Below are 57,671 nucleotides of genomic sequence, written 5' to 3'. Positions count from 1 at the left end.
ACCTGTCGAAAAGTTATACTGAAATGTCGTTGGCTCAGATTGGTTCTCTTATAGGTAAGAAGAACCATGCTACAGTGCTTCATGCTTGTAAGACTGTCAAAGAGCAAATGGAAGTAGATAAAGTATTCCGGGACGAAATAGCAGAAATAGAGAAGAAAATAAAAAGCTGAGGACGTTGAGTTCCCAGCTTTTTAGCTTCGTCTTGATGCCCTGTTAAGATGTTCTGTGTTTATTATAATTATTGATCAAGATTTCCTTAATACTAACTTCCTTTTAGTTGCAGTTGCTATTTCAGCAAAAAATGCCTTAATTTCTTTATACTGCGATTTGTCATATCTTCCTGTAAAGATATCGATATTTTGGATATATATTATCTTATTTCCATCTTGTTTTACTTGTGTCTCAAATTCGCCGAAAGGAGTTTTTAGGATTATATCCTTGGGTAAAGATTCGGCCGTATATGACTCGGGGATATTGATGAGGATGGAGTCTGATTCTGAGAACCCATTATTAATTACAATATCCTGAATCCGCGTATTGGATGAAAGCATATTGTAGCTCCCTTTTTCCAGAGGGCAGGCCGGAATAAATAAACGGGTACCTGTTTTATTAACAAAGTCTGTAGCGACGAAGTCAGCGGATAAAGAGCAAGACGGTAATGATGACTTATCCTCTTCTGTCCTTATATTATCTATTTGTACTTTAGGAAATTTGACGTTTCGGTTGATGTATCCGACTACTTTATCTCTGTCCTTTGATGTCATTGCAGATACATTGTACAAGTATCCATGCAGATGTTCAACAAAGGCTAAGGTTCCCTTTGCAGTTCCATCTTCTGAGACATTAATAGTGATCATTGATTCCTGTTTATTGTCTTTGTCCTGATATTGGGAAACTCTACAAACTTTACCTCCGTTTTCAGTTACAACGAGGGCGTCATGACTGGCTATATTATCGTGGATATAGCCAAAAGGTATTGTTTGGGAAGTACATTCGAGCCATAAACTGTCATTCTGAAGAGGTACAAGTAAAATAGCATGATTCGTTTCACTTATATTCGAAAAGCCTTTAGTAAAGGACTTCCTGTTTCCGGAATATATCTCACAATAGTTTGAAGGTATGCCAATGGCATTTAACATGGCTTTCATTTCATTTGATAAACCTTTGCAGTCTCCGAAGCCGGTTTTCATTGTATTTGATGCTTCTATTGGCTGGAATCCTCCGATACCTAATTGAATGCTAACATAACGGGAATTCTCTTGCAGATATCTGAATAGTATTTCTACCTTTTCTCTATCCGTTTTGGCATTCTTTACAAGGGATATAAGCTTGTCAACAATATTATTTGGCAAAGTGTCACGTCCTTTAAGTAAACCTGACACCCACATACCATAGTTCTTCCAATCCGACATATTCCCGCAAGAGGAATCATAGCAAAAATCAGCCGGAGCGATCAATACTCTCGGATATATATCCCTCAGGGCAGGAGCCAAAGGTTCATTATTGATTGCTTTCAGGTTGTTTGCGGTAAATGAATATATGTGTTTATTGCCTACGATTTCATCTTTAGCATTGCAATCGAAATTTGCGTCATATCTCAGGTTCATATCCGCAGGTAGTTCTATCCTGTAGCTCGCATTGACCAGCGACTGCATATAGCTTTGAATGGGCGTGAAAGCGGGGTATGAGATTATACCGTTTTTCCATTTTTCTTCATATGTATATTCTATCGTATATGGATATGTGGGAACTTTATATTCGTAGACAATAGAATAGGCATCTGTCGCCATCTGGTCGGACATGGAAGATATAGTCAAATCTTTCTTTCCGATTTTCCGGATAACGCTACCTGATGCATTTTTTATGACAGCGGAAAAGTCTTTCATTTCCTTGAATTTATCATTGTAAGCATAAAAATGCGCAAAGCCTTCTCCCTGTTTGCTGAGTATTGTCATTGTTTTCGTTATCTTACATGTGGCATTATTCATATCCGTCTGGATTATTACCATATCGGAGTTCTGGACAATCGCAACCGCATTTTCACGGAGGCTGTCGGAAGCCTGACTGGTCGAATTATCATCTGCATATATCATTGCAGATGATATTATATATAAAGTTAGAATGAAGTGTCTGTACATAATTGTTCCGGTTTTAGTTATTCCGCAGCAGCAGCTTTTTTGAGTACGATCTGTTCTGAATTTTTAGCAATCAGCTTCGAAAAGAAATCACGCAGATTTTCATATTCGGCAGGTAAAAATTGTAATTTCTTCAACTGATACTGATAATGAAGCCGGATCTGGCTACCTGATTGAATAATCCGGTAAATAAGGCTCATATCATTGTCATTGAGTACCATTCTCTCACCTTTAGGAAGCTCTTCCACTGTATATCCTTCAGGAACAATGAAATCTATTATTTGCACAAAATTGAGTAGGTAATCAAATTCGATGGGATACTCACGTGTTTCTTTCTTAAATGGATTTTCTGAATATGGTTTATCAGTCAGAGGGGTAATATATAAGAATTCATCTGCCATATCAATATCCAATGATTGTGCATAGTTTATTTTTAATGCTTCGCTTGTATTATCCAGATTTGATATGGTGAAGCTGTCTATCTCACATGAAAGCCTTTTACTAACCGATTCTATATAATCATTCTGGTCTTTATGGTTATAGTAGCTGACCTTGGTATTGTATGCGGCATTACCTTTACGAGTGTCAGCCGATTTTCCAATCAGTTTAGAATCGTTAATAGTCAGATTCATTGTTTTTAATATTGAACCGGACGAAATTCCGGTAAGGTCCACCCAGTCGGAATAGCTTGTCCTCAGAATACGTGCTTGTGGTACCATGCATTTTTCGGGAAGCAAGTTCCAGTCCCCGTATTTGGCTGCGGCATCGGTAAAGTACATGGTAGTGTCAATTTTGATACCTGTGATTACATAATTGAACGCGGAAATACTCGGATGCGATATAGGCATACGGCCATTGCTTCTGGTACTCAATATTACGGGGAACGCATCGAATCCTCCGGCCTGAAGTGCGTTTATTAACAGGAAGTTTACATCAGCGCTTGTGCCGATTCCGTTCTTTAAGGCATCTTTCAGATTTTTTGGATAGAAAGCATTTTGGTCATTCCATTTTACTTTGTATTTGACCATATCCTGTATTTCTTTTGCTTTGTCAAAGTTTACATTCCCTTTGGTTATTTCGTCCTTGAATAAGTCTGCTTTCTTCAGATTACCTCCAAACTGACTGGATTCCATAATTTCTTTATCAATATTGTTCCACGATGAAGAATAGTTTTTCACTGTGGTGTATGGCATTTGTATGCTTTTAAGTTCAAAAGAAACTTTCGATATATAATCGTTTATTGTCCATAGATACGATTCATTTTTAATGGCGGGAACATTGGTTGCCTCAAATGTATAACGATCGGCAGAACACCGTACCTGAGTTGCTTGCGATCGTCCGTTGTCATCTTTATACTGGATATGGAACGTTTCATTTACAGGCTCTTTTTTGGGTGCTAATGCAATATATCCCTGGGTATTCAAATTGTACCGGAAATATTCAGGCAGTGTGACCTCGAATGAAGTATAGATAATAGGTATTGACGACTGGAAATTGAAATCGCGGAGATCGTAAAAGAAATCGGATACAATCGTATATTTATATTCTATAACAGATCCTACTTTTGCAGTAGGCATTGTAAATTTCCTTACTTTCCATTTATTGTCGGTATCTTCTTCAAAAATGAAATCTTTGGATAGTTTTGTCTTCACTACCTTACCTCCTTCCAGATTGTAAGTTGTTCCTGATAATCCCCTGATATCTTCTTTTGATGAATTGCTGGCCTGGTAATACGGGATTTCCTGGTCACACCACTCAAGGCCTTCGGTTTTAAGTATTTTTATCTTCACCTGAAGTGTGTATTCAAACTGAAAGCCATATAGGTTGTTGTAGACGAAGCGTGTATCACCTTTTTTCAATAACATAACGGCGGCGGCAGTCGTATCCTGACGATATGAGGTCATCGATAATTCTTCGACAGTTGCATTTCCGTATTTTGATTGCGAATAGCAATTGTAACCGTTCAGAAATACAAGAATAAATAGAACGAGAAGGGTGATTTTTTTCATAATATTAGGTTAATTAAATTAGAGTAAATGTATAAAAATGTTTACAGATATTAATTATTAAAAGTATGCCGTAAAGCATATTTTTGACATATTGTGCGTTCTTAAAACAAGGATTGTGAATTTTATTTTTATTATTTTTATTATATGAAACTATATGCTGCTTTATTATGGGAATTTTTCAAAAGTGACACATCTGCCTGGTGTTTATTATTACTTTTTTTAATTTTTCTATTATAGGCAATAACTGAAAATAATTAGTTGTAGGTTGATCGCTTCTTTGTATGTATAGATAAATATGAAGGAAGATTTCCATATATTTTACTAAAAATTTCAGATAAAAATCAGGCTGTCGAAACAGGAAGAGCAAATTCAGGATGATTTGCTGTTGTCTACAGATCTTCGATGAAGCTGGTAGAAGGATACCCGGATAGGAATTATATTTATTTCACGTCAGATGCAGGTTTATTTGTGTCAGAGAAACGAATTTATTATTTCAGGTGTTAAAAAAGAACTTCTTTGTTGATAATTATCCGGAACCTTTATTTGAGAACACGGATATGGTCATGTTGGAGAAAGACCTATTAGAAAACAAAAGAGCCATGCTATTCTGCATGGCTCTTTATGTATTTTGTCAGTGACTATTAATATTCACGTCTTCTGTATCCACCATTGTTGCCACCACCTCTGTTATTGTCATAACTTCTGCGAGGACGGTCACCTTCTGTGCGAGGACGAGCTTCAGATACGGAGATAGTTCTTCCGTCATATTCAGCACCATTCAGTTCTTCAATAGCTTTTTGGCCAGCTGCATTATCAGCTAATTCAACAAAACCGTAACCTTTAGAGCGGCCGGTAGCTTTGTCCATAATAACTTTTGCTGAAGTGATTTCTCCATATTCAGTGAATAGATCCTTCAAATCATTGTCGTTGATGCTGTAGCTCAACCCTGCGATAAAAATGTTCATTGTAAAAAAATAAAAATTAAATAATAAATACTCTATGCAGAAGATGTAAATAAATAGGAAAGCTAAAAGAAACTAGACAAGAAAGGTTACCAAAGAAGGGAAATGACTTGAAAAGAAAAATTTAAACTACACTTAAGAACTCTTATGCAATAGCAAATGTAAAAATAAAAATCAGTTATTTAGCATTTTAACCAATTATTTTTTTGTTACACTTCGCTTTTTTATAATTTATTGTATCATATGGACTGAAATTATCAGGAATTGAGCCTTTTGTAATTTTCGATAACGCCCATCACCGTGTCTTTATCATTCCCGATCTGTTTCTTTAACGTATCAATGTCGATAAATTTTTCGTCAGGACGTACAAAATCAATAAATTCGGCAGTCAGCTCCTTATTATATAGATCTCCGTCGAAGTTGAACAGATTTACTTCTATACTTATATTATCTCCATTGTGCAGAGTAGGGCGTTTCCCTATATAAAGCATGCCGTCGTATTTTTGCCCGTCCACATGCACATATACGGCATATACGCCAAAAGCAGGAATTACCTTATATGTCTCCCATACCTGAATATTTGCAGTAGGAAAGCCGATTGTCCGTCCTACTTTAAAGCCTTCCACTATTTTTCCCGAGATAGTATAATTATACGAGAGCAGTTTGGCTGCCTTACGGATATATCCTTCAGCAAGTAATTTGCGAATACGGGATGAACTGACATGGTCTTCTCCGGGAAGCTCCCGGGCTTCAACAACATCGATGCCGATTTCACCGCCGTAGCGCTTATAGTCGGTAAACCCGTCTTCCCTGTTATGTCCGAAGCGGTGATCGTACCCGATAACCAGGGTGTTTACCGACAGTTTGCCTTTCAGTATATCTTCCATAAACTCTCGGGCTGAGAGTTGGGAAATCTCCTTTGTAAAATCAAGACATACACAATAATCGATTCCGGTGGAAGCCAGACGTTCTGTTTTTTCATCAAATCCGCATAGCAATGCGGGCTGATAATCTTTTTGCAAAACCTTTCGCGGGTGTATGGGAAAGGTTATGACTGCAGAAGGCCGCTTCCTCCTGGCCGCTTCCTCTTTCACCTGGTCTATCAGAAAGCGGTGGCCGGTATGTACGCCGTCGAAAAAGCCTATTGTGGCTACTAACGGCGCGTGCTGAAGTTTATGTTCTCTGTCTATAAGCAACATATATAGTTACTGTTTAGAGTAATCTTCTGTCTGTAAAAACCTTTCGCAGATCTTCATCCTGATCTGTCAGATAAGTCCGGAATCCCAGTTTTTCGCCGATTTCTACATTTGCTTTTCCGTCATCGAAGAATAGGGTTTCGGCAGGATTCATTCTGGAATCGGCTATAATGAAATCGAAAATTTCCCGGTCTGGTTTGGCGCATCCTATTTCATATGATAAATAACATTTATCGAAATAAGCATCAATGGGTAATCCTTCGGGGGAAAATTCATGAGTCATGGCCCATCCCATTACAGAGGGATTGGTATTGCTAAGTAAATAAACTTTATATTTTTTACGGAGGTCTTTCAATAACTGATATTTATAATCAGGGATGCCAGCCAGAAAACCTAACCACGCATGGTCTATTTGTTCTGCTGTGACATCCGGGTTATTCGACAATTTGCGAAATTCGGTAACAAAATCTTCCCGGTTTATTTTCCCCTCTTCATATTCCAGAAAAATGCCTTTCTGGCGGAATTCACCCAAATATTCGTTGATATTGGGAAATCCCAATGCGGTGAAACGATCTAATGCGGTTTGTTTGTGCAGGCTTACTATTACACCACCAAAGTCGAATAAGATGTTCTTGATATCTTTGCTCATAAAATTATAAAATTACATTTTGCGCTATTATAGCACGAAGTTAGTTATTTATTCTTTAAGAGCCGTTGTTTTCAATTTTGTATTTGTATTTTTGTTAATATCAAGTAGGAGAAAGTATCTGATGATTACATTATTTAAACCTCACTGCTTATTGTATTAAATTTTAATAGGCTAATAAATAAATTTGTGACTTTAAAATCGTTTCAAAGTGCTCTATAAAACAAGGGGATTAGTACTCAATACCATCAACTATAACGACAAGTATATCCTTGCTCAGGTTTTTACCGAATCGTTCGGGCGGGTGACTTATATGGTTTCGAAGGCTAAGGGAAAAGGTTCGAAAGTACCCAGATCTCTCTTTTCACCGCTTGCTGTCCTCGATATGGAAGCAGAGCATCAGGCCTCACGCGATATTCAACGGATACGTGAAGCCCGTGCAGATATGTATTTGTACGATATATCCGGGGATTTGAGCAAGACTTCCATGATTTTTTTTCTCTCCGAATTTCTCACACGTGTATTGAAGGATACAAATGATAGCCGGTTACTATTTAGTTTTCTGGAGCAATCGGTGCAGATTCTGGAAATGACAGATAAGAGCATATCTAATTTCCATTTGGTATTTATGCTTAAACTCAGCCATTTTTTAGGATTTTACCCCAATCTGGAGGAATACAGGGAGAATAGTTTATTTGATATGATAAATGGCGAATTTGTCCTTCATCAACCTTTACACAAGCATTTCCTGAACCGGACGGAAAGTAAGTCTTTATCCCTGCTGGCCCGTATTTCATACGAGAATATGCACCATTTTGTCTTTTCGCGTCAAGACAGGATAAATATTATAAACAGAATACTGGAGTATTACCGCTTGCATCTTTATGATTTTCCTGCATTAAAATCCCTGGATGTATTGCATGAATTATTTTAATCTGATCCCAAAAATTGATAATTTAGCAGTTTTCGTGATTGAAACTAATATATTCGTAATATCTAATTAACATCTATGACATTGGAAGAAATAAGGAATTCGTATAAAAATCGTATCGATAAAGAGAAAATAACACTATCCAAACTGAAGAAAGTCATATTTCAGGTAGGGACAATGCGGTTGGCTATTGTATTGGCTTGTATTACCATGTGTTATATCTTCTGGGATGGGATTCCTGTTGTATTGGCTGCAATAGGTATATCCGTAGCGCTCTATCTTTTTTTTATGAAATATCATGACAGGCTGTTTATTCAAAAGAAATATTGTGAATTGCTTATTCAAAATGCGGAGAACGAACTGAAAGGGATCGATTATGACTTTTCTGCATTCGATGGCGCACCCGAAAAAGCAGATGCAAACCATAGTTACAGCGTAGATCTGGACTTGTTTGGCAATCATTCATTCTTCCAATCGGTAAACCGGACTGTGACATCTTTCGGGAAAGACAGGCTGGCGGATACATTGCTTTACCCCTTCGAGAAGAAAGACGAAATCGTGGCTCAGCAAGAAGCGTTGAAAGAGTTGAGAGGGAAGACCGAATTACTTGACCATTTCAGGGCAGTAGGGCAAATGACAGGTGCAGAAGATTTGAATATCCATTTCTTTTCGCAGCAGTTTATGCAGACAAAGCTTTTATCCAAGAGCTTCTGGCGGTATTTTATGTATATCTCTCCTGTTGTATCCGTTACGGTTCTTATTCTATGTATTGCCGGTCTGCTTCCATATGCTGTATTAGGTCTGGTCTGGACAATGTTCTTCTTGTTGAGTCTTGCTCCCCTAAAGGATATTAATGCGAAGAAGAACCTGTTTGAAAAAAAAATAGAGACGCTCGGCACATATTCCAAACTATTTAAAATAATAGAGAATGAAAAATTTGAGTCTACATTACTGATTAACATACAGAACAAGATAAACAGCGGAGAATCTGCTTCTTTGGCTATACATCAGTTGAAATCGCATAGTAATAATCTAGATCAGTCGTCGAATGTTCTGGGACTCCTTTTCCTCAATCCCTTCTTTTTCTGGAATATTATCTATTCCATAAAAATAGAGAAATGGATTATCCATCATAAGGATAATATCATTACCTGGCTGAAAGTTCTGGCTAAGTTCGACAGTCTTGTTTCTCTCGGAATCTTTGCCTATAATAACCCTGGTTACACATATCCGGAAGTTGCAGATACTTTTATGCTGGAAGGAAAAGATTTAGGGCACCCGATGCTTAACAGATGCGTTTGTGTTCGGAACGATGTGACGATAAGCCGGCATCCTTATTTCCTTGTTGTAACAGGGGCAAATATGGCTGGAAAAAGTACTTATCTCCGTACAGTCGGTATAAACTTAATTCTGGCATGCGCGGGTGCGCCGGTATGTGCCACTTCACTGACATTTTATCCTTATAAATTGGTTACAAATTTGCGGACCTCCGATTCGCTTACAGATAACGAGTCTTACTTCTTTGCCGAACTCAAACGATTGAAGATGATTATCGATCGTCTGCAATCGGGTGAGCAGCTGTTTATTATCTTGGATGAGATATTGAAAGGAACCAACTCGGAAGATAAGCAGAAAGGTTCGATAGCTCTGATGAAGCAATTGGTTTCGCTCGAAGGTAACGGCATAATTGCCACGCATGACCTCGTGCTGGGTAATCTGGAAAAAGAATTTCCTGAAGCAATAAAAAATTATAGATTTGAAGCCGATATAAAGGATGAGCAGCTATCTTTTACATACAAGATAAGGGAAGGGATAGCACAGAATATGAACGCGAGCTTCCTGATGAAAAAAATGGGAATAACAGGGCTTTGAGTCCCTGCTATCCTCTCCTCAAGGAGAGGGGTTGATTTGAGTATTGATTTATGGCTTTGCTAAAGTCCCCTAAGGGGGATTTAGGGGGCTTAACTAATATATTATGGAAGATATTCTACATTACATTTGGAAATTCAGGCTTTTTCAGAAAGATCTGAAAACGACTACAGGCCAGCCTATAGAAGTGATTGACGTTGGTTTGCCTAACACAAATGAAGGCCCTGATTTCTTCAATTCGAAGATCAAGGTAGGAGATAAGATCTGGGCGGGTAATGTGGAAATCCATAGATCATCGGATGAATGGGTGAAACATAAACATGATGTAAGCAAGAGTTATAACTCGGTAATCCTGCATGTTGTGGAAAAAGCTAATTGTGAAGTATATAATGAACTGGGGCAACCTGTTATACAATGTGAAATAGCTTGCCCTGAGCATATAAAAGAGAATTATGATTTTCTGATTCATTCCAATACAGATATTCCTTGTTGTAATTATTTAGGGTCGATGTCCTCTTTCCATCTTAATTCGTGGATGAATACCTTGCTGATAGAGCGATTGGAACGGAAATCGAAACATATACAGGGATTACTTGAGCGATACAATAATTCGTGGGAGGATGTGTTCTATGTAATCCTGTCACGAAATTTCGGATTTGGATTGAATTCCGATTCTTTTGAACGATTGGCTTTGAGCCTGCCACTTAAGTATATACGGAAGCAGGGAGATAACCTGATTCAGATAGAAGCCTTGTTGTTTGGGCAGTCAGGCATGCTGGACAATCTTAAAGTAAATGACGATTATTATTCATTACTACAAAAAGAATATGCTTTCCTGAAAAATAAATACGAACTGAACCCGTTAGAATCATATGTATTCAAAAGTTTAAGAACGCGGCCGACTGCTTTCCCTCAGATTCGGATAGCACAGTTAGCTGCTTTATTACAGAGTTCTCATGGATTATTTTCTAAAATTACAGCCTGCGATGATGTGGGACGCATCAGGTTGATGTTTCATGTAAATACTTCTGAATATTGGCAGACGCATTATGCATTCGGAGTTTCATCCGAACGAAAGACTAAATATCTGGGAGATGCTTCTCTCGACATTATACTTATAAATACGGTAGCTCCGATTCTTTTTATTTATGGGAGGACTGTCGATAGTGAAATACATCGTGAGCGGGCACTTCATTTTCTTGAGATATTAAAGCCGGAGAGAAATTTAATAACGAAACGTTTCGAGAAACTCAAAATGCCATTAAATAATGCTGCCGATTCGCAGGCAATGATTCAATTGAAGCGTGAGTATTGCGAACTCAGGAAATGTTTATTTTGTAGAGTAGGGCATCAACTATTAACCAGTTAACAGTAATCCGTCAACAGTTGGCAAATCAATTAACCTATAACTAAAATGAAATATATAGATCTTTTTAATCATCTCAAAAAAATAGAGAATTATACTGATAGCGAGATTGAAATTGATAGTCATCTTGTTATGCGTAATTTTACTTTCGAGTCTAATTATCGTTTTATCCTTCCCGGAGGACTTGGTAATAATGACGACTATGAGTATATTCCAAGTATACCTGAAGATTATGAACCTGACGTCATTCAGCAAATGCTGAATAAGAAGGATGCGGAGATTATGGAAAATATAAAATTCCGCTACCATATGATAATGCCAAAGAAGGAGCAGAAGGCCAAGGGGATTATTTTTATGTTTCATGGCTTTAATGAAAAATACTGGAATAAATACCTGCCTTGGGCAAAATATATAGCGGAGAAAACAGGCAAATCGATAGTGATGTTTCCTATAGCTTTCCATATGAACCGTGCGCCTGCGACTTGGAGCAACTCGCGGGAGATGTATCATGTGAGTGAACAGCGAAAGCAGCGGCATCCTGATGTTATCTGTTCCAGTTTGTCTAATGTTGCTATCAGTACCCGTCTTCATAACAAGCCGCAACGGTTTCTTTGGTCAGGCCTACAGACTTATTATGATGTAATTGATTTTGTCGAAGCTTTTAAAGAGGGGCTGCACCCCGCAATAGAAAAGGATGCTTCAATTGATTTCTTCTCTTACTCTATTGGTACATTCCTAGGCGAGATATTGATGATGAGCAATAAGGACGGGCATTTTACACATTCAAAATATGCGACATTCTGCGGAGGGGCGGTGTTTAACAGGCTATCACCCGTGTCAAAGTTTATCCTCGACAGTGAAGCCAATGTGAGTCTATACTCTTATGTGGTGGAGCATCTGGAAAGCCATATGAAGCGGGACGAAGTACTTCGCCATTATATGCATACCCATCCCGAAGGGAATAATTTCAGGAGTATGCTCAACTACCGCTCTATGACGAAAGAACGGGAGGCCAGGTTCAGGGATATGAGCGATCAGTTCTATGCCGTCACACTGGCTAAAGATGAGGTTGTACCTGCTTATGAAGTTATCAATACATTACAGGGTTCGGACAGGGATATTCCTATCAGAATAGAGATGTTGGATTACCCGTATAAATATATCCATGAAGACCCGTTTCCCGCGCTTCCGAAAATTGCGGATGAGGTGGATAAACAATTCTGCTTAACTTTCGATAAAATAAGTGATTTCTTAAAATAAATACCTATGAACAAGATTTTTAATGTAGTAGCGCTAACCCTTTTGTTTCTAACGTCGTTCTCCGGACAGGCGAAAGCTCAGGAAGTGGAAAAGCTGTTTAACGGAACAGATTTATCTAACTGGAATTTTGTACTGGATAAAAATAACGTGCCGGCAGAAAAAGTGTTTTATGTAAAGGATGGCTTGATCCATATAGCAGGTGAGCCGCTTGGATATATGTATACCAAACAGAAGTACGGCCATTATCATTTGCATGCAGAATGGCGTTGGCCGCAGGGGATAGAATCAAATAGCGGGATTTTCTTATTGATAGAAAGACCGGAGACACCTTTTCCAAACGGTATAGAGTGTCAGTTAAAGGCCGGAAGCGCAGGCGATTTTGTATTGCTCAATGGTTCTGATCTGGCTGAATATAAGAATCCTGAAAGCGGACGTCCTAAATTTCCTGTGATCGCGAAGGCTAAGGTATCAACGGAAAAAGTTGCAGGGGAATGGAATTGTGCTGATGTATATTGTCACGACGGAGTAATCTCGGTATATATCAACGGCGTTTTCCAGAATAAGGGTACAAATAAAATCAAAGAAGGTTATATCGGTTTACAGAGCGAAGGTAAAGATGTCGAGTTCAGGAACGTGACATTAACGCCGTTACCTTGAATATAAATAGATAGGGAGTAGAAAAGAAGGGGAATTTATTTCCCCTTTTTCAATTTCTCTATAATAATCTTCGCTGCGTGTCCGGATGCTCCCGGTTTACCCAGTATGTTTATTATTTCATCATATTCCGATAACATCTTATTGCGGTAGGAGTTGTCATTTAATAATCTGTCTGTTTCATTCCTTATGGCCCCGATGGAAAAGAATTTGGCGAATAACTCCTGCACTACTGCCTTATCCGCAATCAGATTGACCAGCGAAATATATTTTGTATGGAGCAGGTTCTTAAATACCCAATATACTACATGAGGTATCGGAGTTTCGTAACAGACAACCTGCGGAACGCGGAACAGCGCCGTTTCCAATGTTGCTGTACCTGAGGTAACCAAAGCTGCTTCTGCATATTCAAGTAAACGATATGTTTGTCCGAAAATTATCTTACAAGGCTTATCCCCTATGTATTTTTTATAATAACCGGCTTCTATAGCAGGTGCTCCGGCTATGACAGGCTGGTAACCGGTAAATTTTTCTATAGATTCGAGCATCGCCGGCAGGTTATCTTTTATCTCCTGCTGACGGCTTCCGGCTAACAGCGCAATAAGAGGTTTATTCTCCAGCTTATTCTCTGATATGAATTTATCGCGGGTATCATCCTTATTCTCTTCTCTGAAATTTGCCACCGCGTCCACTACAGGGTTACCTACATAGTGGATTCGGTAGTTATGCTTTTTATAGAAGTTTACTTCGAATGGAAGGATCGACAACATTTCATCCACATACTTTTTGAACGATTTTACCCTGTATTCTTTCCATGCCCATACTTTCGGCGAGATGTAATAATAGACAGGTATCTCTGTATGTGTCTTTATATATTTGGCTACTTTAAGGTTAAAGCCCGGATAATCTATAAGTATAAGTACATCGGGCTGAAACCTGATAATTTCCTCATTGCACATTTTCATGTTGCGCAGAATAGTTCTCAGGTTGAGCAATACAGGAATAAAACCCATAAAGGCCATTTCTCTGTAATGCTTTACCAGCCGGCCTCCCTGTGCCTGCATAAGGTCACCCCCCAGAAAACAGAACTCTGCATTTGTGTCCTGTTCTTTCAATGCCGCCATCAGATTCGACCCGTGCAGGTCGCCGGAGGCTTCTCCCGCTACAAGAAAATATTTCATAAATATCAGTTAACAGTCAGCAGTCAACAGTTAGCAGTAATGCATGATATTTATGCCTGCAACTCATAACCCATAACTTATAATTAAATCAAGTTTTCCCAAGCCCTTATCGGTTCCAGGTAATCATGGTTTGTCATATCCACTTTTACGGGAACAACCGAAACATAATTGTGAGCTAATGCCCATTCGTCCGTATTTTCATCGTGTGGCTCATCATTGGTAAATTCTCCGGTGAGCCAATATACCTGTTTGTTGGCACCATCTTTCGACAGTACAAATTCATTTGTCCATTTTCCGGACGTCTGACGGCATATTTTCAGACCTTTTATATCATGGCCTTTTGGTATATTTACATTAAGACAGGTTCCCGAAGGTAATCCATCTTTTAATACCTGGCTTGCAAGCATGCGTGTATATTTATGGCAGGCAGAGAAGTCTGCCTGGTAATCGTGATCGAGTAGTGAAAAACCGACAGAAGGTATCTTGAATACGGCTCCCTCCATAGCTGCACCCATTGTACCGGAGTATAGGACTGCAACAGCTGCATTCGACCCATGATTAATCCCTGAAAGGACAATATCGGGCTTACGTTTGGCCAGTTCGGTTATCCCCAACTTTACACAATCGACCGGGGTTCCTGTACAACTGTATATTTTCAGATCCGTCTCATCCTTTATTAAATGTGCCCGCAATGGTTGCAACGAAGTTATTGCGCTCGACATTCCCGAACGGGGGCCGTCCGGAGCCACTACGACTATTTCACCTAATCCTTTTACGCTTTCTATCAATTCATTTATGCCTTTTGCCTGATGCCCGTCGTCGTTTGTTATCAGTATCAGGGGCTTCTTATTATCCATTATTTTGAGTTTATATTTTTCAGTGTTTTGTTAAGAAACAAAGATACGTCAATATTTTTTAAATCTCTTGCAGTACATTTGCTTTATCTGGTCTGAGCGTAGAATGCAGATATATATTTTAAGTATTCTGTACATAATACGGAACCTGCCCTTTTTGGAGTTGCGGCTGTTAACTGTTAATCGTATTTCGCCCCATATCCTTGGCTATAAACCGCACGATACAATACAGGATAAAAATAAATACCAAATACATAATGGCTCCTAAATGATGTAAGTATATTACAGCAAATGTAGCAATCAGAATAGCAGCCGTGACGGATAATGCCTGCCACAGACGGGTATATACATCCAGCTTCTCACCCCATACCTTTGGGCGGAATACCCAGTTGACAGGATGTACAAATGCATTGAGCAGAAGAATTGAGTATGACATGTATTCGTATTTTACGTCATTGAGAATACAGATAATGGCTACAACGCCTATCATTGCGCCATAATAGAGTTTCCCACATTTAGTAGAGGCACTGGAGGGCATATCGGTAGCCATAAAGATAGCCCCCAATAACAAACCTCCTAACGAAAACTGTATGCTATATGGAGTGAATGCTGAGAATATCAATAGTAGAACGGTGAATGCTACCAGTAAGGCTGTAGGTATATGCCACGAAATCCGGCGACGCACCAAAAGAAATATTCCTCCTGCGATTAACAACAGGACAGAATACTCTCCTATCGCCCCGGATGCTTTATATACCAGCTGGTCGAAGAATTTATCTCCGAAAAGACTGAGTTCAGGTATATTTACAGATGTTTTGTCATACCATATAGTACGGGAAGTCATTACCACGGGAAAGAATATTGCCATAAATTCGCGTCCGACCAAAGCCGGATTGAATATATTGCGCCCCATCCCGCCCCAAAGAAGTTTTCCGAACAGTACAGCCATGGCTCCGCCGAACGCGACGATATACAGAGGCGTAAAAGGCGCGATGGTAAACGATAACAGAATGCCCGTTATAATGGCTGAACCATCGGCTACAGAATCTGTCTGTTTGAAAAAGATCGCGGAAAAGATAAATTCGGTTACCAAAGCACTACCCACAGCAACAAGTATCACCATCAAAGGGACAAAGCCAAAAGCCAGATATGATACGGCTATACAGGGAAGTAAGGATATTATGACATCGGTCATTATTTTGCCGGTACTTACATCTTTCCTTACAAAAGGAGCATATATCATTTTATCGTATTGCATCTGCCAGTTGTTTTAATTTGATTTTCCCCTCCTTTATACTCTCTATCAGAGGAACATTACTCGGACAAATATATTCGCAGGCAGCGCATTCTATACAGCTGCTGATACTGTATTTTTCGAGATTGAAGTATTTCCCCCTACGGAAATTTTCTTCGAATTTCATCGGCATCAGATACATCGGGCATACATCTACACAATAGCCGCAGGATATGCAATTACTGCGCTTGATTTTCTCTTTACGGAAGAACAGTACTCCGGACGAACCTTTCGATACTGGTACATTCCAATCGGTAATACCCCGTCCCATCATAGGGCCTCCCAATACAACTGTCTTATTTGTAACAGACAAGCCAAACAGTCTTATAAAATGACCGACAGGCGTACCTATCTTAACTTCAAAATTACCCTCGTTGCGTGATTCCTCTCCCGATATGGTTATTGTCCGGCTAATTACCGGATGGCGGTTTACCACTGCGTCATATATGGCACAAATAGTTCCTACATTACTAACGATAACCCCTATATCGCGGGGACGTTGCGAACGCGGCATCTCGATACCCGTTACCGACCTGATAAGCTGGAGTTCGCCACCTTGGGGATATTCGTCCGGGAGAACAACGACACGGTAGTTCTTATATCCGGCTCTTTGAAGAAATGGTCTGAATACCTTCTGAAGTTCCCTATTCTGTTCTTCGATGGTGATAACAACATCATCTGCCTGAAGTATTCTGTTCGCTATGCCGATCCCTTTGAATAGTTCTTCTGTACGCTCCGCCATCAGTGCATAATCGGCAGTCAGATATGGTTCGCATTCCGTACCGTTAATGATAAATGTATCTATCTTGTGGCCATCCAGTCTGTATTTCACAGATGCAGGAAACTGAGCTCCACCCTCTCCGGCTATTCCGGCTGCTTCTATCAGTTCTATCAATTGTTTGGAAGTATAAGAACCTGTATCGCCTTTCGGCAGCTCGACCTCTGTTTCCTGAAAATCGTTACTTATCACAACTGTAGTCGCCATAAAACCATCAGCTTGCAAAGCTTCCCTTATATCGGTCACTATTCCCGAAACCGGGGAATGCATATTAGCCGGCATATGGTTTATACTCCGCGCTATCAATTGGTATTTCCTTACCTTATCCCCTACATTTACAACAGGCTCGGACATACAGCCATAAGATCTGAGTAAAGGTATGTAAAGAACAGGAGCATCTTCGAGAGACTGAATCTTCTGCTTCTTGGTCTTGCTCTTCATCGAAAAAATATGCATCATAGGCAGAATTTTGATTATAAGTTATGAATTATAAATGATGAGTTAAGGCATCGAAACCTTTTGTACAGGTCATTTTGTCATCCTCATCTATCAAGAAGCCTTCGAATTTAAAATCAGTAGACAGCATATCTGCTTTTTGCAGAAAACCTTCTGCCGTTTCATTAAACAATGCAGTAGAGAGGATATCTCCGGTCATACAATTATCGCTTATTATGCCAACCTGCTTTGTCGCAGATGGAAACCCTGTTTTAGGATTCAATATATGTCCGTACTTTTTTCCTCCTATCTCTACAAAAGTCTTCTCTTGGGTCGATGTTGAGTAACACTCGTTACTTATGTCCAGATTGAAAAGCTGTTGCCCGCTATCCGGGTTTCTCACTACTGCCTGCCACGCCGGATGCGATTCGTTGTTGATTGCCCGGATAGTGCTTCCTCCTGCATTGATAATAGCATCCGTGATACCGATATCAGCCATCTTCTCCACAAGTTTATCTACCGCGTAAGCCTTGATAAAAGAACCTGTGATTATTTCCTGTTCTTTTGCTATCCTGACCCGGTTTTTTTTTATTTCAATTTTGCGGTAATCAATTAGCTTCTTTGCATTCATGAGTTCCCCAGAAAAGGGTACGCCTTGCTGTTTATCCTTATAGAAACCCCATAGACGAATCAGTGGCATGATAGTAATATCGTATGTACCATCGAAGTAACCGGATAAGCTGATAACCCGTTCTAATATCTTAACCGTTTCATCGTCAACCTCAACAAAGTGTCCTGCATGTTTATTTATCCGGTCTATATATGAATCCGGCTGATAGGAGTTATAGTTTTTGTCAACATCCTCCAGAACAGCATATAACTCATCGAAAATATCGTCGTCGTAAAAAGCAGATACTTTAATCTTTATATGAGCATGAAACAGGAAACGCGTCTGTGCCTTGTATAATAACTCCATTATTAATTACTCGGTTCCCGAAGCTTCTTCCGGAGTCGCTTTTTCTATTACTGTTTGTTTTGGTTCTTCTACTTTCTTCGGCTCTACTTCTACTTTCTTCTCCGCTTCTTTTTTTACAGCGGGTACAGTAGATACAGCTTTCGGTTTTGCCGGAGTATTCACAGGAGTTTCCTTCTTCACCTCTTTAGGTTGCGCTTCTGCCGGCTGTTCCGTTTGGGGCTTCTCGTCTTCTTTTTCAGTTGCAGTGACAGGGAGAACCTCTACCTCCTTAGCAGCCTTGTCATTCTCTTCTTCAGCTTTGGCGGTATTATTCGCCGCATTTACCTTATAGCCCCATATAATGAGAATGACACCGAAAAGGAATAGCGTTATTTTTTTTATATTTTGTATTATATTACGCATACTCTTAATAAGTTATGATTATTTAATTTCCTTGTCGCAAATGTAAAATAATAGTTTGACTTGAAAAAAAACATTAACTATTTATAGCATTTTGATTTTAGTATAGATAAAACTAATAAAGTTTTATATTTTTGCACCGGAACTAATTATATACTTATATTACTTATGACTAGAATAAAACTACTGTCCATCCTTATTACATTTTGTTCATTACAAACATTCGCTACTCCACCCCGTACAAAAATAGAGAAAGACAAGGTTACCCTAACCTATATAGAAGTAAAAGACGAAGCTATTGAATTTGCTGCGTCCGATATACATAGTATGATTCTCAGGAAGAACAAAGGATTCTTATGGCCCGCTACAAAAATAGCATTTTCCAGGAAAAACGGGCAACTCTACTTCGACGTAACAGCAATAGATAATTCATGGTGCAATATGTTCCGTACTGACGAAAACCCGTATGGCTATTTTGTTATCGGTGGGAGAATGTTCATCGTAACATCCAAAGGTAATGAGCCTATCGATCTCGGTGAATATTTTACCTGTGATAACGATATAGAAAGAACATTCTACAAACCGGATGCTACAGTGAAACCTGTAAGTAAAAATCCAGTCTGGTATTATCTCCACAAAGGTAAAATGGCAACCGTCTTAGATTCTATAAATATAGCAAGCTTAGGAAGATAAAAAACAAAAGGACTGGGTTTTCAGTCCTTTTGCTATATTACTATAATTTACAATTTACCGGCCAGACTCTTCGGCAGATAAAATGTATCATTCTTATCTATATAGACTACAACTGAAGACAGTGTCACAGGCTGATCATTTAAGTACACTACCGATTTGAAGGCGGGAACAGATAAAGTCACATTCCCTTTCCTTACTTTCAACACAGGAAAACCGGCCGACTTATCGATTGTATAATCCATACCCTTAAACACATCTGTATGCTTTGCAAATATTTCCCTGGTCATTTCAGTCAAAGGTGTCTTAAATCCAAACGCATCACACAGGTATTGATTGATCTCCACATTTGTATTCATTCCTACCGGTATATCTCCATTGGGGTGATAAGCCGCGAGAAAGACTTCTTCTCCGGTGTGTCCTCCGGTGGTGAAACCGAAATAAGTATGTGAATCCATAATATTAATGATGCTGGAACCCATATTTACACTGTTACTTACCTTCATATAATCTGCTTCTTTATAATTCTTTGAACTCAACAGCAGGTTTAGTTCTTCTTCGCTGAGGTCGATATCCGTGTATTCTTTAAATATCGCTTTAAACTCTTCCGGCTTGGATTTCAGTAAGATTCTTTCCAGTCCCTCACCTGTCTTTTTGAACTTGGATACATTTTTAAACAAGTCATCAAGGGTTGCTTTATCATAACTTTTCAGATCCCTGCGCCCGATAGTGAATCCGCTGTTTCCATGGTCAGGAAGTACGATCACTGTTGTTTCCCCGTTTTTCTTCGCAAAATCCATTACTGTAGCTACTGCCTTATCAAAGGCCAGATACTCTGTAATACATCCCACCGCATCATTTCCATGTGCCGACCAGTCCACCTTGCTACCCTCTACCATCAGGAAGAAGCCGTTTTCATTTTGTGACAGCCTGTCTAACGCTTTTTGAGTCATCTCCTGTAAAGACGGGATCTGTTCAGGGTCCCGGTCCAGATCGTACGGCAATTCCCTTTCGTTGAATAATGCCCAAACTTTCTCTTTTCCATTAAATGATCTGAAAGTTTTAACATCATCCTGAATCAGTGTGGTACCTGTATTTTTGAAATGCTGTTTGATATCGTCTGTCAGTATAGAGTTTCCTCCACCAAACATTACATCCAGATTCTGGTATGCCATTTGGGACGCTATATATTCATATTTGCCACGTGCATAATAATGTGCCGAGCAATCAGCAGGGGTAGCATGCGGAAATTCCACCGTAACGACTAATCCCGTCGCTTTATTTTGCTGATATTTAGCGGCCTCCAATACTGTAGCCAAAGGCTGATAAGCCATCGCGGGATCTACGGGAACCAGATCGTTATCAGGATCAGCAACCGGATAAATAGCTACATTACCGGTCTGCTGTGGCATTCCCGTCATATAACAAGAGGTAGTAGGGGCAGAATCACCAATAGGTGCATTGGATGAAAATGTTTTCACCGTACCGCACAGATAAGGGTCAACAGCCAGATTATCTCCGCCCAGTTTATTATAAATCTGATACCAGCGTGCAGCCGAAACAACTCCGATAGAGGTTCCATCCGGTATCATTACTATGACATTCTTTGTCGGTTTTACAGGTCTCCGATACTGCTGCTGGGAAAAAACAGTAATCGAAAATACAAAGAAGAGCAATAAGCCCACACTTACTTTTTTCATTTGTTTTTTTAGATTTTGCGTTTAATTAAGATTCTCAAAGTTACAAATTATTATTTAGATTGATTACAGGCCATAGGTCTCAATATGCTTATAATATATATCATATCAAAGATATTAATTCTATCTCCTGACCCTCTTCATTGATTAAAATAAAAAGTAACAAAAGTAACAGGTATATCAATTAACTACCAACACTTATTTGTTAAGAATAATTGAATATTTTCAACCTATTCCTTAAATCTGGCAGGAAGCAATAAAATAATGAAGCAAGCAATTTACCGTTTGCCTGTCGAACGGTGTTCCTATCGAGACACTCAGCCGGATGCTGGGACATAAGAATATCAGTACGACACATATTTATGCTAAAATAATAAACAAAAAGGTGGATGAGGATATGCAGGCGCTGGAAAAGCGATTGGACGGAAAATATCAGTTTCCATAGCCAAATCATTTATAAATAAATTTACAACAGACAGCAACGATATGAAAACATCAGATAACCCAAATGAAGGGATACTAAGGATAGAGCAAGGGGGAAATAATTCATACCGGATTGTATTTGAGCCTGTAAACGCTGCTGTCTTTGATTTATTTATGTTTATTATTTGCATAATGATTTGGTTTTAAAGGATAAATATGATTATTGCCATGCAGATAAGGATAAGGCAAAGCAGGGAGATAAGGGGGAGTATAATCCGAACCGGCAAGGAGATGACTTTAAGCGCTTTGCGGACAAGTATATAAATACCTGCCACAACCAACAGCGACACCCCCGTTTTAGCCATATACCACATGCAAACACCTGCCAGAGAGACTCTCAATTAAGTGGAAAGGACGAAAAATCGTTGGTGTGGAAAGTCTGGTGAAGATGATTTTGCAAAACCATCCGTTACAGGCAGGTGTACAGCTAAAACGATGTACCCTTGCATGGCTTTCCGAAACTGTCTTTTCCGTGAATCGTTATGCAGTGTGGCGAAAATATATAGTAATGGTATATATATTTCCGCCGCATATAAGTATAACTGCGGAAAAGAGGGTTACAGGATTTAGATAGTATAAAATAAAACTTGTACCTATCCTCGCAGCATATTTTAAAATACAGCTTTCAGTCAAGATTTCTTAATGCATCTCTAATATTTACCTATACTTTCTCAAGATTAGAAAGTCATTAATATTGTTAAAATCAAAAATATTCATTTCCTTTGATTGTGAATATTTAACCTTTTATTTAACTAATATGATAGACTTTTCCGGGAACAGTAGATATTGGGCACTCGCAGGATACGACCTGCGCCTGCCATATAAAGATAATGAAGCGAATTTTATAGTTCCAAGTGTAGAATTGGCTATCCCTCCAAATGTAGATGAAATTACATATGTTGAAGCATATGAAAAAGTGTTTTTTCTAAAAAAAAATATCTCAAATGTAATATATTCCCAATATTTTCCGCACGCAAAGGCTTATAAAGGTTATAATAATTCGTTAATAAAGTTAGCTAAAGATAAACTGAGATTAGACAAACTAGAACAGTATGAGTCAGATTATTCTATTCTGAAATTAAAAAGTACAAAGAAAAATCTGTACGCTCTTCAAAAAGCAGATAATAAATTTTATATATCTAAAATATCTATTTTTGAAAATGGATTTAATGACAGAGAAGATGTAAAAGAAGTTGTTATCCCTTTTCCTGGTAGCATTGAATCTATTGATCAGGATGATATAAGCATAGAAATATTTGATATAAATGATTTTGAAGCAGACATATATATTCTTAGTAAAAAGATGAAAACTATTTATATCTCTAAGTTCCGTTCTTCAAAGGAAAAATGCGTTTTCTCCCAGAATCTTGACGTTTTAACGAATGAACATTTTTTGCCGACATCATTTTGTAAATATGATAAGGGAATCATAATTATGGATGAAGATAGAAAAGCTTTCTGTTTTTTAGAAGCAAAAAAAAACAGATTTGTTAAAAGGGAAACAGTACTTTTTGAAGAAACGGTTAAAGGAATTAAATTTTTCAGTGTTGATTTTGAAAATATTGTTTGCGATTTAACAGGAGAGTATAATAAAATTGACACAGATGTAACCCAAATAGATGTGGTTCTAATATTTAATGAAAATAAAATCTGGTATTTTAACTGTTTTACAAAAAAAATGGAACTTCTTTTTGGTGATGGTACAACACATATACGTAATGCTCCAAATGAGAAAAAAAATTTAAAAGAGTACCGCCTTATTGAAATAAAAGATATAACCCCGATTAGTAATAATTGTATTTTTTTCAAAGAGGAGGCTGAAAACTCCTATAAGTATTCCTTATTAACGCCAAGAATCAGAAGTTTATATATGCTGGGAAACATACCTATAAAAAATACAGAATCAACAACCTATGATATATCCTGATATACATGGAGAACAATTTACCAAATTGGTTTTTTTGATAAACAAAGAACTGGTTAATTATCAAAAAAAGAATACTAATTTATGTTTAGATAAGACTTCTTTTCTGGTCTCTATCGGAAAAAGTATTGATTATTCTGTAATTGACAAGAATTTTGTACATTTTGATGATGTACTGAATCCCTCATCTTACGGTTGGAGATCTGATGTTGAGTTACCATCTATTGAATGGCTGTCTGCTATAATCGCAAGCCATTTAATTAATTATAAATTAGCTATCAAATATTTGACTATGTCATTAAGTGCGATTACGTATTTGGGCTTTTACGGATTATTTGAAATATTTGAAAACGTCGAAGTTAAAGAAGCTTCTAAAGAGCTTCAATTTGAATATTATAGGAAACTATCAAAGTATCATAAAGAACAAGGGAACTATGAACAAGCACAAGACTTCCTCCACAAAGCCATCTTTGTCTCAAAAAAAAGCGTTTTTTTTCCCTATGCTCTTGTTTTATTGTCAAAATTTTATTCGGATTATTTACAACGAAATGGGATAAGTATCGCATATAGTAAAATTGTTTATAACAGAATAACCAATGATAATGACACGACTCGCAGAAATATCATCTGCCTGGATACATATGCTAAAAATATAAAAGATACTGATTATGAAGCAAGCCTCAGGATATATCGAGAATTGATATCAATTACCGGTATTCACTCATTAAGTCTTCAAAGAATCAAATTCAGATATCTTGAACTGGAGATAGATAACTCTATAAAAGAGAGAAATGTCAAGGCGCTGACTCCTTTATTAAAAGAATACGATGATTTAATTCAAAATATACTTAAAAATCCGAAAGCAAAATATATCAGAAATATTCATTTTATAGGCTTTTTCCGAAAAATAATTGAAACGATTGACAGCAAGGACTATAAGAGAAGCCGGTGGCTATATAGTAGAGTATCTAACTTGAAAAATCAAGAGGCTGAATTTACATTAAACGAATGTATAAACGAAGCGAATAAATATAGAGATAGAAAAAATATATCAATTGCCTACTTCGAAAAATCATTCTGGTCTACCGCTGAAAATGAGATTATAAGACGGAAGAAGGTTATCGACAACCTGACAAAAGGCTTGTCTTATATGAACTATTCCAACCACAAATCTATCTTTAATAAAATATATACTAAACTCCTTTTTAGATTAGCGGAAACACATATAACATTGAATAATTGGGATGAAGCGATTAAATACTATAATAAATTATATGATTATATCTCTGTTTTAATAACAGAATTGGATATTGATAAGCAAAAAGTGGATTCTATTGTCAATAGAGAAAAGCATATTGATTTTGAATCCTTAGAATATGTCGGTTTAGTTGATTTGTCTTTCCCTGAGTTAACGGAAATACAATCCTCATTATCTATGGACTACAGAACACTAACAGCAGAAATGATAGATATTAATCAAAAAATAAGTCATATACAAACTTTACAGATGTCAAATTATGGAGATATTATCGAGTCTCTGAAAAAGATCATAAAACATGATTTTGGAAATGCAATCTCCACAATCGGTAATAATATTAAACAGGCCGAAGAAAGTGCTTCAAAATATAAGTGGGATATAGACCTGAGGGATGCTAAAAAAGGGCTTTACAAAATTAACTCCCTGATTGATGAAAGTATCAGATCCAGGTTTGAAAAGCTGATTAATCCGGATGAGATTCCGGATTTAAATACCACTATAAATAATTATATTGTTATATATAACTTCTATCGGGAATATCTGACTATTCACTTTACGGTCAAAGATAAAATTAAAATTAAAATACCCTCAGAACTAATAGGACGATTAATACATAATTTGATTGAGAATTCCCGGGAAGCAGGCATCCGCAACAACATAAATTCTGTCTGGATCACGGTAGAATGTAAAGAAGAGTTTAATATGATTTTTCTAATTTACTCTGACAATACAAAAGAATATGATACACTGAAAAAAGTTATTGATAATTTAAATCAGGAAAATGATATTGTTGCAAGTCACAAAAATCCCCAAAAAGGAGGGAACGGATTGAAAAATTTAAAAAAACTATTCAGCTCATATAATAAAAACAGACTCTGGGAACTAAAAGGTGATGATAATCAAAAAACACTAATTATTCCGTTGAAAGAACGTAGAATAGAATGAAAAATAGAATAATAGAATTCCATATCGGGCCAAGAAATAGTGGAAAATCTGTTTATGTCGAAAATAAAATGCTTATTTTTGACAAGTTGCTTTATATTGCAACGCTGCCTCAAAAAGTAGAATACGGTGATTCCATTAGGAAACACCAAACACGAAGGAATGACAATTGGCATACAATTGAGGTAACCTTCGATTATTACCGGGACATATCTACAATTAGTTCGTTTCTGAACACATCCAGTGAACAGCATGCCTGTATGCTTGATGGGATCTGGACATGGTATCATTTTCAAAATGAATTAGGAGATACAATTAGCCCAAGCGAATTTGCGCAAGGAATTGTTAACCTCGTTATAAACTCAAAATCAAACTGGTATATGGTTGATATAGATTACTATGATTATTTTCCTCAATTGTATACGATTCATAATAAGATAATTAACGACCTATATATAACAAAAATTCATAAAAAAAGTTATGAGTAAAAACGAATTTAATATATTATGGATTGATGACGATTGGGCCAATCCGGATTCATTGGGTTATCAAAATTTAAGCTTGGTCAAAGGAGCTCTTGAAGACAGAAACAAGAATATAAGATTCGAGATCGAGGCAAATATAGTTAGAGGATTTATTGCCATTCAAAATCTTGATAGTGGAAAAATCAGATTTGATTTAATAATTATTGATTTGAATTTTGGCGAAATGAATGAAGGAATATGGAGTGACTTAGTAACAATGATATTGAATAAAAAAAATCAATTTGCTATATATACTTACCATAGAAACAAATACAATGATGACCTGGCCGAGGTTAGAAAAAAATGTCGGGATTATCTGATTGACATATATGATAAAAGTGATAGTGAACGTTTTATAGATGAAATAATTCAAATCTCAGAATTTACTCCCATCACTTTTGTTCATCTGAGTGACTTTCATTATGATTCCACTATAGAAAATTCGCGGAAGAAAAATCAAGAGATGCTATTTGATAACCTTATAGAATTTATATCAGAGGAGCACAAAAATACGCCGATAGATTTTTTTATTTTTTCCGGAGATTTTGCGGCAAAAAATCCCTTACTCGAATCCAAACAAGTTGCCACTTTGTTAAGAAAGATAATATCTGTAACGAATAATGATTTAAATAAACTACTGTTAGTTCCCGGTAATCATGATGTAAACTGGAATGATTTTGAAAAAGGCGTATTAGCGGAAGAACCAGGACTGCCATCTAAAATGTTATATGAGGAAATTTTTGGAGACTCTAAGGACTTTTTCAATAAACTGTCCGGACACAGCGACATGGGTTTAGATACAAAGAATTTGGATTCATTGTGTTTCTCTAAAAAATATAAAAATGGTCAAATAAACATTCTCGGACTTAATTCTGTCTCATTAGATCCAAAGCTAAAAGGTTGTGGTAGTATAAGCGAAAAAGTTATTAAATATATAAAGAATAAATGGAGAGAAGATTCTGCCCTTAATGAATTTAGGATTGCAACTTTTCATCATAATGTACTACCGTCTTTCTCTGAAAATGATTTGGACGAAAATCAAGGAATAACAAATGCCGGAAAAATTATTGAATTGTTAACAAATCAGGGTTGTGATTTATTGCTAAATGGGCATTGTCATTTTTCCGGATTGTACAATTTTTCTTTTTCTTCTTTAAATCATTCCGGTTATTCAGAAATTAAACAATTAACCACCTTATCTACAGGTACGACTGGTGGATACGCACCACAGTATGATAGAGCCAGAAGCTTTAATATTATCAGGATTTATCCAACAACAGATAGGTATAGAAAAAGTCTGAAAATCACACCTGTTATATATGATAGTACAATGAATAAATGGATAAAATGTAATGAATTACAAACAGAGATATCTAAAAGTCAAGATAGTACAATAAACTAAATTTACGAAGATTATGGTTTAAAAATTATTAATTTAAAGATTTAATTTCTTCGAGAAGTGTATTTATTCTCTGAACAGAATAGATACATTTCTTTTGGATCATAAAGCAGTAAGGTGAAAAAACAGGCAGGTAATATTTACAGTCTGAAGAATGCCTGCTTTTATGCAATCGAGGTATTTGAATCTATAAAAATAAAGCGGGACGAGGTCCCGATTATTCCTAAATCATTATCTGCTTAAAATCAAGGATCGCAAAACTTCGGAGCGTATCAACCTTTTTATTTCAGTATTGTTTTCCCAAAGAATAGTCCAATTACAGACCGGGCTCCTAACTCTATCAGTTTCCGTTTCATCTGGACAAAGCTGTCCCCGGTCGTAAATATATCATCTACCAGAAGAACGTTTTTACCTTTTATATATCTGGTGTTGAAGTCAAGATTGAAGATCTTATCCCGATGGGTTTGTCCTTTCATCTGTTCCCGGTCTTCCTTTATCCATATTGCTTTGAAGCCATCCTCTATTTTTAATCTTTTAGCCAGTATATAGTTAAACCGGGCAAACCGCTGTATGTTCCGTTCCCTTGTTGCGGCTGGTATAGGTATAAGTACCGGATTCTCCAGCTCCTTAAAAAAGGGCATGCGCAGGATAGCCAGAGAGAAAAGTTTGGCTACTAAAGCCGATTGCTTTCCCTCCTTAAAACGAAAAACAAGGTTAGAGACTTTCTTTTGATAAGTAGATATTTCTTTCTGATGAGAGACAGGATGATAGTCATGGATGTAGAAGCATAAGGCATTATCTACCTGCAGTTTTCCTTTGAAATGGTTGGTATAAGGAAAAAACTGACGGACAAAGTCGCTCATAAAAGTAAAGTGAAGAATATCCCGCCACAGAGACAGGGTTTGTTCATCCTTCAATCTATAGACTTCCCCTTCGGCATGATCTTCTCCTGCCAAACCGGCCCCGATCAGCAGTGATCCGTTAAACCTATCCCGGGAAACGATGTACCAATCAAACAAAAGGCATATCTTTTCAATAGGACAATCATTTGTACATAAGAAATAGAACTGGCTGTCTTCTTGCTGAATTAACAGAAATTCCCCGGGCAGTTTCAGAAGTTCAAAATAATTTCCGACATCATTTACTTCGGCTTCTTCTATCGGTATGGATATTTTAAGGTTGTTGATCATTAGTGGAAAGGTTTTGATGCTTATTTTTCTATATTCAGTTCCTCTAATTTCCTCTTTACTGCGCTTGGTTGCCTTTTCAGTAACTCAGCGACTTTATCTATTTTTTTGAATTTAGCGTATGCCTTGGTCATAATCTCGATTTCCCCGGCAGACCAGAACTCGTATGCCCGGGAATAGAGTTTTCTCGTTTCTATTTGAGGAAAGGTAAAATCACTCATTTCTCTTTTAGGTAATCTCTCAATATGCGGCCTTGCCTGTTTGATTAATTCGTCAATTTCGATATCCGTAAGTTCAGGCATTTTTATTTCCCTGTATTCATTGTTTGGCTCTGCCGGCAAGCATTCTTCCTGATGTACCCGATAGAAATACCACTCCATGAAAATATCACTGTTTGCATTCCTCTGCGGCTTGCATTGTGGTATCAAAGATTCCAGGACTCCCATCTCATAGAGATAGCGCAAAAATTTGCGGAAGTGTACTCCATTGTCTTTATCTTTCTCAATAAGGTTCTTTCGGGCGAGTACCGGATAAAGATCTGTGGAGCGCAACCCATCGCTATTGATTGATTCCAGATGGGCCTGGATTTCCCTGCTTATCCGTCTGGCTTTTTGAAATTCTTCATGAGTTAGTCCCATAGTATAGTTCCATTTGTGCGTTACAATTCCCTAAAATAATAAAAATTAGATATAAAGTCATTAATCCTGTGGTGTTTTCTGTATTAAAAACATTGTGTACCTTTCTTCAAAGAGTTATTTGAATCTATGAGAACAAAGTAGAATGAGGTATTTTGATCGTTTTAAGTCATTAACAGTTCTCTTCTTTCTGTTTCTTATCAAATGAAAATCAATTACATCCCATTTTTGCATCCTGTGGAGCTGTAAAAAATATGTACCATGTCCACCGACGAAACGAACAGAATAATACACAACTAATTTAGAAGAGCTGAATTACTTTGATCGGCCACTTTACCAAACAATAAAATATTGTATAATATTACGATATTTACATTACCTGTCCGTTATCCCTGTAGTTACCGGAATCAGGTAGGTAACAGGGTGGAACAAGCAGCAAAACCGTTTGTTATGTGTTAATTTGCAATATTTTACATAACCGATAGCTTATATAAACCAGGAATGTTGCCTTCGGCAAAGTCCACAAAAATATAAGCGTAAATGTAACATGAAAAATTAAAGCATTTTCTTTATATGGAAAAGAGCAGCCCTGACTAGTTTAAGATCTGACGTGGACCCCTCCGCCCATTGGGTAAATTCATCATAAAAGAAATCCAGGATCAAAAATCCGGCTTTTGGGTAACTAAATGAATAATTTACCTATATGCAGATATGATTAATGGTTATTTATAACCTGTCAACCGATATCAGAACATGACAAAAAGAAGGCGAGAATTACTTCCCGCCTTAAATGTTTTCACAACGGAATAATCCTTATTGTGATAAGCTTTTAATTTTGTTTTACAAACATAAATTTTTTCTTTGAAAAATCCAAGAGATTGTTAAAAATAATTTACCTTTAAGTGCTAAAAGTAAGATTGTGAAACGAAACATGATTTTATTACAAAAGTTTATAATATAAGGTCATGTGTTTTTTTAACCTTAAAACACAAATTAGTTATATCGCATGAAAAAGATATTAGGTTTGGATTTAGGCACGAACAGTATTGGGTGGGCATTGGTAGATAAAGATGCTCAAAAAATATTAGGTATGGGTAGCCGGATTATTCCGATGAGTCAGGATGTCTTGGGGAACTTCGACAAGGGAAATTCTGTTTCGCAGACAGAGGCAAGAACAGGGTTTCGGGGAATAAGGCGATTGAGGGAAAGACATTTGCTGCGTCGGGAACGGTTACACCGTATTCTTCATATTCTCGGTTTTCTGCCTGAACATTATGAGAAATATATTGATTTTGAAAAGCGTTTGGGACAGTTTGCCAATGAAACCGAACCTAAGTTAGCATACAATGATGATTTCATCTTCAAAGAATCTTTTGAAGAGATGGCGGCCGATTTTAAACGACAAAATCCGGCTTTGTTTTATATAAAACCGAATGGGAAGGAAACGAAGATTCCATACGATTGGACAATTTATTATTTACGAAAAAAAGCCTTGTCGCAAAAAATCGAAAAAGAGGCACTCGCCTGGATTATCCTGAATTTCAACCAAAAGCGTGGCTATTATCAATTGAGAGGCGAAGAGGAGGAAGAAAATCCGAATAAATTAGTGGAATTTCACTCTTTGAAAATTGTTGAAGTTAAAGCAGACGAAAAACCCAATAGCAAAGGTGATACATGGTATTCTCTGCATTTGGAAAACGGATGGATTTATCGCAGATCGAGCAAGAACCCATTGTTTGACTGGAAAGATAAAGTCAGGGATTTCATTGTTACTACCGACCTGAATGATGATGGTACAGTAAAAACTGACAAGGAGGGGAATGAAAGGCGTTCGTTCCGTGCACCCGGTGAAGAAGACTGGACATTGCTGAAAAAGAAAACTGAAGCAGAAATCGAACATTCCCGGAAAACAGTCGGTACATATATATATGAGAATCTGTTGTCGAATCCAAGTCAGAAAATCCGTGGCAAGCTGGTACGAACCATCGAACGTAAGTTTTACAAAGAAGAACTAATCGCCATTCTCAAAAAACAAATAGAGTTACAACCTGAACTGTTTTCCGAGGACTTATATAACGATTGCATTAGGGAACTGTACCGCAATAATGAAGCTCATCAGTTTATTCTGAGCAAAAAAGGTTTTGTCCATTTGTTCGTAAACGATATTATTTTCTACCAACGCCCTCTCAAAAGCCAGAAATCATCTATCTCAAACTGCTCCTTAGAGTTTAGAAAATATAAAGATGGAGACGGGAACGAAATTAAAGAATACCTGAAAGCCATACCGAAATCCCATCCGCTGTATCAGGAGTTTCGCCTTTGGCAGTGGATGTATAATCTCAAAATATACAGGAAAAATGATGACGCAGATGTTACCTCACAATTTATTGCAAGTATTAATGATAAGGAGAATCTCTTTGATTTCCTGAATAACCGGAAAGAAGTCGATCAGAAAGCACTGCTAAAGTATTTTAAATTGACAGAAAAAACGCATCGCTGGAACTTTGTGGAAGATAAGACCTATCCTTGCAACGAGACCGGGACACAGATAAAAACACGGTTGGCAAAAGTCGAAAATCTTCCGGCTGATTTCTTAACATCCGGAATAGAACAGAATTTATGGCATATAATCTATTCGGTAACAGACAAAAAAGAGTATGAGCAAGCTTTGTCTTCCTTTGCAAAGAAATGCAAAATAGATGAAATTTCTTTTGTAGAAAACTTCAAAAAATTTCCGCCATTTAAAAGCGAATACGGAACATATTCCGAAAAGGCGATTAAAAAGTTATTACCATTAATGCGTTTAGGCAAATATTGGGAATGGAATGCCATAGATGCAAAAACAAAAGCCAGAATTGATAAGATACTTACAGGAGAATATGATGCGGAAATAAAAGACCGCGTTCGCGAGAAAGCGATAAACCTGAATGGCGAAAACGATTTTCAGGGTTTGCAACTATGGCTGGCACAGTATATCGTTTATGATCGTCATTCCGAAGCAAGTGATATTATCCGTTGGAAAACGCCACAGGATATTGATGCTTATCTAAAAGAATTTAAGCAACATTCTCTACGGAATCCTATTGTAGAGCAGGTGATTACCGAAACGCTACGGGTAGTACGGGATATCTGGAAGAAATACGGAGACATTTCCGAAATCCATATCGAACTTGGACGTGAAATGAAAAAAACAGCGAAAGAACGGGAGCAGCTTACTTCGTATATTACAGAAAATGAAAACACCAATCTTCGTATCAAGGCCCTGTTGATGGAATTGAAGGAAAATACAGATGGAAAATTGAATGTAGATAATGTTCGTCCATATTCTCCTATACAACAGGAATTATTGAAAATTTATGAAAATAGTGTTATCAATTCCAATGTTGAGATTCCCGAAGATATTCTGAAAATAAGCAAAACGGCACAACCTACAAGCTCGGAGCTTCAACGTTATAAATTGTGGCTGGAGCAGAAATATCGTTCGCCTTATACCGGACAGTTTATTCCGCTCGGCAAATTATTCACTCCTGAGTATGAGATAGAGCATATTATCCCGCAAAGCCGCTATTTTGACGACAGTTTCAGCAATAAGGTGATATGCGAGGCCGCTGTGAATCGATTGAAAGATAACCAACTTGGTTTAGTGTTTATAAAAGAACATCATGGAGAGAAAGTACCATTGGGATTGGGACAGGTAGTCGAAATCTTTTCAGAAGAAGATTATCAGAACTTTGTAAAAGAATATTATGCAAATAACCGTTCGAAACGGACTAAACTTCTGTTAGAAGATATCCCTGAATCATTTATCGACCGTCAAATGAACGATACCCGATATATCAGTAAGATGGTGAAGGGGTTATTATCAAATGTTGTTCGTGAAGAAGGGGAGCAGGAGGCTACCTCAAAAAATATGGTGCCTTGCAGTGGTAGCGTAACCACCGTATTAAAACGAGACTGGGGCTTGGATGCTGTTTGGAACAGCCTGATTATCTCTCGCTTTGAACGAATGAACATATTGACAAACACTACCGCATTTACTGCCTGGAATGAGCAATACCAGAAATTCCTGCCAACTGTTCCTTTGGAATTGTCGAAAGGGTTTCAAAAGAAACGTATCGACCATCGCCATCATGCAATGGATGCTTTGGCTATTGCCTGTGCTACAAGGGACCATGTGAATCTCCTGAATAATCAGTCTGCTAAATCCGACCTGAAAAGATATGATTTACAACGAAAATTAAGATTGTTCGAACAGGTTTCATATTTCGATAAAAAAGCCGGCAAACAAGTAGAACGGGAAATACCGAAAGAATTTATAAAGCCGTGGGATAGTTTCACTACCGATGCCCGGAATGAGTTGGAGAAAATAGTTGTTAGCTTTAAGCAAAACCTGCGGGTAATAAATAAAACTACCAACAAGTATCAGGCTTACGAAAATGGGAAAAAGGTATTGAAATCGCAAGCGAAGGGCGACAGTTGGGCAATCCGGAAGCCTCTACACAAGGATACGGTATTTGCCAAAGTTTCGTTGCAGAGAATAAAGAAAGTAAAACTGAGCGAAGCATTGAAAAACATAGAAAATATTGTTGATAAAGAATTTAGGAACGAAATAAGGAGAATCGGTGCGGCATACGGAAAATTCGATGCGGATAAAATCAATAAATACTTCAAAGACAGGAAATATCTTTATGAGAAAAAGGATGTATCCAAGGTGGACGTTTATTATTTTGAAACGGAGAATGCCGCCGTGCGGAAATCGTTGGACACTTCTTTCACCGAAAAATTTATAAAAGAATCTGTAACAGATAGCGGGATACAAAAGATTCTTCTGAATTATTTAGCGGTGAAGGATAATAAGCCGGAACTGGCTTTTTCGCCGGAAGGCATCGAGGAAATGAACCAAAATATTACTGCGTTCAATGATGGAAAGCCTCATCAGCCAATCCGTAAAGTACGTGTGTATGAAACAATCGGTAATAAGTTCCAAGTAGGATATACAGGGAATAAGAAAGCTAAATATGTTGAGGCAGCAAAAGGGACGAATTTATTCTTTGCCATTTATGCAGACGAAAAAGGTAACCGTTCGTATGAAACTATTGCCTTAAACATTGTGGTAGAACGGTTGAAACAAGGATTAAGAGCTGTCCCTGAGCGGAATGAAAAAGGACATGAATTGCTGTTCCATTTGTCTCCGAACGATTTGGTGTATGTGCCAACGGAAGAGGAGTTGGTCAGTGGAACCAAATGCTGTATTGAGAATATTAGAGTGGACAGGATATATAAAATGGTAAGTTGTACGGGAACAGAATGTCATTTTGTCCCTCAGAATACTTCCAATCCAATAGTAAATAAAGTCGAATTTTCTCCTTTAAATAAGATGGGCAGGAGCCTTTCTGGAGAAATGATAAAGGATGTGTGCATTAAGATAAGTGTTAACAGGATAGGAAATATTTTGTGAAACAAAAAGACAGGCTTTATCAATTTAGTAAGTAAAGCCTGTCTTTAATTTAGTTTAGCTTTTTTCTAGCTTTTTTCCACCCAAAAATGAAAAAACTTACTACCTTTGGGATAGATTTTCTTGCCTTTCTTTATAATGTAGCGGCAAAAAATCTCGATTTTATTATTTTCTTTATTCATAAAGATAAAATAATAATGTGAAATAATTGAGGTGCCTTACCTCTAGGAAACCTAATCAAATTCCCGTTTGATTAGGTTTTTATCTTCAGAAAGGCATAAGATAAAAATTAAAAGCCTATCACAACACTCTCATATATATTATAATATGAAGTTCTTTATTTTACTTATGCCTTTATTTTCTCTTTATACTCTTCATATATATATAATATGAATACACTATTTATACAAAAAACCAAAAAAGAATATTTTTTATAAAAATATGAATCTTTTTTTACAAACAAAACATTTTGAAAAAAAAAAATTATATTTGTTATAAATCTTAACATTCAAATGAAATACCATGATAAAAAAGACACTTTATTTCGGCAACCCGACATACCTGAGTATGCGCAACAACCAGTTGGTAGTGAAACTGCCCGAGGTTGAAAAGAACGATACTCTGCCCGAAAAATTCAAAAAGGATAGCGAAACAACTTTCCCTGTCGAGGATTTGGGCGTCGTTGTCCTCGATCATAAGCAAATCACCCTGACACATGGGCTGATAGAGATGCTTTTGGAGAACAATACCGCTCTTATTACCTGCAATAGCAACCGTATGCCGGTTGGGCTGATGCTTCCGCTATGCGGGAATAAAACGCAGACAGAGAAATTCAATGCGCAAATTCAGGCTACCGATCCTTTGAAAAAGAACCTTTGGCAACAGACCATCAAAGCTAAGATAAAGAATCAAACTGAAGTTTTGCGAAAATTCCGTTCATGCAATATTCGTAATATGGAATATTGGTCAGGCGATGTGAAAAGTGGTGATCCGGATAATTATGAAGCACGAGCTGCCGCTTATTACTGGAAAGAGGCTTTCCCTAAAATTGAAGGCTTTGTCAGGGGCAGGGAGGAATCTCCTCCCAACAACCTGCTGAACTATGGTTATGCTATTCTCCGGGCTGTTGTGGCGCGCTCACTGGTTTCCAGTGGATTACTGCCTACTTTGGGAATACATCACCACAACCGTTACAATGCTTACTGCTTGGCAGATGATATTATGGAACCTTATCGTCCCTTTGTCGATGCGATTGTACTTTCCATTGTAGATAGCGGGGAAAATATTGAAGAGCTGTCACAGTCCATAAAAGCACAATTATTGCAAATACCTACCATTGATGTAATGATTAATGACCGGAGAAGTCCTTTAATGGTCGCAGTCAGTCAGACTACATCTTCTTTGACGCAATGTTTTGAAGGTAAGTTGCGGAAAATAAAATATCCTGAATTTGTAATGTGACATCATGTTATGCAACAGGACAGATTAAATCAATATAGGGTTATGTGGGTTTTAGTACTGTTCGATCTTCCTACCGAAACAAAAAAAGACCGGAAGGTATATGCTGATTTCCGTAAAAATCTGCAAAAGGATGGATTTACGATGTTTCAGTTTTCAATCTATCTCCGTCATTGTATGAGTATGGAAAACGCGAATGTGCATATCAAGCGGGTTAAAAAGTTTTTACCTGAAAAAGGGCATGTAGGAATCATCTGTATAACGGACAAACAATTTGGAATGATGGAATTATTTTATGGCAAAACTGCGGAAGCCAAGAAAACGGAAGGACAACAACTGGAACTTTTTTAAGAATAAAAAATCCCGATTTTGGTCGGGATTTTTATTTGAAATACATCATTTTTTGAAATCCTAATGAGTTGTGCTAGTTGTTGAATTACAGAATATTATCTATACCTATACTGTATTTCAATGAACTAAGATACAAAATTGAAAGCTTATCACAACGCAAAAGCCGATAATATTTGAAAAAATGCAACTGTATTTCAATGAACTAAGATACAAAATTGAAAGCTTATCACAACCATATCCAACGGCCTGAAAAAGCTAAAAAGACTGTATTTCAATGAACTAAGATACAAAATTGAAAGCTTATCACAACGGGCTTCATTGGCTTTGTCTTCCGCCTCTAACTGTATTTCAATGAACTAAGATACAAAATTGAAAGCTTATCACAACATATTGAAACAAATATAATAATTATGGGAGACTGTATTTCAATGAACTAAGATACAAAATTGAAAGCTTATCACAACTTCCAGGCACTTTTCACAGAAATAAGTATCACTGTATTTCAATGAACTAAGATACAAAATTGAAAGCTTATCACAACCTTTTTTCGCATATATGTCAGGATATGTAACTGTATTTCAATGAACTAAGATACAAAATTGAAAGCTTATCACAACTTACAAAGCTTTGCTGAATATTCAGCCGATACTGTATTTCAATGAACTAAGATACAAAATTGAAAGCTTATCACAACTGATATTCTTCAGGTACTCCCACGGATGGGACTGTATTTCAATGAACTAAGATACAAAATTGAAAGCTTATCACAACTGCTAACAGGAGAGCCTCCAGCTCTTCATCACTGTATTTCAATGAACTAAGATACAAAATTGAAAGCTTATCACAACTCTTTTTAGGTATGTCTTCGCCGAAAACAACTGTATTTCAATGAACTAAGATACAAAATTGAAAGCTTATCACAACTAATATCCAATTCATCCATTAAGCCCGACAACTGTATTTCAATGAACTAAGATACAAAATTGAAAGCTTATCACAACTATCGGGAAGAAGTATCTCCAGATTACCTGACTGTATTTCAATGAACTAAGATACAAAATTGAAAGCTTATCACAACTTTCTATTGATAAAGTTGCCATAATATTAACTGTATTTCAATGAACTAAGATACAAAATTGAAAGCAAAGAACCGAACAACAGACCAAAAATATCTCACTACAAATAGAAAAGGCTTCGAAGGAACTCCTCCAAAAATCGAAGATTCTAAAGAATAAGATATATTTATATAATCAAAATAAAAGAAGATTATTCCTCCAAGGTTGATCTTTTTCTTTTTTCATTCATGATTGATTCTTAAAAAAGAATACATATTTTTGTCAAAAGAGTTATTTGAATCTATGAAAATAAAGCGAAACGAAAAGTATCTTGGTTGTTTCTAAATTGTTACCTGTTTCTCTCTTTCTCTCCCTTATCAATTGAAAATCAATTAAATTCTATTATTCTGCATACTTAGGTAACAAAGGTAACAGGGATATCAGTAAACAGTAAACAGTGAACAACTCGTATTTTGTATCTCGTATCTTGTATACTCGTAACTGCCCGAAGGGCGCAGTAACTTGTAACTGTTAAAAGGTAACAAAGGTAACAGATATATCAATAAACAGTCAACAGTAAGCAGTTAACAACTTGTATCTTGTATCTCGTGTCTTGTCTACTTGTAACTATTCTCAAAAAGGTAACAAAGGTAACACTATTTACAGTCATCAGTCAACAACTCGTAAGATGTAAAACTTTGCGCCTTTGCGTCTTTGCGTGAAACAAAACAAAACGCCAGCCAACTCGTAACTTGTAACTACCCGAAGGGCGCAGTAACTTGTAACTTTCAAAAAAGTAACACCTTTCCATTCATTTACTAATTTACAAATCTCCTAACCGGTCTTTCAAAGAACTCATAGCTTTTGCCATCTATATAGATAAAATTCTTGTAAGAATATGCGGTAATCTTCTCTGCATTTTATTCTAAATGAATATCTAAAATGTGAAAATGTATTTAAAAAATACGTTTGCATAAAAATATAGCGTTAAAAGGACGCTTTGTGTGAACAATTTATAGCCTTTCTTCCTTTTATCTAATACACTACTTATGTTTCATCTTTTAAAGTGAGGACTGCTATGAGATTTAATGGAACTTTAAAAGTCGGGGATATTTTATACAGGGTAGACCCGAAAATATTGTCTGTCAATGTGTTTCGGATTAATAACATTGATGATAAACAACAGACGCCGACCACTCATGAAAACTTCGTGATGGAGAAGAAAGAGTCAAGGTTAATTCCGATGTTGATCGAGAAGTTCCCGTTTGAGTTTAAAGGTTTGTTATACTTTTTGACAGAAGATGATGCGAATCATTACGTTAAGACTCAGATAGGAATGTGAAGCCTCCTGAAAAAAAACAAAAGGCCGTGAAATCGTTTGTTTTTCATGGCCTTTTTATTCTGAAAGCTATTATTACTGTACTTTAACTACTTTTCCGGAACCCGATATGGCCTGATCTACCTGCGCATTTCCCTTATACTGCACATTGCCGCTACCCGATACTCTTACAGTCAGCAACTTTTCAGCGTATACAGAGAAGTTTCCGCTGCCTGATACAGAACATGTTACTGTGTCGGCTTGCATATCCATCGTATTTGTTTTTCCACTGCCTGATATACTGCTTTCGATCCGGTTCACTTTACCGGTCATTGCAATATCACCCGAGCCGGAAACTTTTGTAGTCACGCTTTGTGCTACAATGCTGTCTCCTAGGATATTTGCACTGCCCGAAACCGATAAAACCAGGTCGGAAGTTTCCAGTTTTCCTTTGATGTGGAGCTTGATTGAGCCGCTTGCACTCACACGGGCCAAAGTCGTAGAGTTGGTATAGATATTGTATTTAGTAGGGCTCACATTTTCCTTATTCCTGATAGAGAGGATGCCATCATTGGATTCTACAATCAGCAGAGGGAAAATATTTTCGTCTGTTTCTATCCTTAGATATGGTGCGGCATCTGGTTTTTGTTCATAGACAATGCTTGAGCCTCCACTGAACTCTATCTCCTTATAATCCGAGATACTGACTTCATTCTCTGTTATATTTCCATTTCCTCTCACTGAATTGAATGAACAGGACTGGGCGCTTAAAACTAATAGCGTAATACCGATTGTGTACAATAGTGTTTTCATCTTAATATTCTTTTTTGAAATGATTATTTATAGGTATGACGCATCCCTTTCTAATTTGGTTACATCAAAATGGAAAAAATATCAGAAAATTTTATTTTTAATAAAAAATATAATCAATAACAGCCATCCTGCAATCAGGAATAATCCCCCTACAGGCGTTACCGGACCTAAGAAACGCAGATTTATTCCCCAATGTCCGGAAAAGGATAAAAAATAAATGCTGAAAGAAAAAAGCAGGACTCCTGTAATAATACAGATAGCAGCCCACTTTTCCAATGGCGATGTAAATGGCAGTGTGAGGCCTATAACCAGTAATACGATGGCATGGTACATCTGATAACGCACTCCGGTTTCGAAACTGATAAGTTTTTCCGGTGTGAGTATGTCTTTAAATGCATGTGCGCCGAATGCTCCCAGTATTACCGAGAGCATTCCGTATATAGCAGCGATAATTAATACCGTTTGTTTCATTTTCTATCGGCAATGGGTATGTATTCTTTTATGTCGGCGGCATTCTTGTATGCAGGGCGGATAATCCGCTTTTGCTTGAAGTTGAGTTCTTCGATCCGGTGGGCACACCAGCCCACGATACGCGCCATCGCAAACAATGGAGTGTATATTTCCTGGGGCAGGCCTATCATATCATATACGAAGCCCGAATAGAAGTCCACATTGGCGCATACCTGCTTATTGACATTCTTACCCTTTTTCTCCATAAAGTTGAGGATCGCTCTTTCTTCCAGCAGCTTATAGAAGTTATATTCTTCTTCCCGCCCTTTCTCTATGGCAAGCTCGCGGGCCATTTCCTTGAGTAGCATGGTACGGGGGTCCGATATTGTATATATGGCATGTCCTATACCATAAATGAGGCCTGTTCTGTCATAAGCTTCTTTATTTAATATCTTCAGCAGATAGGCGTCTACTTCTTCAACGCTTGTCCAGTCTTTCACATTGGTCTTAATGTTCTTCATCATATCGATGACTTTCAGGTTTGCTCCTCCATGCAGAGGCCCTTTCAGTGAACCTATGCCCGCGGCAATGGCCGAATAGGTATCCGTACCTGTCGAACTGGTGACACGTACCGTAAAAGTGGAGTTATTACCTCCCCCGTGGTCGGCATGTACCATAAGCGCCAGGTCGAGAATTTTTACATCCAACTGTGTATAGTGGTGTCCTTTCATCATATACAGGAAATTTTCGGCAAGCGACAGGTTCGATTGCGGATGTCTGATGTGGAGAGACTTGCCATTGCTGTGCCTTAATGCATTATGGGCATAAGCTATGATAGTAGGGAAAGTGGCAACGAGGTTCAGCGATTGGCGTATCAGGTTCTCGGGGGTGGTTTCGTCCGGCTTGTCGTCGAATGTATATAATTCGAGTACACAACGTGAAAGATAATTCATAATATCATTCCCTACGAGGTCAAGTATATGCATTACAATTTTTGGTTTCAGGTCCATGATACAACTCATCAGTTCTGAGAATTCCTTCAACTCCTTCTTGTTTGGCATATTTCCCGAAAGGATAAGATAGACCACCTCTTCAAATCCCAGCCTGTTTTCTTTCTGGGTACCCCTGACTATGTCTTCGAGACTGATTCCCCTGTATATAAGTTTGCCGGGGATAGGTGTCAGCTTGCCGTCTTCGCTGCGTTCATACCCCACAACATCGCCCACTTTGGTAAGTCCTACAACTACGCCGGTATGATCTTCGTTGCGAAGGCCCCGTTTTACATTCATTTTCTGGAACAGTTCGGGGTCGAAGTTACTAGTTACCCTCACTGTTGCCGATATCTTATCCACTATTTCCTTATCCAGTAATCTCTCCATAGTATATTTGTTATATGGTTTATATTTTGAGTTTAAATTATGGCTTAAAATAATAAGTCACAATTTCGTTCCACTTCATTAATTGTCGCACCCAGACCCTTTAAAACTTTATCGCAGGATGGTTCCATTCCGAAACCTGCCAGCGCAGGCCATTACAACATTCTTTTTTAGCATAAGCGATCACCTTGTTAATAAGGAGTGTACCTATACCTTTTCCCCTGTATGCCTGTCTGACATATAAGTCATCCATGTACAGGGATTTGCCTGTCCATGTATAATAAGCGAAGAAGTAAGTCGCATATCCGATAATGGAGCCATCCTTATCCCTGGCTACAAAGCCGTGAAAATAATTCTTTTCTTTTAGCATCTGTCCGACGGAATTAGTCATCTTTTCAGGTAATTTTTCAAAGGTGGCAAATTCCAGAAATAGGGAGACCAGCTCTTCAAAATCGGATTCCATTATGGGTTGTATATCTATATTCATTTAATCTGCTGATTGCAAAAGTTATCGGTGCTTTCATCTTCCTGCCAATTATATTCTATCCTGAAAGCTATCTTCCGGGCTTCTTCTGTCCCCAGCATGTCGCGAATAAAGCCTAAAGCCATATCCATTCCGGCGCTGACGCCCGATGAGGTGTAATACTTGCCGTCTTTTACCCAGCGTGCCTGCTTTATCCAGTTAACTTTGGATGAGGCACTTTCCACCCAGCCGAAAGCACATTTGTTTGATGTCGCGCTTCTGCCGTCCAGTAAACCGGTTTTAGCTAATAATGCACTACCCGTGCAAACAGTAAGAGTATATTGACTGCCGCTGGCTAACGTCCTTATCTTCTCTATAAAGACCGGATTGTCTATTTCCTTTCGTGTGCCCGTTCCTCCGGGAATAAGCAGTATATCCGTTTCCTCCGGCATTAATAATTCTGCCGGATCGGTTTTTATCTCAATATTGTCCGTGTTGCGGATAAGGCCTCCGGTTTCAGAATAATATCTGATTATGTTACCTTCAACCTTACCGAATATTTCCACAGGCCCGAATACATCGAGTGTTTCAAAACCTGGAAAAAGAAGTATATTGAAAACCATGCAGACTCCGGTTATTATTGTTTCATATAATTCAGGGCACTCCCTGCCTTAAACCATTCTATCTGCGTATCGTTATAGGTATGGGCTACCTCGAACGATTCTTTTTCACCGTTTTTATGGGTGAGCTCGACGGTAAGGTTCTTTCCCGGTCTGAAATCGGTTAGCCCTTGTATGCTTATTTTATCATCTTCGCTTACCTTGTTATAATCATTCTTATCGATAAAGGTAAGGGCAAGCATACCTTGTTTTTTGAGATTGGTTTCATGTATGCGTGCAAAAGACTTTACAAGTATAGCCTTCACATTCAGAAACCGGGGTTCCATTGCTGCGTGTTCACGGGATGAGCCTTCCCCGTAGTTTTCTTCAGCCACTACGACAGACCCAAGCCCTTCCGCTTTGAATTTCCGGGCAAGTTTAGGAACGGCTATAAATTCTCCGGTTTCCACATCCAGTACAGCATTTGTCTTGTCATTGAATGCATTGACCGCGCCGATCAGCATATTGTCGGATATATTATCCAGATGTCCTCGGAAGCGGAGCCACGGGCCAGCCATCGAAATGTGGTCGGTAGTACATTTGCCTTTTGCTTTTATTAACAGCGGCTGGGCGGTAATATCTTTTCCGTCCCATGCAGGGAACGGTTTCAGCTCTTGCAGGCGTTGTGAATCGGGGGCTATTTTTACCTCAATATTTGAACCGTCAGCTGCCGGAGCGATAAATCCGTCATCATCTTTTTTGTATCCGTTTGGCGGTAGTTCATATCCCTGAGGTTCCTGTAGTTTTACATGTTCCCCGTTTTCATTTACCAGTGTATCCGTCATCGGATTGAAGCATAGATCTCCGGCAATGCTGAGTGCCGCCACAATTTCCGGTGATGTAACAAAGGCATGGGTATTCGGATTACCGTCGTTTCGTTTGGCAAAATTACGGTTAAACGATGTTACGATTGAATTGGGCCGCTCCGGGTTATCCGACTCCCTTTTCCATTGTCCGATACAAGGCCCGCAGGCATTTGCCATGATGGTTGCCCCCGCTTCTTCGAAGACCGGTAATATACCATCTCTTTCGGCGGTATAGCGTACCTGTTCCGAGCCGGGATTGATTATAAATTGAGCTTTTACTTTTATATTTTTCTTTTTGGCATCAGCGACGATCGATGCCGCACGCGACATGTCTTCGTATGAAGAGTTTGTACATGAGCCGATTAGGCCCACTTCCATCTTTTGCGGATAACCGTTTTCTTTTACCGCTTTGGCAAACTGAGAAATAGGATGTGCCGCATCGGGTGTAAAAGGCCCGTTTACATACGGTTCGAGAGTCGATAAATCTATTTCAATTATCTGGTCGAAATACTTTTGAGGATTACCGGCTATCTCAGCATCAGGCTGCAGATGCTCCATTATTTTGTCGGCCAGCTCTGCGACATCATTGCGGAAAGTCGCTTTCAGGTATTCGGATGATTTTTCATCATAGGGGAAAATGGATGTCGTAGCACCTACTTCCGCACCCATATTACAAATCGTACCTTTCCCTGTGGCAGACAATGAAGCGGTGCCTTCGCCAAAATATTCGATAATGGCGTTTGTCCCACCTTTCACGGTGAGTATACCTGCCAGTTTCAGTATGACGTCTTTAGGAGAAGCCCAGCCCGACAATTTTCCGGTCAGTTTTACCCCGATGATTTTCGGCATTTTCAGTTCCCAGGGCATTCCCGCCATTACATCTACTGCATCGGCGCCACCTACGCCTATGGCTACCATCCCCAGCCCTCCGGCATTTGGAGTGTGGGAGTCTGTTCCGATCATCATCCCGCCGGGGAAGGCATAGTTTTCGAGTACCACCTGATGGATGATACCTGCGCCGGGTTTCCAGAAACCGATTCCGAATTTATTGGATACGTTGCTCAGAAAGTCAAATACTTCTTTGTTTGTTACTTCGGCAGTGTTCAGATCTTCCTTTGCCGATTTGTATGCCTGTATCAGGTGGTCACAGTGTACTGTCGATGGTACAGCTACTTTTGTGCGTCCCGAATTCATCAATTGCAACAGGGCCATTTGTGCGGTAGCGTCCTGCATGGCAACCCTGTCCGGTGAAAAGTTCACATAATCTGTTGCGCGTACAAAATCCTTAATGGATTCATCTTTCGATAGATGTGCATATAGGATTTTTTCGGACAGAGTCAAAGGGCGTTTTAGTTTGTTCTTAGCCTCTTCAACCTTTGATGGGTAGGATTCGTAGAATTTGCGAATCATATCTATATCAAAAGTGGTACTTTTCATTATAATTGAAGTTTTTAGTTAATTTTTTAATCTCCCAGAACTAACAAAAATAATAAAAAAATTCTATGATATGACGTCTTTTATATTACATTCCTGTTTGAGTTTATTCTAAAGTCCGGCATATCTGAAGTTTGTCTTTCTGTTTTTGGACGAGTGTGGTTCGGTGATAATTTTGTGTTTTAAGGCTTTATATGTGGAAATTTGCAACTGCTTGTTTTAAAAAATAAGACATATTGAAATGTAATAAGTGGCTATTATGAGAGATTCTATTTATCATTGATAGAAAAATAAGATAGGAATTCAGTTTATTGTTCACTTAATTATTTCGGTTTAGAGTATCTCTTTACCTTCTAGGGTTGCCAAGCTAAGTAGTGATGTTCTCTTTGTCGGTTGACGGCAACCTGTATTGATTGATCCCCAAAAGAGGTGTGTACTAATACATAAAAAAAGTACACGAATATGTAATTTAATCATATGCGACAAGGATAAACATATTTAATAATAATATCTATATTTGCCTCCTATCCATTCGGTTTTTAATCCGGAATATTTTAATTGGATTCTAAATCCATAAAATGGAAGTAGTTACTTAACAATCTATCAGAAAATATGTAGTCAGATGCCCAAGGTTCATATATATATAATTTAATATCTATTATTTACGGCCCATATTAATATTTACATATTAACTTAACCTAATTTTTCAGCCCAATGAGAAACTACTATTCTTTTATCCGAAATCAAATTACGAATAAGCGTAATATCTTCTTGTATTTTTCTTTTATTCCGCTATTTTTCTTCATTTCCTGTAGCGAAGATCCGGATACAAACCTGCATTCGCTTGGTGATGTGACCGGTCAGGTCGTCGAACTTGGCAACCCCCTAAAGACGCGGTATGCGGACGGTACCCAGCGCGTTTATGCCCGTAATGTATGGGATATGTATGCTTATCACGGCAAGATATATTTCGGCGGAGGGAACTCGTCTAACAATCCTCCCGCATCCAATGCCGGGAGAGCTGACCTGTGGACCTTCGATCCGGTATCGCAGAAATTTGCCGTGGAATATACCGTCGACGAAGAACAGATACACCTGATCCGTGAGTTCGATAACGAACTTTATCTCCCTGGTCATGATTCGCGGGAGAGCTGGAGTTTGGGTAATTTTTACCGGCTGGAGTCCGGAGCCTGGAAAAAATACCGAACCATTCCCAATGGCGTACATGTATATGATATTTACAAGTATGGTAACAAACTCTATGCAGCCATCGGGCCGAATGGTAATTCAGCCATACAGGTCTCGTCAGATAACGGACTAACCTGGAACAATTCCGGCAAGACTATAATCGGTTCGCGGATTTATACATTGGTACCCCTGGCAGGTGCCCTGTATTCGAATTTCAACTGGATTTACTGTCCCGGGGAAATGAGTGATTTCGTTTTTTTGCCACAGAAGGATCGCCCGCTTTTCACGGCAGGCATCAATGTCGGCGGGGAAACCCGTGTGGAACGTGCCGTAGTATTTAACGGGCGAACCGTTTACATCATAGGTCATACATATAACGACCATCAATACAAGCCGGTGGCACTTATACGCGCACGCGGTCACAGCGATATATCCCGTTTGTCTTTGCCGGAGGAGGCATTACCGAGGGATATACTGATTAAAGGTGAATGGTTGTTGGTACTGGCATCCATCCGGACGGGCGATGAAGTTTACAAAAATATCGTACTGGCAACACGGAATATCGACGCCGATCCCGTGGAATGGACTACTCTGTTTCATTTTACAGCACCTGCTTTTGCCCGCTCATTTGAATACCTGAACGGAAAGTTTTATTTTGGATTGGGTTGCGATGCCGAGGAGCTTACTGCTACTACATGGCTTTCTCCGGCTACCGGTAATATTCTAAGTGTTGAATATAAAGATTTATAATATTCATACAATGGCAGGGGATTAAGCCAGATCTATTTCCCCTGTCCTTTATTCTTTGTATTTGTAGACCGTAACAGTTATCAGATAATGAATCTTGTTTGCGAAAAACAGAAAACCAGAGCTTCCCTGCTACAGGAATTTAAACCTTCCTTCTATAAAATTGTCAAAGAATCTGAACAGAGAATACATTTAAAGAGTATTTTCTTACTTTTGTATTTCATAAAACGAAATATTGCATGAGGAACGGCTTAATTATATTATTCTTATTATTTACAACATTAACAATATATGCACAACCCTCTTCCGATAAATTAATAAGGCAGGGTGTGGCATTGCATGATAAGGGACGCTATAAAGAGGCAATAGCCTGTTATGAGGAAGCATTGAAAGTAAACCCGACATCAATGTCCGCTATTTATGAGATGTCTTTATCATACTTGCAGCTCAAAGATTACGATAAAGCCATTCGCAACAGTACGAAAGTGATCACGGCCAATTTTCAGCCTCTGCTGATGGACGCGTATATTGTAAAAGGCACGGCGCTGGCCAATCAGGATAAAATGGGCGATGCCCTGAAGATATTAAACGAAGCAGTAGAGAAATGCGGAGATGAATACCTGTTGCATTTCAATCTGGGGCTTTGTTACTTCAATAATAAGGATAACCGTATGGCAGTGCAGCATCTGCGGAAGGCCATAGAAATAGATGCCACTCATTCCAGTGCATTTCTTCTTTATGCCTATGCTCTGAACGATTTGGGACGCTGGGTGCAAAGTTTTTATGCATTTCATTTCTTTTTGTTGCTTGAGCCCAACACAGAACGTTCGAAAGACGCTTTCGGAGAAATGTTTGATATAATCAATACTAAGATCGATCCCGGTTCGGAGAAATTATCTCCTGAAGACGGGGTAGACAGACGCTACCTGTATGATGCGATACAAAAACACAAGACAGGGGCCACAGACGAGGTGTCGCAATATACATTTTTTGTAGAATCGTCCAAATTGATATTTTTCACATTGGCTCAGATGCAGAATGATTCCCTGAATGGTTTATTGTGGTATTTCTTTGTGCCTACCTATGAGGAAATACTGGGTTCAGGACATTTCGATACATATTGCCGCTATGTCAGTGTGGCTTATTTCCCCGAATCGCTTAAATGGTGGGAGAATAATAAAACACATGTAGATAACTTTATAGAATGGTTTGAGAACGGACAGGGCGGAGCTGATGAAGAAGCCGATTACGGTGATGATTCCGATTTAGAAGATCACGGGCAGTAAAAAAGGATTTTGGAATAAATGTTACAAGATACAGAGAATAATTTAGTAGAAAGGTTGCATGACCCGAAAAATCAGCAGGCTGCTTTTTCTGAACTTGTGAAAGAGTTTAGCGAGACGCTTTATTGGCAGATCCGTAAGATCGTACTGAGTCATGACGATGCAAACGATGTCCTCCAGAATACCTTTATTAAGGTATGGACCAGCATTGAGAATTTCAGGGGAGATTCCAAATTGTCCACATGGCTGTACCGTATTGCGATTAATGAAGCGATTACATTTTTGAATAAGCAACGCACATTAAATAATGTGTCGATAGACGATGCGGATACGTTTCTGGTCTCACGTCTCGAAGGTGATGAATATTTTGACGGAGACAAAGCGCAACTGAAACTGCAAAAGGCGATATTGACACTTCCTGAGAAACAACGTATCGTTTTTAATATGAAATACTTCGATGAAATGAAGTATGAAGATATGTCGGATATACTGGAAACTTCGGTTGGCGCACTGAAAGCATCATACCATCATGCAGTGAAAAAAATAGAAGAATTTTTATCTGCTGACGATTAAACCTTTTTATCTAATCATAGTCTATAGTATAGATAGAGTTATTAAAGAAAAGTAATTATGTTGGATAGTTTTGACAAAAAGAAGAATCCGTTTAAGGTTCCCGAAAATTATTTCGAGAATTTTAATGCTGATATGATGGGTAAACTTCCTGAAAAAGAAACAGAAAAAGCGAAAGTTGTCCCGTTGTGGAGAAAGGCATTGCCTTGGACAGCCGCGGCTGCCGTGTTTTGTGGAGTCATATTTTCAACAGGAATACTGAATGAAGAAAAGACTGCCGAACCTGATCCTGTAGTTGCTTCTGCTATAGCCTCTTCTTCTGAGGAGGAAGATTATTATTTGTTTCTTGAAGATGAAGTAGCAAGGGCCAAGTACCGGGATGTGATGTATAGTAATTAAACTAAAAAATGTTTTTTATATGAAATTTAAAAGTATTCTGATCTTATTGATTATCATAGTGTCTACAACACATTCAATAAATGGTCAGGGTCTGAAACGAAGTGGTTTTGATATAGAAACTATAAAAAAGGAGAAAGCAGCTTTCCTGATAAAAGAACTGAACCTGACAGATGCCGAAGCCAAAGCGTTTATTCCTTTGGAGTCGGAGTTCATGTCCAGAAAATTTGAAGTGAACAGGGATGCCCGTAGAGAAACCCGCGTGTTGAAAGAAAAACCTAACAAGACCGAAGAAGATTACCAACGCATAACCAAACTGAATCTGGAATCGGAAAAACGGGAAGCAGAACTTCAGATAGAATATTATAAAAAATTCGGGGAAGTATTGTCTGCCCAGAAAGTAGAAAAATATCGTGCAGTGGATATGAAATTCAAAGAATATATGCTGCAAAAGATTGAAGAGCGCAGAAAAGCAAATCCACAACGAAACAGACACGGAAAATAAATTGACAAAAGTTTGTTTTATTGTGAAAAATATATACTTTTGTTTTCGTAAAGAATATAATTATGTACAATAAAGCACATCATCATCATCTTATATTACTGCCGATCGGTAAGTAACGTATATTGATGTGATTTGTTTGCAAAAATATAAAAAGAGCTTGCCTGATGAGGGTAAGCTCTTTTTTTGTTTTCGAAATAATATAAAATTAAATATACTATGGTATTAAGAATTGCAGTACAATCGAAAGGCCGATTATTTGAAGAAACTATGGAGCTTCTGCAGGAAGCAGGTGTAAAACTGAATAATATTAAGCGTACATTACTGGTGCCGGCAAAAGGTTTTCCGGTAGAGATACTTTTTTTACGTGATGATGATATTCCGCAAGCTGTGGCTACAGGTGTTGCCGACATAGGAGTGGTGGGAGAGAACGAATACATGGAAAAAAATGAGGATGCAGAGATTGTAAAACGACTGGGCTTTAGTAAATGCCGTCTGTCTCTGGCCATTCCCAAAGATGAAAATTATGAAGGCATAAAATGGTTTGAAGGAAAAAAAATCGCTACCTCTTATCCTTTTATCCTGAATAAATATATGAAGGAACTGGGTATCCATTCCGATATACATATTATTACAGGTTCGGTAGAGATTTCACCGAGTATCGGATTATCGGATGCAATTTTCGACATTGTCAGCTCCGGAGGTACACTTGTCAGTAACCGGTTGAAAGAAGTGGAAGTAGTTATGCAGTCGGAAGCTTTGTTAATTGCGACAAAGAATCTTTCGCAAGAAAAAAAGAATATTCTTGACGAATTGATTTTCAGAATCGAAGCAGTGCAAACCGCAACTGATAAAAAATATGTACTTTTGAATGCGCCTGAAGATAGATTGAGCGAAATTATCGATATTCTTCCCGGGATGCGTAGTCCTACTGTAACCCCATTGGCGACGAAAGGCTGGTGTTCGGTGCAATCAGTAGTGGAAGATAAGCGTTTCTGGGAAGTGATAAGTAAGCTGAAATCTTTAGGTGCAGAAGGAATATTAGTGTTACCAATCGAAAAAATGATATTATGATACAGGTTTCGGACGATATAGTTTTATATCCGCTGTCGGTAGATGACATTTTTAAGATTTTCAATACATTGAATGACGAGCGTGAATATATGCGCGAGTGGTTGCCCTTTGTAGATACGACAAAGGAAGTAGAGGATACCGCCAGCTTTGTAAATCATGTTTTGGTAACGGCAGATAAGCAGTTTACCATTTATTTCCAGGGACAATTTGTAGGCTTGGTCGGTTTTAAAGATACTGATTCAATCAACAAAAAGGTCGAAATAGGCTACTGGCTGTCACAATATGCACAGGGAAAAGGGATTATGTTACATTCCGTCAGAAAATTGATAGAATATGCTTTTACCGAAATGGATATAAACCGCATACAGATAAAAGTTGCAATAAACAATCACAAAAGCAGGCGGATACCCGAAAAACTGGGTTTTCAGTCTGAAGGGATTGAACGTGATGGCGAATTACTCGTTGATAATGTATTTACCGATATTGCCATATATAGCTTGTTGAAAAAAGAATATGGAGGATAGACAAATGCAGATAATAAAATATCCCGAACGTTCGGAATGGGCAAGTATTTTGTCCCGCCCTGTATTCGATACATCAGCATTGAATAGCACTGTCGGTGCTGTGCTGGATGAAATTAAAACACGGGGAGATAAAGCGGTGTTCGAATACGAAGAGAGATTCGACAAAGTAAAGCTTTCTTCATTGGCAGTAAGTAGAGAGGAGATAGAGGCTTCCGTATCTTTGGTTTCCGAAGAACTGAAAGCGGCCATACGGTTGGCGAAAGAAAATATAAAGACTTTTCACCACAGTCAGATTTTCGAAAGTAAGAAGATCGAGACTACTCAGGGAGTTACATGCTGGCAGAAAGCAGTAGCTATAGAAAAGGTCGGCTTATATATCCCGGGAGGGACGGCGCCTTTATTCTCAACAGTGCTTATGCTTGCTGTTCCGGCAAAGATTGCAGGCTGTAAAGAAATTGTACTTTGTTCTCCACCGGGTAAAGACGGGAAAATACATCCGGCAATACTTTTTGCCGCGAAGGAAGCCGGAGTAGATAAAATATTCAGGATAGGAGGGATACAGGCCATCGGAGCCATGGCTTATGGTACCCAAAGTGTGCCGAAAGTATATAAGATATTCGGGCCCGGCAACCAGTATGTAATGACAGCTAAACAGCTTGTAAGCCTTCGCGATGTTGCTATAGATATGCCTGCCGGACCATCGGAAGTGCAGGTAATAGCCGATGATACGGCAAACCCGGCATTTGTGGCGGCGGATTTATTATCTCAGGCAGAACACGGGGCTGACAGTCAGGTGATACTGACTACTACGAGTGAACAGTTTATTGCGGATGTATTGCAGGAAATAGAACAGCAATTGGTTGAATTACCCCGCCGTGAAATAGCGGAAAAGGCTTTGCTGAATAGTAAACTGATTCTGTTAAAAGACAACAGTGAAATAATCGATATGACGAACCAATATGCGCCGGAGCATCTGATTATAGAAACATCCGATTATATGAATATTGCCGATCAGGTCATAAATGCAGGTTCGGTTTTTCTCGGACATTATACGCCTGAAAGTGCAGGAGATTACGCTTCGGGAACGAATCATACTTTGCCTACCAACGGTTATGCAACAGCTTACAGCGGTGTAAACCTGGATAGCTTTGTCAAGAAAATCACTTTCCAGAAAATCACGAAAGACGGTATCCGTAATCTTGGCCCGGCAATAGAAGTGATGGCGGAGAATGAGGAATTATATGCGCATAAAAATGCTGTAACATTACGGTTGAAAGAATGATTACTCCCTTGATTATAAAATATAAGAGCCGGGAATATGAGGAAATGCTTATTCTTCGGACAAAGATATTGAGAGAGCCTTTAGGCCTGACTTTTACGGATGAAGATATCACAATGGACAAGGATGATATGCTTTTGGGACTTATTTTGTCAGAAAAACAAAAGATGGTTGCCTGCTGTATCCTCACCCGCTTGAATAATAAAACTGTCAAAATGCGGCAAATGGCTGTAGACACAGAAGTACAAAAAAGTGGACTTGGCACGAGTATGCTTTCTTTTGCCGAATATGTGGCCGAAAGGGAAGGGTTTGAGAAAATCGTGCTTCATGCCCGCAAGGTTGCTATGGGTTTTTATCGGAAATATGATTATAAAATAGTAGGAGAAGAATTTACTGAGGTGGGTATTCCTCACTTTGAAATGGAAAAGCAAATAAAAATGGAAAAAGAAAAACAACAGGTAATTGACGAAGTTTCGAAATATATCGACATTACACTAACTCCTTTTGGTAAGTCGCAGCGTGGCGTAATAGATGTGGAAAAACGTGACCCTATGTACGATGGGAATGGTGTGGTATATATGCTCTCTGTCTTTGAGAAAGGAGAGTTGGTAAACAACCGTATCGGTACATATATGGTTCTGCTGAATAAGGGAGATCAGGCGGGGTTTCATGAGCATGGAACCAAGAAAGAACAGGAGCTGTATGTGCTTGTACATGGTGAGGGAGAATATATAGAACGTGAAGGACAGGATAAAATAACAAGGAAATTTAACCTGAAAAAAGGAAATGTGACATCTATACAGGGTGATGATAATTACCATTCTATCATCAATACCGGTGATGAGCCGTTGATCATATTTGTGGTGACGACATACGAAAAGGCCTGATTAATTATTTTTTACTATCGGAACCTGTTCAATTTTAACAATTATCCTTATATTTAGGCTAGTAAATTGATTGTTGAATTTCTAAATCTGTTTAATCATGGGTAAAAGAATATTGATGCTTGCAGGCGATTTTGTTGAAGATTATGAATTGATGGTTCCTTATCAGGCTCTTTGCAGTATTGGCTTTCATGTCGATGTAGTATGTCCGGGAAAGAAAGCCGGGGATCAGGTAGCAACAGCAATACACGATTTTGTGGGTTTCCAGACATATGTGGAATTGAGAGGCCACAATTTTACACTAACGAAGAGTTTCGATAGTGTGAAACTGGAAGATTATGCAGGGCTTTATATCACAGGTGGACGTGCTCCTGAATATATCCGTCTCGACCCTAAGGTGATAGAATACACACGCTATTTCTTTGAAAAGAATTTGCCTGTAGCTGCTATTTGTCACGGCATTCAGATACTGACAGCCGCCAATGTGGTAAAAGGACGTACATTAACATGTTATGTAGCCGTAGGTCCGGAAGTAACATTGGCCGGTGGTAATTATAAAGATATTCCGGCAACGGAAGCTGTCACAGACGGTAATTTGACCACCTCTCCTGCATGGCCGGGGCATCCCGCTATATTAAGGGAGTTTTATAAATTGCTGGGGGTAAAGATAGAGTTATAAATGGTCAGCTTTCGCAGGCTGATTGAAGATAAATAGTTTTAATGTCCTTTGTGCTAAGCTCTTGAATTGTGCAAAGGGCATTAAATTTAAATGATAATTGAATAAACAATGAATCTGCAACAATTAGTCCGCAAGAATGTATGGAATATGAAGGCCTATTCTTCGGCACGTGACGAGTTTAAAGGGGAGGCTTCCGTATTTCTGGATGCAAATGAAAATCCGTTAAACGATAAGTACAACCGTTATCCCGACCCATTGCAATGGGCACTGAAAGAAAAAATATCGAAAATAAAAGATATTCAGCAGGGGAAGATTTTCCTGGGCAATGGGAGTGATGAACCCATAGACCTTGTCATTCGTATATTTTGCGAGCCCCGTATAGATAATATTGTGGCTATCGATCCTACATACGGTATGTATCAGGTGTGTGCTGATGTAAACGATGTGGAATATCGCAAAGTATTGCTGAACAGTAATTTTGATCTTGATGCCGGTACATTGTTGGAAAAGGCAGATGAGAATACAAAACTTATATTCCTCTGCTCTCCAAATAACCCGACAGGTAATTTGCTGAACAGGAAAGAAATAGAAAAAGTGTTGAACTCTTTTCCCGGTATTGTAGTCGTAGATGAAGCCTATATCGATTTCGCATCAGAAAAAACATGGCTGAATGACTTACAAAAATATCCGAACCTGATAGTTTTGCAAACATTTTCCAAAGCATGGGGATTAGCCGCTGTCCGTCTGGGGATGGCTTTTGCGTCACCGGAAATTATCAAACTATTCAATAAGGTAAAGTATCCGTACAATGTAAATATCCTCACGCAGAACTTTGTGAATGGAGAACTGGATAAACTGGAATTGAGGAAAGAATGGATACAAATCTTGCTGAAAGGACGCGATTATCTGAATGAGGAATTACTAAAACTCCCTTTTGTAGAGAAAATATATCCGACAGACTCTAATTTTATATTGGTCAGGGTTACAGATGCAAACGGATTATATAAGCAGCTGGCAGATAAAGGTGTGATTGTGCGTAATCGTAATTCTGTATCTCTCTGTGCAGGTTGTCTGCGTATTACTGTGGGTACAGATGAAGAAAATAAGATATTGATAGAGACTTTGAGAAATATTTGACATGAAGAAAAGAGCATTATTTATAGACCGTGACGGAACAATCGTGATAGAACCACCGGTAGACTATCAGCTGGATAGCCTTGAAAAGCTGGAGTTCTATCCTAAAGTTATCCGTAACCTTTATTTTATCCGTAAAAATCTGGATTTCGAGTTTGTTATGGTAACCAATCAGGATGGATTGGGGACCTCATCGTTTCCCGAAGATACATTCTGGCCGGCACATAATCTGATGCTGAAAACATTGCAGGGTGAAGGGATTACTTTCGACGATATACTTATCGACCGCAGTTTTCCCGAAGACAATGCGCCTACCCGGAAACCCCGAACAGGGCTATTGGGTAAGTACATGAATGAAGAATATGATATGACGCATTCATTTGTAATCGGTGACCGTCTGACCGACGTGGAACTGGCAAAAAATTTAGGAGCGAAAGCTATATTCTTACGCGATGATATGGATGTTCCTGCCGGATTACAAGATGCTTGTGTATTGCAGACTACCGACTGGGATATTATCAGTGAATTTCTTTTTGCCGGAGAGCGAAAGGCAGAAGTAAAGCGTACGACAAAAGAAACGGATATCTATATTGCTTTGAATCTGGATGGAAAAGGCATTTGCGATATAACTACCGGTCTTGGATTCTTTGACCATATGCTCGAACAGATAGGCAAGCATTCGGGCATTGATTTGACCATAAAAGTAAAAGGTGACCTGAATGTGGATGAACATCATACGATAGAGGATACTGCGATAGCTCTGGGTGAAGCGCTTTATAAGGCTTTTGGCGATAAACGGGGAATAGAACGCTATGGATATTACTTGCCGATGGATGATTGCCTGTGTTCTGTTGCTCTTGATTTCGGAGGACGTCCGTGGCTGGTATGGGATACCGAGTTTCATCGCGAGAGGGTGGGAGATATGCCTACCGAGATGTTCCTGCATTTCTTCAAATCGTTGAGCGATTCGGCAAAGATGAATTTGAATATAAAAGCGGAGGGTGCAAACGAACATCACAAAATAGAAGGTATATTCAAAGCTTTTGCCCGTGCCGTCAAAATGGCAAAGAAACGGGATATTTTCAACTATGAACTTCCGTCTACCAAAGGAGTAATCTGATTCATTGGTTATTTTGATACAATAAATAGACGCTAATCTCTGTTTTTATAGAAACATTAACTTCTCATTTTTCATTTTTTGTGTAAGTTTGCACCGATGAAAAAATATATACTGACAGCGTTTCTGTTTTTTGCCATATTTTCCGTGCTGAACGCTCAGGATAGCAGGCGTAGACCCACCCGGTCTACCCCCCCCGTTCAAAAGCAAAAAGAGGATTCGGCAGCTCCGGTTCCGGATAATTTTCCGGTAACGGTTACGACGGTAGATACTGCCAAAGTTGAAGTCCCACCTATATATGGATGGAAGATTTCGCCTCGTTTGGGAGAGCGGATTTTCTTACCGATGGATACGGCTATCGTTAATTTTCATCAGAGTATGCTGGTCGATGGTTTCGATGTCAATGTGGGGTATCTGGGGAATGTCGGTTCGCCGGCACAATCGATGATATTTTTCGACCGCCCCGAATCATCCCGTTTTGTATTCCTCGATGCCATGCACTATTGGCGTAAAGATCCACAGGATAAGTATTATCTTAATACAAAAGTTCCGTATTCTAATGTCCGCTATCAGACAGGAGGCGGGGGGCAGAGCGCAGAACAGCGTTTGCAAACGGAGATCTCCATGAACCTGGGTAAGAAACTGAATGTTGGCTTTGACTTCGACTATGTATATTCGCGGGGAAATTATACTTCGCTGTCCAATAAGCAGATGAACTATGACTTTTATGCCAGCTATATAGGGGATAAATATAAAATGCATGCGTTTCTGGCAAATAACAATTTCAACAATATAGAAAATGGCGGGATCACCAATCCTTTATATATTACCAATCCGAATTCGGATGAAATAGTGCAGACTCAATTCAGAGGCAATTCGCTGGACATTCCTGTGAGGATGCAAAGTACATGGAACAAGATGAGGGGTAAGCATCTCTATGTGACCAATCGCTACGATCTGGGCAATGATGAA

General features: G+C 38.4%; 49 protein-coding genes and 1 CRISPR repeat array (2 of these 50 cut by a window edge). Of the genes, 29 read left to right on the top strand and 20 right to left on the bottom strand.

Translation table 11 applies throughout. The annotated features are described in order from the left end of the window. A protein-coding gene (gene dnaA / locus ACFO6W_RS09585; protein WP_379995739.1) for a chromosomal replication initiator protein DnaA crosses the window boundary here: on the top strand, positions 1-170 show its 3' portion. It extends 1,234 nt beyond the left edge of the window; 170 of the gene's 1,404 nt are visible here — the last part of the coding sequence; its start codon lies beyond the left edge, outside the window; the stop codon is at positions 168-170. Between the two features lie 75 nt (positions 171-245). Here the strand turns inward: dnaA and ACFO6W_RS09580 are convergent, their stop codons facing one another. The 5 genes from ACFO6W_RS09580 to ACFO6W_RS09560 all read right to left on the bottom strand — a co-directional run bounded on the left by ACFO6W_RS09580 (position 246) and on the right by ACFO6W_RS09560 (position 6,951). Continuing rightward, entirely contained in the window at positions 246-2,093 is a 1,848-nt protein-coding gene (locus tag ACFO6W_RS09580) for a DUF3857 domain-containing protein (protein ID WP_379995737.1), read from the bottom strand. A 62-nt stretch (positions 2,094-2,155) separates the two neighbouring features. Beyond that, a complete protein-coding gene (locus ACFO6W_RS09575; protein WP_379995735.1) occupies positions 2,156-4,144 on the bottom strand; it encodes a DUF3857 domain-containing protein in 1,989 nt (662 codons plus the stop codon). Positions 4,145-4,785: 641 nt separating this feature from the next. Next, positions 4,786-5,109 (bottom strand): RNA recognition motif domain-containing protein, encoded by a 324-nt coding sequence (locus ACFO6W_RS09570; RefSeq protein ID WP_379995733.1) that lies wholly within the window; start codon positions 5,107-5,109, stop codon positions 4,786-4,788. A gap of 254 nt (positions 5,110-5,363) precedes the next feature. Continuing rightward, positions 5,364-6,305 carry a riboflavin biosynthesis protein RibF gene (gene ribF / locus ACFO6W_RS09565; RefSeq protein ID WP_379995731.1) on the bottom strand — a complete coding sequence of 314 codons (942 nt, stop codon included), beginning with the start codon at positions 6,303-6,305 and terminating at the stop codon, positions 5,364-5,366. A gap of 13 nt (positions 6,306-6,318) precedes the next feature. After that, positions 6,319-6,951, bottom strand: coding sequence for an HAD family hydrolase (locus ACFO6W_RS09560; protein ID WP_379995729.1), 633 nt, complete (start codon positions 6,949-6,951; stop codon positions 6,319-6,321). Between the two features lie 208 nt (positions 6,952-7,159). Here ACFO6W_RS09560 and recO point away from each other — a divergent pair, with 208 nt between their 5' ends. The 5 genes from recO to ACFO6W_RS09535 all read left to right on the top strand — a co-directional run bounded on the left by recO (position 7,160) and on the right by ACFO6W_RS09535 (position 13,031). Next, positions 7,160-7,882, top strand: coding sequence for a DNA repair protein RecO (gene recO / locus ACFO6W_RS09555; protein ID WP_379995727.1), 723 nt, complete (start codon positions 7,160-7,162; stop codon positions 7,880-7,882). 75 nt (positions 7,883-7,957) lie between these two features. Continuing rightward, positions 7,958-9,751, top strand: a complete 1,794-nt coding sequence (locus ACFO6W_RS09550; RefSeq protein WP_379995725.1) for a MutS-related protein — start codon at positions 7,958-7,960, stop codon at positions 9,749-9,751. Between the two features lie 103 nt (positions 9,752-9,854). Next, positions 9,855-11,117, top strand: a complete 1,263-nt coding sequence (locus ACFO6W_RS09545) for a DUF2851 family protein (RefSeq protein ID WP_379995723.1) — start codon at positions 9,855-9,857, stop codon at positions 11,115-11,117. Positions 11,118-11,162: 45 nt separating this feature from the next. Next, positions 11,163-12,374: a DUF6051 family protein gene (locus tag ACFO6W_RS09540; protein ID WP_379995721.1), complete on the top strand. Its 1,212-nt coding sequence runs from the start codon at positions 11,163-11,165 to the stop codon at positions 12,372-12,374. A gap of 6 nt (positions 12,375-12,380) precedes the next feature. Beyond that, positions 12,381-13,031: a 3-keto-disaccharide hydrolase gene (locus tag ACFO6W_RS09535; RefSeq protein ID WP_379995719.1), complete on the top strand. Its 651-nt coding sequence runs from the start codon at positions 12,381-12,383 to the stop codon at positions 13,029-13,031. 35 nt (positions 13,032-13,066) lie between these two features. Here the strand turns inward: ACFO6W_RS09535 and lpxB are convergent, their stop codons facing one another. The 6 genes from lpxB to ACFO6W_RS09505 form a co-directional block, all read right to left on the bottom strand. Then, on the bottom strand, positions 13,067-14,209 hold the full coding sequence (lpxB, locus tag ACFO6W_RS09530) for a lipid-A-disaccharide synthase (RefSeq protein ID WP_379995716.1): 1,143 nt from the start codon (positions 14,207-14,209) through the stop codon (positions 13,067-13,069). Positions 14,210-14,292: 83 nt separating this feature from the next. Then, positions 14,293-15,066, bottom strand: a complete 774-nt coding sequence (gene surE, locus ACFO6W_RS09525) for a 5'/3'-nucleotidase SurE (RefSeq protein WP_379995714.1) — start codon at positions 15,064-15,066, stop codon at positions 14,293-14,295. A gap of 169 nt (positions 15,067-15,235) precedes the next feature. Further along, positions 15,236-16,321, bottom strand: coding sequence for an RnfABCDGE type electron transport complex subunit D (locus ACFO6W_RS09520; protein ID WP_379995712.1), 1,086 nt, complete (start codon positions 16,319-16,321; stop codon positions 15,236-15,238). Then, on the bottom strand, positions 16,308-17,594 hold the full coding sequence (rsxC, locus tag ACFO6W_RS09515; protein ID WP_379995710.1) for an electron transport complex subunit RsxC: 1,287 nt from the start codon (positions 17,592-17,594) through the stop codon (positions 16,308-16,310). Before rsxC ends, ACFO6W_RS09520 begins: the two co-directional genes overlap by 14 nt. A gap of 28 nt (positions 17,595-17,622) precedes the next feature. Then, positions 17,623-18,546: an FAD:protein FMN transferase gene (locus ACFO6W_RS09510; protein WP_379995707.1), complete on the bottom strand. Its 924-nt coding sequence runs from the start codon at positions 18,544-18,546 to the stop codon at positions 17,623-17,625. A gap of 6 nt (positions 18,547-18,552) precedes the next feature. Continuing rightward, positions 18,553-18,948: a hypothetical protein gene (locus ACFO6W_RS09505; RefSeq protein ID WP_379995705.1), complete on the bottom strand. Its 396-nt coding sequence runs from the start codon at positions 18,946-18,948 to the stop codon at positions 18,553-18,555. A 165-nt stretch (positions 18,949-19,113) separates the two neighbouring features. Here ACFO6W_RS09505 and ACFO6W_RS09500 point away from each other — a divergent pair, with 165 nt between their 5' ends. Further along, positions 19,114-19,638: a hypothetical protein gene (locus ACFO6W_RS09500; protein ID WP_379995703.1), complete on the top strand. Its 525-nt coding sequence runs from the start codon at positions 19,114-19,116 to the stop codon at positions 19,636-19,638. Between the two features lie 47 nt (positions 19,639-19,685). Here the strand turns inward: ACFO6W_RS09500 and ACFO6W_RS09495 are convergent, their stop codons facing one another. After that, positions 19,686-21,335: an alkaline phosphatase gene (locus ACFO6W_RS09495; protein WP_379995701.1), complete on the bottom strand. Its 1,650-nt coding sequence runs from the start codon at positions 21,333-21,335 to the stop codon at positions 19,686-19,688. Positions 21,336-21,952: 617 nt separating this feature from the next. On the opposite strand from ACFO6W_RS09495, the gene ACFO6W_RS09490 reads away from it, so the two are divergent. The 5 genes from ACFO6W_RS09490 (at position 21,953) to ACFO6W_RS09470 (ending at position 27,865) form a co-directional block, all read left to right on the top strand. Then, on the top strand, positions 21,953-22,201 hold the full coding sequence (locus ACFO6W_RS09490; RefSeq protein WP_379995699.1) for a hypothetical protein: 249 nt from the start codon (positions 21,953-21,955) through the stop codon (positions 22,199-22,201). A gap of 371 nt (positions 22,202-22,572) precedes the next feature. After that, on the top strand, positions 22,573-23,742 hold the full coding sequence (locus ACFO6W_RS09485; protein WP_379995697.1) for a hypothetical protein: 1,170 nt from the start codon (positions 22,573-22,575) through the stop codon (positions 23,740-23,742). Continuing rightward, on the top strand, positions 23,729-25,942 hold the full coding sequence (locus ACFO6W_RS09480) for a hypothetical protein (protein ID WP_379995694.1): 2,214 nt from the start codon (positions 23,729-23,731) through the stop codon (positions 25,940-25,942). The genes ACFO6W_RS09485 and ACFO6W_RS09480 overlap by 14 nt, the downstream gene beginning before the upstream one ends. Beyond that, entirely contained in the window at positions 25,939-26,427 is a 489-nt protein-coding gene (locus ACFO6W_RS09475; RefSeq protein ID WP_379995692.1) for a bifunctional adenosylcobinamide kinase/adenosylcobinamide-phosphate guanylyltransferase, read from the top strand. The genes ACFO6W_RS09480 and ACFO6W_RS09475 overlap by 4 nt, the downstream gene beginning before the upstream one ends. Further along, positions 26,420-27,865 (top strand): metallophosphoesterase family protein, encoded by a 1,446-nt coding sequence (locus tag ACFO6W_RS09470; protein WP_379995690.1) that lies wholly within the window; start codon positions 26,420-26,422, stop codon positions 27,863-27,865. Before ACFO6W_RS09475 ends, ACFO6W_RS09470 begins: the two co-directional genes overlap by 8 nt. Before the next feature lie 278 nt (positions 27,866-28,143). On the opposite strand, the gene ACFO6W_RS09465 is transcribed toward ACFO6W_RS09470, so the two are convergent. Beyond that, a complete protein-coding gene (locus tag ACFO6W_RS09465) occupies positions 28,144-29,052 on the bottom strand; it encodes a ComF family protein (RefSeq protein ID WP_379995688.1) in 909 nt (302 codons plus the stop codon). 20 nt (positions 29,053-29,072) lie between these two features. Then, positions 29,073-29,687 carry a hypothetical protein gene (locus ACFO6W_RS09460; protein ID WP_379995686.1) on the bottom strand — a complete coding sequence of 205 codons (615 nt, stop codon included), beginning with the start codon at positions 29,685-29,687 and terminating at the stop codon, positions 29,073-29,075. Positions 29,688-30,690: 1,003 nt separating this feature from the next. Here ACFO6W_RS09460 and cas9 point away from each other — a divergent pair. The 4 genes from cas9 to ACFO6W_RS09440 all read left to right on the top strand — a co-directional run bounded on the left by cas9 (position 30,691) and on the right by ACFO6W_RS09440 (position 39,345). Continuing rightward, the gene (gene cas9, locus ACFO6W_RS09455; RefSeq protein WP_379995684.1) at positions 30,691-35,142 is read left to right on the top strand and encodes a type II CRISPR RNA-guided endonuclease Cas9; all 4,452 of its coding nucleotides are present in this window, start codon (positions 30,691-30,693) and stop codon (positions 35,140-35,142) included. A 519-nt stretch (positions 35,143-35,661) separates the two neighbouring features. Further along, positions 35,662-36,600, top strand: a complete 939-nt coding sequence (gene cas1, locus ACFO6W_RS09450) for a type II CRISPR-associated endonuclease Cas1 (protein ID WP_379995682.1) — start codon at positions 35,662-35,664, stop codon at positions 36,598-36,600. 42 nt (positions 36,601-36,642) lie between these two features. Beyond that, positions 36,643-36,948, top strand: a complete 306-nt coding sequence (gene cas2, locus ACFO6W_RS09445) for a CRISPR-associated endonuclease Cas2 (RefSeq protein ID WP_379995680.1) — start codon at positions 36,643-36,645, stop codon at positions 36,946-36,948. Positions 36,949-37,057: 109 nt separating this feature from the next. Beyond that, a CRISPR array of direct repeats spans positions 37,058-38,102; the repeat unit is 47 nt; unit sequence ACTGTATTTCAATGAACTAAGATACAAAATTGAAAGCTTATCACAAC. Positions 38,103-39,081: 979 nt separating this feature from the next. Then, the gene (locus ACFO6W_RS09440; protein ID WP_379995678.1) at positions 39,082-39,345 is read left to right on the top strand and encodes a hypothetical protein; all 264 of its coding nucleotides are present in this window, start codon (positions 39,082-39,084) and stop codon (positions 39,343-39,345) included. A gap of 72 nt (positions 39,346-39,417) precedes the next feature. On the opposite strand, the gene ACFO6W_RS09435 is transcribed toward ACFO6W_RS09440, so the two are convergent. From ACFO6W_RS09435 to ACFO6W_RS09410, 6 genes are all read right to left on the bottom strand, one after another. After that, a complete protein-coding gene (locus ACFO6W_RS09435; RefSeq protein WP_379995676.1) occupies positions 39,418-40,134 on the bottom strand; it encodes a head GIN domain-containing protein in 717 nt (238 codons plus the stop codon). Positions 40,135-40,215: 81 nt separating this feature from the next. Continuing rightward, positions 40,216-40,605 (bottom strand): DUF423 domain-containing protein, encoded by a 390-nt coding sequence (locus ACFO6W_RS09430; RefSeq protein ID WP_379995674.1) that lies wholly within the window; start codon positions 40,603-40,605, stop codon positions 40,216-40,218. Beyond that, positions 40,602-41,963 carry a citrate synthase gene (locus tag ACFO6W_RS09425; RefSeq protein ID WP_379995672.1) on the bottom strand — a complete coding sequence of 454 codons (1,362 nt, stop codon included), beginning with the start codon at positions 41,961-41,963 and terminating at the stop codon, positions 40,602-40,604. Before ACFO6W_RS09425 ends, ACFO6W_RS09430 begins: the two co-directional genes overlap by 4 nt. A gap of 100 nt (positions 41,964-42,063) precedes the next feature. Further along, positions 42,064-42,447 (bottom strand): GNAT family N-acetyltransferase, encoded by a 384-nt coding sequence (locus tag ACFO6W_RS09420; RefSeq protein WP_379995669.1) that lies wholly within the window; start codon positions 42,445-42,447, stop codon positions 42,064-42,066. Beyond that, a complete protein-coding gene (locus ACFO6W_RS09415; RefSeq protein WP_379995667.1) occupies positions 42,444-43,046 on the bottom strand; it encodes a DJ-1/PfpI family protein in 603 nt (200 codons plus the stop codon). The genes ACFO6W_RS09420 and ACFO6W_RS09415 overlap by 4 nt, the downstream gene beginning before the upstream one ends. A gap of 14 nt (positions 43,047-43,060) precedes the next feature. Continuing rightward, positions 43,061-45,325 carry an aconitate hydratase gene (locus ACFO6W_RS09410; protein WP_379995665.1) on the bottom strand — a complete coding sequence of 755 codons (2,265 nt, stop codon included), beginning with the start codon at positions 45,323-45,325 and terminating at the stop codon, positions 43,061-43,063. Positions 45,326-46,036: 711 nt separating this feature from the next. Between ACFO6W_RS09410 and ACFO6W_RS09405 the strand changes: the two genes are divergently transcribed. The 13 genes from ACFO6W_RS09405 to ACFO6W_RS09345 form a co-directional block, all read left to right on the top strand. After that, positions 46,037-47,260: a hypothetical protein gene (locus tag ACFO6W_RS09405; RefSeq protein WP_379995663.1), complete on the top strand. Its 1,224-nt coding sequence runs from the start codon at positions 46,037-46,039 to the stop codon at positions 47,258-47,260. Positions 47,261-47,496: 236 nt separating this feature from the next. Beyond that, positions 47,497-48,543 carry a tetratricopeptide repeat protein gene (locus ACFO6W_RS09400; protein ID WP_379995661.1) on the top strand — a complete coding sequence of 349 codons (1,047 nt, stop codon included), beginning with the start codon at positions 47,497-47,499 and terminating at the stop codon, positions 48,541-48,543. Between the two features lie 18 nt (positions 48,544-48,561). Continuing rightward, positions 48,562-49,113, top strand: coding sequence for an RNA polymerase sigma factor (locus ACFO6W_RS09395; RefSeq protein WP_379995659.1), 552 nt, complete (start codon positions 48,562-48,564; stop codon positions 49,111-49,113). Positions 49,114-49,170: 57 nt separating this feature from the next. Beyond that, positions 49,171-49,509, top strand: a complete 339-nt coding sequence (locus ACFO6W_RS09390; RefSeq protein ID WP_379995657.1) for a hypothetical protein — start codon at positions 49,171-49,173, stop codon at positions 49,507-49,509. A gap of 19 nt (positions 49,510-49,528) precedes the next feature. Beyond that, positions 49,529-50,011, top strand: coding sequence for a hypothetical protein (locus tag ACFO6W_RS09385; RefSeq protein ID WP_379995655.1), 483 nt, complete (start codon positions 49,529-49,531; stop codon positions 50,009-50,011). Positions 50,012-50,227: 216 nt separating this feature from the next. Then, positions 50,228-51,082, top strand: coding sequence for an ATP phosphoribosyltransferase (gene hisG / locus ACFO6W_RS09380; RefSeq protein WP_379995653.1), 855 nt, complete (start codon positions 50,228-50,230; stop codon positions 51,080-51,082). Beyond that, a complete protein-coding gene (locus ACFO6W_RS09375) occupies positions 51,079-51,606 on the top strand; it encodes a GNAT family N-acetyltransferase (protein ID WP_379995651.1) in 528 nt (175 codons plus the stop codon). Before hisG ends, ACFO6W_RS09375 begins: the two co-directional genes overlap by 4 nt. 4 nt (positions 51,607-51,610) lie before the next feature. Next, positions 51,611-52,888, top strand: a complete 1,278-nt coding sequence (hisD, locus tag ACFO6W_RS09370) for a histidinol dehydrogenase (protein WP_379995913.1) — start codon at positions 51,611-51,613, stop codon at positions 52,886-52,888. Continuing rightward, on the top strand, positions 52,885-53,772 hold the full coding sequence (locus ACFO6W_RS09365; protein WP_379995649.1) for a GNAT family N-acetyltransferase: 888 nt from the start codon (positions 52,885-52,887) through the stop codon (positions 53,770-53,772). The genes hisD and ACFO6W_RS09365 overlap by 4 nt, the downstream gene beginning before the upstream one ends. Positions 53,773-53,869: 97 nt before the next feature. Further along, positions 53,870-54,448 (top strand): DJ-1/PfpI family protein, encoded by a 579-nt coding sequence (locus ACFO6W_RS09360; protein WP_379995647.1) that lies wholly within the window; start codon positions 53,870-53,872, stop codon positions 54,446-54,448. A gap of 108 nt (positions 54,449-54,556) precedes the next feature. After that, positions 54,557-55,585 (top strand): histidinol-phosphate transaminase, encoded by a 1,029-nt coding sequence (gene hisC / locus ACFO6W_RS09355; RefSeq protein WP_379995645.1) that lies wholly within the window; start codon positions 54,557-54,559, stop codon positions 55,583-55,585. A gap of 1 nt (position 55,586) precedes the next feature. Continuing rightward, positions 55,587-56,702 carry a bifunctional histidinol-phosphatase/imidazoleglycerol-phosphate dehydratase HisB gene (hisB, locus tag ACFO6W_RS09350; RefSeq protein ID WP_379995643.1) on the top strand — a complete coding sequence of 372 codons (1,116 nt, stop codon included), beginning with the start codon at positions 55,587-55,589 and terminating at the stop codon, positions 56,700-56,702. A gap of 96 nt (positions 56,703-56,798) precedes the next feature. Further along, on the top strand, positions 56,799-57,671 hold the 5' end (the start) of the coding sequence (locus tag ACFO6W_RS09345) for a putative porin (protein WP_379995641.1). 1,212 nt of this gene lie beyond the right edge of the window; 873 of the gene's 2,085 nt are visible here — the first part of the coding sequence; the start codon lies at positions 56,799-56,801; the stop codon falls past the right edge of the window.

This window comes from Dysgonomonas termitidis (assembly GCF_042654545.1).
Classification (GTDB): Bacteria; Bacteroidota; Bacteroidia; order Bacteroidales; family Dysgonomonadaceae; genus Dysgonomonas; species Dysgonomonas termitidis.
This window is presented reverse-complemented; position numbering and strand designations above follow the sequence as displayed.

What these genes read in the sequence shown, in the direction of transcription:
- ACFO6W_RS09480 (WP_379995694.1), top strand. Translation starts at nt 23,729, where the DNA reads ATGATATATCCTGATATACATGGAGAACAATTTACCAAATTGGTTTTT.
- ACFO6W_RS09435 (WP_379995676.1), bottom strand. Translation starts at nt 40,134, where the DNA reads ATGAAAACACTATTGTACACAATCGGTATTACGCTATTAGTTTTAAGC.
- ACFO6W_RS09535 (WP_379995719.1), top strand. Translation starts at nt 12,381, where the DNA reads ATGAACAAGATTTTTAATGTAGTAGCGCTAACCCTTTTGTTTCTAACG.
- ACFO6W_RS09475 (WP_379995692.1), top strand. Translation starts at nt 25,939, where the DNA reads ATGAAAAATAGAATAATAGAATTCCATATCGGGCCAAGAAATAGTGGA.
- ACFO6W_RS09545 (WP_379995723.1), top strand. Translation starts at nt 9,855, where the DNA reads ATGGAAGATATTCTACATTACATTTGGAAATTCAGGCTTTTTCAGAAA.
- ACFO6W_RS09465 (WP_379995688.1), bottom strand. Translation starts at nt 29,052, where the DNA reads ATGATCAACAACCTTAAAATATCCATACCGATAGAAGAAGCCGAAGTA.
- hisC (WP_379995645.1), top strand. Translation starts at nt 54,557, where the DNA reads ATGAATCTGCAACAATTAGTCCGCAAGAATGTATGGAATATGAAGGCC.
- ACFO6W_RS09495 (WP_379995701.1), bottom strand. Translation starts at nt 21,335, where the DNA reads ATGAAAAAAGTAAGTGTGGGCTTATTGCTCTTCTTTGTATTTTCGATT.
- ACFO6W_RS09440 (WP_379995678.1), top strand. Translation starts at nt 39,082, where the DNA reads ATGAGATTTAATGGAACTTTAAAAGTCGGGGATATTTTATACAGGGTA.
- hisD (WP_379995913.1), top strand. Translation starts at nt 51,611, where the DNA reads ATGCAGATAATAAAATATCCCGAACGTTCGGAATGGGCAAGTATTTTG.
- cas1 (WP_379995682.1), top strand. Translation starts at nt 35,662, where the DNA reads ATGATAAAAAAGACACTTTATTTCGGCAACCCGACATACCTGAGTATG.
- cas2 (WP_379995680.1), top strand. Translation starts at nt 36,643, where the DNA reads ATGTGGGTTTTAGTACTGTTCGATCTTCCTACCGAAACAAAAAAAGAC.
- hisG (WP_379995653.1), top strand. Translation starts at nt 50,228, where the DNA reads ATGGTATTAAGAATTGCAGTACAATCGAAAGGCCGATTATTTGAAGAA.
- ACFO6W_RS09510 (WP_379995707.1), bottom strand. Translation starts at nt 18,546, where the DNA reads ATGGAGTTATTATACAAGGCACAGACGCGTTTCCTGTTTCATGCTCAT.
- ACFO6W_RS09395 (WP_379995659.1), top strand. Translation starts at nt 48,562, where the DNA reads ATGTTACAAGATACAGAGAATAATTTAGTAGAAAGGTTGCATGACCCG.
- ACFO6W_RS09425 (WP_379995672.1), bottom strand. Translation starts at nt 41,963, where the DNA reads ATGGAGAGATTACTGGATAAGGAAATAGTGGATAAGATATCGGCAACA.
- ACFO6W_RS09365 (WP_379995649.1), top strand. Translation starts at nt 52,885, where the DNA reads ATGATTACTCCCTTGATTATAAAATATAAGAGCCGGGAATATGAGGAA.
- ACFO6W_RS09540 (WP_379995721.1), top strand. Translation starts at nt 11,163, where the DNA reads ATGAAATATATAGATCTTTTTAATCATCTCAAAAAAATAGAGAATTAT.
- ACFO6W_RS09500 (WP_379995703.1), top strand. Translation starts at nt 19,114, where the DNA reads ATGACTAGAATAAAACTACTGTCCATCCTTATTACATTTTGTTCATTA.
- ACFO6W_RS09430 (WP_379995674.1), bottom strand. Translation starts at nt 40,605, where the DNA reads ATGAAACAAACGGTATTAATTATCGCTGCTATATACGGAATGCTCTCG.
- ACFO6W_RS09505 (WP_379995705.1), bottom strand. Translation starts at nt 18,948, where the DNA reads ATGCGTAATATAATACAAAATATAAAAAAAATAACGCTATTCCTTTTC.
- ACFO6W_RS09550 (WP_379995725.1), top strand. Translation starts at nt 7,958, where the DNA reads ATGACATTGGAAGAAATAAGGAATTCGTATAAAAATCGTATCGATAAA.
- ACFO6W_RS09470 (WP_379995690.1), top strand. Translation starts at nt 26,420, where the DNA reads ATGAGTAAAAACGAATTTAATATATTATGGATTGATGACGATTGGGCC.
- cas9 (WP_379995684.1), top strand. Translation starts at nt 30,691, where the DNA reads ATGAAAAAGATATTAGGTTTGGATTTAGGCACGAACAGTATTGGGTGG.
- ACFO6W_RS09560 (WP_379995729.1), bottom strand. Translation starts at nt 6,951, where the DNA reads ATGAGCAAAGATATCAAGAACATCTTATTCGACTTTGGTGGTGTAATA.
- ACFO6W_RS09390 (WP_379995657.1), top strand. Translation starts at nt 49,171, where the DNA reads ATGTTGGATAGTTTTGACAAAAAGAAGAATCCGTTTAAGGTTCCCGAA.
- lpxB (WP_379995716.1), bottom strand. Translation starts at nt 14,209, where the DNA reads ATGAAATATTTTCTTGTAGCGGGAGAAGCCTCCGGCGACCTGCACGGG.
- ACFO6W_RS09360 (WP_379995647.1), top strand. Translation starts at nt 53,870, where the DNA reads ATGGGTAAAAGAATATTGATGCTTGCAGGCGATTTTGTTGAAGATTAT.
- ACFO6W_RS09405 (WP_379995663.1), top strand. Translation starts at nt 46,037, where the DNA reads ATGAGAAACTACTATTCTTTTATCCGAAATCAAATTACGAATAAGCGT.
- ACFO6W_RS09570 (WP_379995733.1), bottom strand. Translation starts at nt 5,109, where the DNA reads ATGAACATTTTTATCGCAGGGTTGAGCTACAGCATCAACGACAATGAT.
- ACFO6W_RS09410 (WP_379995665.1), bottom strand. Translation starts at nt 45,325, where the DNA reads ATGAAAAGTACCACTTTTGATATAGATATGATTCGCAAATTCTACGAA.
- ACFO6W_RS09580 (WP_379995737.1), bottom strand. Translation starts at nt 2,093, where the DNA reads ATGATATATGCAGATGATAATTCGACCAGTCAGGCTTCCGACAGCCTC.
- hisB (WP_379995643.1), top strand. Translation starts at nt 55,587, where the DNA reads ATGAAGAAAAGAGCATTATTTATAGACCGTGACGGAACAATCGTGATA.
- ACFO6W_RS09385 (WP_379995655.1), top strand. Translation starts at nt 49,529, where the DNA reads ATGAAATTTAAAAGTATTCTGATCTTATTGATTATCATAGTGTCTACA.
- rsxC (WP_379995710.1), bottom strand. Translation starts at nt 17,594, where the DNA reads ATGATGCATATTTTTTCGATGAAGAGCAAGACCAAGAAGCAGAAGATT.
- ACFO6W_RS09375 (WP_379995651.1), top strand. Translation starts at nt 51,079, where the DNA reads ATGATACAGGTTTCGGACGATATAGTTTTATATCCGCTGTCGGTAGAT.
- ACFO6W_RS09460 (WP_379995686.1), bottom strand. Translation starts at nt 29,687, where the DNA reads ATGGGACTAACTCATGAAGAATTTCAAAAAGCCAGACGGATAAGCAGG.
- ACFO6W_RS09400 (WP_379995661.1), top strand. Translation starts at nt 47,497, where the DNA reads ATGAGGAACGGCTTAATTATATTATTCTTATTATTTACAACATTAACA.
- ACFO6W_RS09415 (WP_379995667.1), bottom strand. Translation starts at nt 43,046, where the DNA reads ATGGTTTTCAATATACTTCTTTTTCCAGGTTTTGAAACACTCGATGTA.
- surE (WP_379995714.1), bottom strand. Translation starts at nt 15,066, where the DNA reads ATGGATAATAAGAAGCCCCTGATACTGATAACAAACGACGACGGGCAT.
- ACFO6W_RS09575 (WP_379995735.1), bottom strand. Translation starts at nt 4,144, where the DNA reads ATGAAAAAAATCACCCTTCTCGTTCTATTTATTCTTGTATTTCTGAAC.
- ribF (WP_379995731.1), bottom strand. Translation starts at nt 6,305, where the DNA reads ATGTTGCTTATAGACAGAGAACATAAACTTCAGCACGCGCCGTTAGTA.
- ACFO6W_RS09485 (WP_379995697.1), top strand. Translation starts at nt 22,573, where the DNA reads ATGATAGACTTTTCCGGGAACAGTAGATATTGGGCACTCGCAGGATAC.
- ACFO6W_RS09420 (WP_379995669.1), bottom strand. Translation starts at nt 42,447, where the DNA reads ATGAATATAGATATACAACCCATAATGGAATCCGATTTTGAAGAGCTG.
- ACFO6W_RS09520 (WP_379995712.1), bottom strand. Translation starts at nt 16,321, where the DNA reads ATGCAATACGATAAAATGATATATGCTCCTTTTGTAAGGAAAGATGTA.